A 57,671-nucleotide genomic window follows, 5' to 3' on the forward strand; every position below is an offset into this window, starting at 1 on the left:
AGTCGTTTCTTTTTTTCTTCTCTCAGAATTTGAATTTCATTGTCAAATCCTTTTTCATCGGTTGTTTTATAAAGGCCTTTGCTATGAGTGAATTTTGCAATTTCTTCATTATCAGTAAAGAAAATCGTATCGAAACTGTTTAGTAATTCTAATGATTTTTTAAAATTATGTTGCAATTTACTTGAATCCAGAGGAGAATAAACAACCAAATTAGAATTCGATAAATTGAAGTTCGAAGGTTCGTCAAGACCTTTAAGATTAAAACTAAGTTTGTCGAAATCCTGAGGTATATCTGCAGAAAAATTATCAGAATGATTGACCATTATCGTTTTATCAGCAACATTTTTACTAACTAATATGGTGTGAAATTCGTTTAGTTTAGTAATCGTAAGATTTTCTTCGGCAATTTCAGATGTAAAAAAAATACTGGCGCCAATAAAAGTACCGCCACGATCAGAATTTTGTTCTTTTGCAAAAGAATATTTTGAATAAGATATTGAATTCAATCCGCTTGCCACTTCTTTACGAATAGCATATATTGTACTGTTTTCGACTAATTTAATTGCATTTGTGTTTAAGTCAAATGTTCTGATTGATTTTGCAACATTTTGATTTTCAGCTTTAAAAAAAGATTGTCTAAAACCGTATGGATTTCCAAATGTCCCAAATGCTACCAAATATATATTTTGTGTCATATCGTTTAAAAGCTAAATTTTAATCGTTCCCAAAATGTTCCTTCATAATCTAACGGATAACCTACAACGCTCTCGTAAAGCCAATTAGATAATACTTCGGCAGGATCTAAATTCAAAAGCGTTATTCTTTCTCCGTCTCCATTATTTTCAATGTTGCCAATTGTGAAATACGTTTTATTTAATTCATACGAGTTTATTCTGTTGTTTGTTCGGGGTAAACGTTCGTTAATAAAATTTTCTAATTCCTCTTCATTAGAAACATCTGTTCTACCGGATTTATCCCATTTAGAAACTACTAAAATCACATTTATAGATTTCAGATTCTTACCTTTTCTTTCCAATTCATCCAGAAATTCGTTTATCAATGTATCTTCTAAATGCGCCATATCAAAACTGGTAACAATTATAAAAGTCAGCGGAATATTAGCATTCAAATAAGCTTCGATGCTACTATGATAGGTTCCGCCTCGGCTAATATCTTTATGATTTTCGCCCGAAGTTTCCAGAAAAGTCAGGTTAATAGGAGGGACTTTTTTAGATTTATTATTAGGCTCAAATATCAAATCTAATCTGGTAACCTGATCGCGTGTTGTTCTGCTTGGTAAAATACCTTGTCTGATATTTTCAAAAAAATCAGTCAGTAAAACTTGCGCTTCTTTTGAATTTGGAGTTCCTAATTTTGGACGTAAAACTCCGGCTTGCGAACTTAAATAATACAGAATCGAAGAAAGAATAACAGATTTACCGGATTCTCCAACACCAAAAAAGAAAACAAAATTGCTGTCTTTATTTTTTATGTCATTCGTACCGGCATTTGCCAAAGGAACAAAAGTAGATTTCGGCTCATTTTTTGTCTCAAAAGAAATAGGTTTTAATTTGTCATCATCAAAAGACAAAGGCTTTAAAGTGTTGTTTTCGTTAGTCATTTTAAATAGTTTTAGTTTTTTGCAATTAATACTTTGCCACTTCTTTTGTTTCCGTTAAATACACTTGAATTACTGCTGCTTCCATTATTTGGGGTAACCAATAATACAATAATGACGATAACAAAATCTAATAAAATACATCCCATTAAGACAACAAATTGATACATTCCGAAGTTTTTAATCGCGTGGTCAAAAGCAAATCCAATTTTTCCAACGTCTTGTGTTTTTGAAACTTCGGGTGTGAATTTAAATTTATCATCGCCTAAAACGGTATGAGCACGATTGCCTAACTTATTATATTCTGTTAATGATTCATCGATTAATCCCTGAGAGATATCATCTTTTTCTTTTTTAGAAAGCAATAATAAATCCTGAATCTTTTTGTTCCATTTTAAAACAGCATTATTAATATCTGTTTTTAAAGCTTTTTCTTCAGGAGAAAGATCCGAAATCATGTTGTCAATTTGGCGTCCCATTCTTTCGGCCAAATCATCATAATCGTTACGAACAGGAGTCAGAAAATCGACTTTTTGTCCCGTTAATTGTTCAATATCTCTTATCAGGGATTGCGCTCTGGTTCCCATTCCTTTATTTCCCGGATCTTTTATCTGTTCCATCATTTGTTTTTTCTTAATTTCAATATTTTGGGCAGTTGCGCCGTTATATTTATAACTTAACTTCGATTGAACATCAGATTCAAGATTATTAAAACGTTCATTTATATCCCTTAATTCGGTCGTATAAATATCAGTTCGCATAAATCTTGTGTACAAAGCATTAAAATTTGCCATAAAGCAAAATGATGCGATAAAAATATAAATGCCCACAAGGCTTGAAGTCGAACGACCTTCTATTTTTGCAACTCTTAGCATCCATACTAAAAACAATAATAAAAGGGATAAAACCAAAGCAATTATAAACGATGCAGGACCAAAAATTTGGTCTAGTCCAAGCCAGGTTTGGTAAAAACTTACGCTAATTAATAATATGGCAAGTACTGCCAAAAAGAGATCTGTTGCCTGAATTGATTTTTTACTCATTGTAGTTAATTTTAGAATTAATTATTTGGTCTTAATTAGTTTTTTTTAGGTTCAAAAAGATTTTCTTCAACCTGATATTTTTTAGAGACAAACTATTTTGGTAAATATTTATCTCAAAAAACACTTCAAAACCAAAATTGGTCTGAAATATTTATTCAAAACTAACTTCTTCTAATTCAGTTATTTTACGGAAATCCGTAATTTCTATTATTGAGAAAAATTTTACAATGCCCAAAAAAAGGTGTTTTGCTTTGGATGCAGTAGATAATCTGATTTGTGTAGTGATGAAAAGTCTGAGGATTTTTTTTAGTAATTTCTATTGAAGATTTATATAAATAACTAAAAAAGTTGGAGAGTATTTAACAAAAAATGCGCAAGAATCTTTTAGACTTTTGCGCATTTTCGGGTTTTATAAAATTGTTTTCAGGCTAATTTAAATACTAAATTTTATACTTTAAAAATATCAATTTTTTGCATCCAAGGAATTTCTGATTCCAGAAATGTAAGTCTTGTTTTAACGATTTGATCGGTTTTGTCGCGCGGATTTTTGGTTACAAATCGCGCTGTAGATTTATTAAAATCCAAAGTATATTTTTCGTCAAAATCTTCTTTTTTATCTGTCGAAAAAGTGATCATTTTGTTTTTTCCAGCCCATTTTCCTTTTCCGTATTTGTTTTCTTCAGGAGGAATTCCGCCTTGTATTTTTTTGTACGAATGAAAGATGAATGTTCCGTCTTGATTTAAAGTCAATTTATATTCGATTATATGTTTTCCTTCCTCATTAAGTGAACGTGTATAATCGCCAGCAAAATTGTTGGATTGTGCAGATAATGTAAGGTTTAAAATAAAAAGTAAAGCAGCAAGTATTAGTTTCATTGTTTTGGTTTTTTATTATTTAAAATTGATTATCAGTGATATAAAATGTCGTAAAGGTTGACATATTACTATTAAACGGTTTCAAACTTACTTACTTTTAATTTACAAACCTTACGGGAAGCCATAAACCAACGGTTAAATATCTCTTAATTTTTATAACGATTTAAAAAACCTGCGGACTCTTATCAAATTTAGATTCTTTATTAAAGAAAATCTTCGTTGAACATAGTTATTGAATGATTTCATACATTTTATTTACAAGATAATAAACGAAAAAACCTCGATTTTTTAAGATCGAGGTTTTTATTGATTTACCAACAATAACACTATTTTTAATTGAATACAGTCTAATAGGCAGTTTCTAATTTATACTTTCCTTTTTGCATAATATTGTAATTTCCACTTCTATAAAGTGCACCGCTTGTATCTCTGATAGTAAAATAGATTACAAAATTTGAAGTTCTGTTTCCACTGTCTGAATAATAAGTATCAGCAACTGACATAAACATTCCTGTCGCGCCCCAGCTTATAACATAAGGAGCTTCACCATTATTGTTTACTTTTGTATACCACCACATAATACTATCTACATCAGCATTGGCTAAATTACCAGTGTAATTCCAATTTATTATCGATGTTCCCGCTTGTATATAATCAGTTCCCGAAGCCGTTATTTGTGGTAAAATTACCGGAGGAGTTGGGTATAAATATCTAATTGCTACTAAATCATACACAGAAAATCCATTCCACGAGGAATTTGCAGTTCCGCCGTTCATTACTGAATTTGGATCCTGAGATGGCGTATTTGGTATAAGGTTTGCACCCGGACCGACACCTTCTCCTCTAATATCCCAATTTGTATGACGTAAACCTATACAATGCCCTAATTCATGTACCATATTGTATCGCTTACTTGCTTCGAGAACAGTTACATTGCCGTTGAAATCTAAATTTATTAAGACTTGGTTGTATGGTTGATTATTCACAGGAAATCCAGCAGCAGCTATAACATTATTAAGACCAACAAATGCACTCGGATCGCTTTTAATAATAATGTCTGAAGCAGCGCTGGTAGAAAGCTCAAAATGAACTGTAGATCCAGTGATATTATTCAGATCGCTAATTGCATTGGTTATAGCAGATCTCCAATCGTCTACTCCGCCCGTTGGAATTGAGGGATCTACATAAACCGTCATCGAAGTAACGTTAGTTGACGAAACTAAATTATTTGTGGATGCATGTCTGTTAAGTGTGCCTTTTTTTGAGTAATCGTTAATGTTTTTTGAAAACATCAAATCACCTTGTACAAGATAGAATTTATCATACTCTTTGATCATCTCTTTTTGATACCCCATTTCAATTAATTTTTTTACAACAGGGGTTTCTGTTAACGCACTTTCAGTATTGTTTTCATTAGAATTTTCATCGGAACAATTCTGAAATAAGAAGAGAATTGAAATTGCAAATGCAAAAAATAGCGATTTACCATAATACTTGTTTTTCATAATTTTTCAAATTTAATTTAGTAATAAGGGTTTAGTTAATAGATATTTTGTGGCTTGTTATTATAGAATTATAGGTTAATTGTAAATGATTGCTGAAACTTCTTTAAATACTAAATTAACATAATAAAACTTATAATAATTTTGTATTTCAAATGTAAATACTTTAAAATCAATAACCTTACGGGAAACCGTAAAAGTCTTTTAGAAATAATCTATTAAAATAATTAACAGGATTAAACAACTAAAAAGAGTTTTTTTTAGAAATCATAGATAGAGGAAAGTCTCAAAAAAACGATAACAAAGAATAAATTTTTATTTAGATCCTTTTCAATAACAGGATACTTCAGAAGAAATAAAAGATAGTAATTCGTGCCGTGATTAGTTTTGTTGTCAAATGATAAAAATAATAAGATAATTACCTCATAAAAATGCATTTCAAATGATTAAAATAAGTATATTCGTTCTACTTAATTTTATCATAACCAATTATAAATGAGTATGAAACAAGCAACTACTATAGACGAAGTAATTCAGTTTTTGGATGAAATAATCGAAAAATCAAAACTAGAACAAAGCGCTATAGGCTTATTTGCTACGCTATATCGTGAAGTTACGGTAAAAGTAAAAGAAGGAATCCGAGATGGTTCTTTTCAGAATGGGGAACGAATGGAAAAATTGGACGTTATTTTTGCCAATCGATACATAAAAGCATATTACCAATATAAAGCCAAAGAAAAACCATCTGAATGTTGGGGATTTGCTTTTGAGCAAACCGAAAAATATTGGCCAATAGTGCTTCAGCATTTATTATTGGGGATTAACGCGCATGTGAATCTTGATTTAGGAATAGCTTCGGCACAAGTAAGTACGGTAGAAGATATAGAGAGTTTAAAACACGACTTCGATCAAATAAATACGATTCTGAGTAATTTGGTTGGAGGTGTCGAAAAATGCTTAATCAAAATTTGGCCAACGCTCACAATGATCCTAAAATGGACAGGCAAAATCGACACCTTTTTTATTGATTTTAGTATGCAAACGGCAAGAGATGGCGCATGGAAATTTGCCAATGAATTTGTAGCAGTTCCGGAAAACCAAAGAGAATCCTGCACAAAACTAAGAGACGAAAGAATAACCGAAATCGCCCGATTAGTTTCGAATCCGGGATATTTTGTGAGTGCCGTTTTCAAATTCATTCGCTTATTTGAAAGAGGAACTGTCGCTCAAAAAATAATTGATATGCAAATCGCCGAGCAAAATAATGTTGAATGTGCGGTTGCTTAATTTTTGAAAAATAACATAAAAAATACGCAAAGTCAGAGTCATTTGCGTAGCGTTTTATGAATAATTTTTTCGTTAAGCAGATTGTTATTTAAAAGATTTAATAAAATTTTGAGTCAAAATAGCTCCTAAATTTTCATTTAGATAAGACACGGCTCCTGTATAAAGATGATTGTTTATGATAGTAAAGTAAATTTCCTGGGTATAAAATAATTCTCCTGTTTTAGGATGATAAAGATGCACCACGATTTTATTAAAGTCGTATTTGCCTAGTTTTACATCATTATTTACAATGTCAAACTTCATTCCTTTTCCAGAATATGTTTCTTCAAGTAATTTAAACATGAAAGATTTGTATTCTTCAAATGACATCTTCTTTTTGCCTTCTAAAGTTTCGTAGGTAGCAACGAAAGTATTGTATTTTTCTTTTTCAAAACTAATTAAAACATTAGTTTCTGAACTGATATTTTTTCCTTGAGAACTATTCTCTTTTATTGCTTCGTAACCTTTATCTTCTAATTGTTTAATTCTTTCTTTTGAAGTTATTGTAAAATCTGAAGGGATTTCAATTTGCCAATCGAATAAATTACATTTATACTTGCTATCTTCTATTTTACCATCTTCCAGAACCTCGACTATTAGCTCATTTTTATTCGAAGTATTAGTTTGTTTTTGTTGACAAAAGCAATAAAATGGAATGAAAGCTAGTAATAAAAGGTTGAAGTATTTTTTTTTCATGATGTGTGTTAAAACGTTTGATCGGATATTTATTAATTATTTAAATTTGTGTTTTTCGTAATAAAATCAGTTGCCAATTTTACTTTTTCAAATTTAGTCAAAGTCAAAATCTTTTTTTGATAAGTTTTATTTTCGTCTGTAATAAATATATTAAAACAATTTACAGAGTGATTTAAATCGGGTTCCCAATTATGAAGTTCTTTAATATTGTACGAATAAGCATAATTCGTTGAAAGTTTACCATTAGTTATAAAAAGTTGTTGAAAATCAGAAATCTCAATTAGTTTTTTTGTTAAAGTAAATCCAAACAAAGAAACAATTTTATAAAGTTTTTGATTTTCTATTGACAAACCTTTCTTCGTAAATAGAATAGAGATAAATATTAGATTCAAAAGAAATAAAATTATTTCAATAATATAATAAGATTTAAAATCAACAGAGTTTAGCATTCCAATAAAAAACATTCCGGTAATAAATGTCAAAATAATCAAATTTTGAAATTGTCTGAAGTCTAAATTTCGTTCTAAAATAATTTTCATTTTATAAATCTTTAATTAAATCACTAGGATTTATTTTTAAGGATTTAGCAATTTTAAACAAAGTGCTTATTTTCATTTCCTGAGAACCGTTGATGTATTTTCGTAAATTTTCTACATCCATTTCAGCTCCACTAGCGACCTCTCTTTGTTTAAGTTTATTATCTTCTATTATATCTTTTATTCTGATTCCTAATTGTTTTACAACTTCAGGAACCTCAGTTTTTCTTGTTCTTTTCATGGAAATAAAATTACAAGTAATAGATTGTTTTTACATGATTGTATACAATCGGTTGTATGTAACCGATTATTTTGTAATTTTACTTTTAAATAAGTAAATAAATTCAATCATGGAAATACAACATACAAAGCAAGTCACAGAATTTTTAGAATCCATGAATAGAATCAATAAATTCAAAAAACTAAAACAAGAAAATATCGGTGATAATTCGTTTAGCGTAAAGCTGAAAGTATCTTGTTATAACGAACTTAATTTAATGGTTTCAAGTCTTTTAAAAGCGAGTATTATTTTACTTAACGATGACGCCCGAAGTCAGGCAAGTTTTCCATTTAATGAAGCTGATAATAATGTAATGAATTTGCTTGAAATTGCTTTGCAGCTTTTACCAGAAGATGAAATGGAAATATTGGATGATTTGCATAAGGTTTATTTGCAAACTGATATAGTTTAAACTTTTCTATTGTTAGCGAAAGTGGTTACGGATAAAAAATTAATTCAGTGTGTTTTCTCTAATTGCTATTATAATTTTCTGATAATTTTCAAAATGATCAGGACTAATCAATAATTCTGTACCATCTTCAAGAAATACTGTACTTTCAAAATAACCTGTTGTTATTTGTCCTGCATCGCTATAAGATCCTTGAATACGTTCTGTTTGAACTTTTAAAACTGAAGAATAAGGAATAAATTCTACTTTCTTTGAAGTTAAAGTTTTTCTTTTTATACCTTTTTTTGTGACAGTAATTTCATAAATCGAACTCATTGTGTTAATGTGGAAAAAGAAGCTTAACGCTAAAAATATAAGCGATCCGAAAGTTATTTTATAATTTTCGGTACGAAAACTATCGAAAAAATAAGAGAGACAAATGAAATCAAATATAATGTAAACAAGGTTAATTCTAATTAAAAATAAAGTTCGAAATTTTGAATGTATTTTCATTTGTTATTACCTTATTGTTGTTTTACGATCATTTGTCAATGCAATTACTAATGCAATACCGCAGAAAAGCAACGCAACAAATGCACGAACAATTTCGTTTCCGCCACCTGCCGATGGATTTGCAATGGCATCAGGAATATGAAAGAATAGAAAAAACAGTAAAAGCGTAAGTGCTAAAAGAAGCGCAATTGGTTTTATTAATATTTTGAAAATAATTGAAATTCCGGCAATGACAAGAGCAACACCAAAAAAATAAGTCCAAAACATAGGCGCTGGCAACCATTTTGGTACCATTGTAGCGATAAAGTTGGCAAAAGCAAAATGACTCAATCCAAATAATATCATTAGAATCGAATAAAAAACTCGCCCACACGGAATAAGTTTTTCTAAAAATGTTGTGAAATTCTTTTCGCCTCCAGCAGGAATGTTCTCTGTAAATGATCCCGCCATTACAAACGCTCCACCACTATAAGTTAATTCTTCGAGAGCATTTATCCAAACCTGAAAATCGGGAGTTTTATCTGCACTAAGCATTATAATATAAGGCAAATGAGAAGTGATAATTGCAAAAAGAAAACCAAAACCTAAATAAAGACATACTTTTTTTGTGTCTATAGATTTAATTTTAAATAATCCCGAAATGATAATTCCCGAAAATATCAAAGCTATTCCGGTAAGAATAAGGAAGATAGCATTCTCATTAGCCCAAGCCGGAAACGGAGATAAAATTTCTGAACGAAAATTTTTGATAATAATTTGATGAATCCCCAAAGCAACAACACCGATACCATAAAATGCACGGCCGATTTTAATAAGTTTTTCCATTAGTGGTTTAGTTAGAAAAAATGATTAAATAATAGATTTTGGTAACTATCAAATATATAAATTAATTCAGAAAATACTTGTTTAAGGTTTTGGTTTTTAATGGTTTGAAAGAAGATACACAAAGTGAAGAACATTTGTGTGTTTTTTTATGAGGAACACTTCGGAGAGTGAAGCTACTTTTTAATTTTTATCCAAGTCAATAAAACTCCAATTGCTGTTATTAAAACTATCGATATTTCCGAATTTTTGTTGAAGTGAGAGAAAATTAGCAATTTCTAATAGATCGTTTTTTCTTAGTTCACAGTGTATTAGTTTTTTCTGCTTTAAGGAAAGAATAACCAATTGTATGGTTTTATGTTCGTTTACCCATTGCTTTTGATAATCTGTAAAACACGTAGTAAGTTTTTCAAATATACTAACAAGTGTGTTGCTATTTGTGTTTTCTAGCAAATGGATAAATGCCCCATTTTGTTCCTCTCTTATCAATTTTAAAATATCTTTTCCAGTTTTTTTAATTCCAGAATTACGATGTTTAAATTCAATATTCATTATACGCTCGTAATTAATAGAGTTTTTTTTAAACACGCACATATCATGAGAAGCTAATTGACCTTCATTTTCAACCTTAATATCTTCGTAAGTTTTGCCAAATGAAAATTTCCCTGTTGTTGGTGTTTCAATGGAATAATACAAACCAGGATATTTTATCTTAAATTCTTCTATGAATAAAACACGAAGTTCTTGTTCAGATATTCTCTTTATCTCTTTAGAACCATCAGATTGAATTTTTACTGGAAAAATAAGTTGTTCGGTTGAGTTGCTTCCATCTTTTTCAAAATCTAAAGTGGCAAGACGAGTTAATACCTTTTTGCTTAATTCAAGAATATCAATCATAAGATTTATAATAAGATTGTTTTTATTTAATATTGATTTGTGCGAACGTCTCGCTCATTCCCGCAAAGTATTTTATTGTTTTGAAAATTATGAAGTCAAAAGTTTTGATTTTTGTTGTTCGAACTCTTCTTGAGATAAAACACCGGAATCTAACAAATCTTTTAGTTTTTGTAAACTATTTAATTTTTCATTAAAATCATTTTTTTGCAAATCTGAGAAGTTTTCTTCTTTTGAATAAGAATTATTGTTTACTACTATTGTTTGAGATTCGTTATTTGTTGTACAAGCCCATACTAATGAAACTATCCAACCAATGAATGTCCAACCTAAAAAGAGATTCAATAGTATGATTGCAGTACGATTAGTTTTTTTACGACCTAGAGCAATAAGAGCTGGCAAAAAGTAAAGTGCTAAAAAAGGAATTACAATTATAAGTAATTCTGTTGCTCCAATTCTTCCCATAAAGTTTGTTTTGGTTAGTTAATATTTGGTTTTAGTTATTGTCTATATGGATTTGCTTGATTAGGACAGGTGGATTGTTGGATGTTTTGCGTAAGATTTACTTGTAATTTTTATAAGCTTTTATACGCAGTGTCCGAAGTCTCCTGATTTCGGACCCGCTGCTATATACCGATAACTCGAATTTACAATATTTGTCCATAAAGATTGGATTTTATACTTTTAATTTTAGTATTGTGTCTCACTGTTGCGGGCACGGATTGTAAATCCGCGTGACCGAAAATGAAGATACATCCGCGTAATTTGGGATCGTAATATTAAAGTTTTATTTGATATTTTTAATTGCATTTTTAATTGCTTCGTATTGATTTTTTTCAATTTCAACTTTTTGTGTGGGTTTATCCTTTAAGTTTATAATTAAGTTAAATATTAATGCAAAAATTGCAACACCCAGTGCTATTTGTGTAATTAAAATTTGTCTTTTAAATCTTTGTTCATCTCTAGGTACATATTCATTTTCACAAAAGCGTTTAAACTCTTCTGTCGAATAAATTTCCTTATTGGTATATTCACAAAGTAAATCGATTACATTTTGGTCATTAAAATTATAACCAACAGATGGTAAATTTGATACACAACCTCCAAATTTATTTGATGCCATACCATTAGAACCTCTTTCTAATAATAAAATATATCCATCTTTTTCAAGCATTTTAATGAGATTAACCACTTGTAGAATGAATAAAGATAATTCATCAGTTTTATTTATAATGTATTCGCTTTCGGCAGGTGTTGGTGCTTGATTTCTAATTGTGAAATCCAAAGAGGCACTTCTAGGATTTCTATTTACTATGATACAAACTCCTTTTAAGTCGCTATCTATAATATTACCTAAAAAGTTATTTGATCCACTATTTTTTAATATTCTATCGCAAATATTTGTTTCTAATTTACTTAAAAGTCTCATTTATTATTTTTGGTTTTATTAGGTTATGTATTATGTTGAAGATATTTTGTAAATATTTTTTTTTAACTAAAATTATAATTTCGCCAAATCACTAAGTTGGCAATCTTTTATGGAGTTAACCAGTCGTCATCTGGTTTTGTAATTAATCTAGCGTCTATGTATGCCATATCCATAGTCAAAATTGTCTTGCCTCTATAAATATTACGTTGTTTGTCTTTGTCTATTACGAAAGCAAGTTCCGCTAAGTTTTCCTCATTTGTCAATACAAGTGGTAGTAATAATTGTATTTTTCCTTCATACCAATGAGGTATAGCAATTTTATAATTTCGTTTAACTTTTTCTTTCAAGGCTTGAATTGAGCCAAGTATAATATTCTCCGCCATCTTTGCATTTCCTTGTAGAATTGATGGAAACCTAATAATATTTTGCTCAACTATATGTGTCAAATTTGTGTCAATTTCTAGTTTTGTATCAAAAACCAAATCATTTGCGTCATCAATATATGTTGCTATTTCAGGCGTAGGAGCATAAAATTGCATTTTTTCTGAATAACTGTCGATAAATGCGTAAAATGTCCAGTCGCATTGATTTCTATCTTTTGCTTGGCCATTTTTGAAAAAAGTTGCAAAAATATCTTTACCTCTTTTTGTTTGTAGTCCGGTATTAAAGCAGCATTTGTCTTTTTCTTTTGAATAAACAATTTTATTTTGTTCTACAACTCTTAAAAAAGTATAATTCAAATAGTTTGTAAGGATAGGGTAATTTTGATTTGGATATTTATTTCTAAATTCTTCTGTTTTAAAATTCCATTCTTCTTGATTTCGTGTCATTTTTGATAAATAAGAGAATGGAGTTTCCCAAGTTTGTCCTTCTTCTCCGTTGAATGGAAAATGGGCAAAATATTTTCTAGGACTTTGATCTTTGTATTTTTTTGTTAAACTTTCGTACATCTTATTTCTTTTTAAAATTAGTACATGTTAAATAATTGACTTTTTTTAAAACAAACATCGTCTTTATTTCAAATTAACCACCACGTAAAAACACCTGATTTTATGTAAATCTGTACTATTAAGATGTACTTTATTTAATTTTTATCGCTTCGTCGAATTTTCCATTTTTACCATATAAACCTAAGTTTCCGTTTGATTCTAAAATATAATATTCTCCATTTTCGTTATCATCTTGGTATTTTATTTTTCCTTTTATATTTGATTCAACGATTTCACTATCCATTTTACTGCCGTCTTTGAATGTAATTCTCATTATTTTTTTCTGAGATGAGTTTTTAAAAAGAACTAAAGTTCCGCCCATTAGACTTTTTTCACTACGCCATTTATTTAAAACTTCTCCGTCTATATCTTTTGTTTTAGAAGTTATCACATCTTGACTTTCTGTCGATCCTATAATATTAATTTCTAAAGTTGGTGTAAAGTGTGTTGTAGCCCAAGCCATTCCTTCTGTCATATTTGGTATATGATAAAAGATCCAAAGCTTATTATATTCACCACGATCTTCTCGAATTTTCATGGCAATTTCTTGAAGAACTTCTTTACCAACTTTTTTATTCAAACTAACTTCAATATTGTTTTTACTTAAACTAGGATTAGGCTCTTCTTTTGTAATTTCCCACTTTACATCTTCAGGAATATTTGAGTTTTTTTTGCAAGCGACGAAAATTAGAATTAGAAAAATGAATGAGATTTTTTTCATGATTTAAGAGTTTAGTTCATATCAAATTATATTTTCAAAACTAACTCCTTTAAATTCAATGATTTTACGGAAATCCATAAATACTTGAATTAATTTAAGATATAACATTTTTGTTATATAGCAGAAATGTTATAAATTTACTTAGCTAATAGTATTTTGAAAGCAGCAGGACTTAAATAATTCTACAGCTTTTTACAATTTAATTCAGATGAATATGAATACAGAAAAAAGGATAATTTCGGTTATTATTGAAAAAACTTCTACAGGTTTTTCGGCTTATGCAAGAGAAATTGATGGATTGGCTACAGTAGGAAGTACAATATCTGAGATAAAAGCAAATTTTAACGAGGTCCTTCAATATCATGTAGAATATCTACAAGAACAAGGAGAAAAGGTTACAATCGCTGATTTCGATATTAGTTATCAAGTAGATTTAGAACAGGTATTTGATTATTTTAGTGTAATCAATAAATCAGCTTTTGCAGAGCATTACGCAGGAATTAATCAAAGTTTATTCCGCCAATATACTAAAGGTTTAGCAACTTTGTCGAGTGATAAAATGTTGCAGATTTCTAAAGGTTTACACAAATTAGCAGATGAGTTAAGTGATCTGACTTTAGTGTAAGTATAATTAGGTAAGTTATTTTTGGAGATAAAAGCTAATTAAAACCTAAAAGCTCTAGCCCTGATAGAAGCGGTATCCTTTTACTGGCTTCTTTAGCCAGGAAAAGATACAAGTGGATAGCAGGAAACAGCTCTAAAAAAGATATAGCGAATAGGCAGTTCTGATAATTATCGAGATCGAAAAAACGATCCTAATTCCACTAAAAATTAGCCTTAAAAAACTCAAAAGGTTATTGGTAGAATTTTAAACAAAAATTTCGTAATTTTGCACTCCAATAAAAGGAATTAGAAAATGTTAGATAGACTTCAAATAGTAAAACAACGTTTTGACGAGATTTCGGATTTGATTATCCAGCCGGATGTTATTTCTGATCAGAAACGTTATGTGCAATTGAATCAAGAGTACAAAAACTTGAAAGCATTGGCTGAAAAGCGTGATGAATATGTGCTTTTGATGGCTAATATAGATGAGGCAAACGAAATTATTGCTGACGGAAGTGATGCAGATATGGTCGAAATGGCCAAAATGCAACTAGATGAAGCAAAAGAAAGATTGCCGGAACTTGAGGAAGAAATCAAGTTTATGTTGATCCCTAAAGATCCTGAAGATGCTAAAAACGTGATGGTCGAGATTCGTGCCGGAACGGGTGGAGATGAAGCAAGTATCTTTGCAGGAGATTTATTTAGAATGTATACTAAATATTGTGAGAATCAGGGTTGGAGAACTTCTGTGGTAGATATGAACGAAGGAACTTCTGGAGGTTTCAAAGAGGTTATTTTTGAAGTTTCGGGAGAGGATGTTTACGGAACTTTGAAGTTTGAAGCTGGTGTTCACCGTGTACAACGTGTTCCTCAGACTGAAACGCAAGGTCGTGTGCATACATCTGCAGCTACTGTTATGGTTTTGCCGGAAGCAGAAGAGTTTGATGTACAAATTGATATGAACGATGTTCGTGTTGATTTCTTCTGTTCATCTGGACCTGGAGGACAATCTGTAAATACGACGAAATCTGCTGTACGTTTAACGCACATTCCAACTGGATTGGTGGCGCAATGTCAGGATCAGAAATCACAACACAAGAATAAAGATAAAGCGTTGAACGTTTTACGTTCTCGTTTGTACGAACAAGAATTGGCTAAAAAAGAAGCTGAAGATGCTACAAAACGTACTTCTCAGGTTAGTTCTGGAGACAGATCGGCTAAGATTCGTACTTACAACTACGCACAAGGTCGTGTGACGGATCACAGAGTTGGTTTGACACTTTACGATCTAGGAAATATCATGAATGGTGACATTCAGAAAATTGTTGCCGAGTTACAATTGGTTAACAATATGGAGAAATTAAAAGAAGCTTCAGAGGTTTTCTAATTTGAGGTTCTAAGGTTCTGAGATACTTAGTTGCTAAGCTTTTCTTAGAATGATAAAAATTAAAGTCGAACTTATGTTCGGCTTTTTTTGTTTTTGGATGTAAGATATTTTGACTTTTTTTGTAAAAACGAGATTTTAAAACAAAACTTTGTTTCGGGATTTCTGGTTGTAAAACGTGATGTTTACGAATCTTAATTAAGGACAATACTACAGCGTACTTTTATGAAGTAAGATTTATAACATTTTTTAATAAAACTTAGATACTTAAGAACTTAGTGTCTGAGAATCTCAAAAAAGCTTTAATTGATCAAAGATTAATTGAGGCTTTTTTTTCTGAATTTTTTGTTAAATATTTGTTCGACCAACCAACCAATTAAAATATTTTATGAAAAAAGCTTTATTATTATGTTGCTTCTTAGGAAGCATTTTTTATGCCGACGCACAATCGTATTTTGGATTCAGAGATGATAATTACGCCGGAATTCAGAGTGTGTTATTTAATCCGTCTGCTGTTGTAGATTCTAAATACAAAGCTGATGTTACTCTTTTTTCAGCAAGCGCAACAGGACAAAATGATTTGTATGGAGTTAATTTTCCGGAAGTACTAGGCGGAGGTTATGATTTTGATAAAGAGGCGAATAAAAATATTAAGAATAATAATAGAGGAAATTTCAATGTCGATATTCTGGGACCTTCGTTTATGCTAAATATTACAGATGAGCATAGTATTGCGATTTTTTCAAGAGTACGAAGTATTAGTAATCTTGTAAATATAAACGGAGAACTTTTTGACGAGGCAAATAAGGACACTGATCTTTCAAAAAGCTTTTTTATAACAGGCGGAAATCCTAATGTGGTTACTAATTCCTGGGCAGAGATTGGAGCGAGTTACGGTACGATATTATTGAATGAGGAAGACCATTTTATCAAAGCCGGTATTACGGTTAAATATTTAATGGCGGGCACAAATGGTTATATTAACGGAAGTAATCTGAGTGTTGCTTTTAATAAAAATGATGCCGATCCGTCTTTGAGTGAATATAACTCGACCGGAACTTTAAAAACGGCTGCAAGTTATAATTATGAAAACGGAAACGATCCTAAATTTAATACTGCTTTTGGAGGAGTGGGACTTGATCTTGGTTTTACATATGAATATCGTACCAATTGCCATACTTGCAGAGGAAACAGATATAAGTTTAAAGCTGCCGTTTCGGTGACGGATATAGGGAAACTTAATTATAAAAACATTATCGAGAACACCTACGATCTAACCGGAAAAGTTACGCAGGCAGACCTTGATAATGCAGATAATATATTTGATTTTTTTAATTCAAATTATACTAAAATTGCAACTAGAAAAGGTGTACAAGCCAATTTACCAACTACTTTGCATTCTAATTTTGACTGGAATATTGATCAGCGATTTTATCTGAATTTAAGCGGCGATTTTGGCTTGATTGATGCTCAGAAAATGAACGGAACTGCAATTGCTAATTCGGTTACGTTTACGCCGAGATATGAAACCAGACAATTTAGTTTTTATGTACCAGTAACCTGGATGCAATATAGCGGTACTCAAATAGGAACCGGTTTTAGAGCTGGTCCATTGTTTATAGGTTCGGGATCTTTAATTTCTAATTTGTTTTCAAACAATTCCAAAGCATGTAATTTGTATGTTGGTTTAAAATTACCAATTTATCAAAATTATAACTAGAAGGTTCTGAGGTTCTGAGTTGCTGAGGTTCTAAGTTTTTTTAGGCTCAAAGTTGCAAAGGTTCAAAGGGACAAAGGTTTTTTGTAGAGATGCACAGCAGTGCATCTTAAAATCTCTAGGTTTTAAAAAAACAAAAGACCCTGTTTCACCAATGTGAAACAGGGTCTTTTTTGGTTCAGACAAAGTCTTGTTTTAAGTTTACAAATAAATCTTAGAACCTTAGTGACTTAGTACCTCAGAACCTTAAAATATATAGTGAAGGATATTAACTGTTTAACCGTTTGTCTACAAGAAACGTATAAAGCAAGTTAGATACCTAGAAATACTCGTGTAAATTCAAAACATTTATATAGATTAGAGTACATGTACACACCGTTCTTTAATACTATATCGGTTAGTTTCTTTTCCATAATACATAAAATTTAGTTTAGACAATACTCTATCGATGATTCTTTTTATTATGCTTCCTCTTTTGAGGATTCATGTGGTTTTGAAACTAAATTGGTTACGACAAGCTGTAACAACGATCCGAAGATATTCTTGAAAGTCGAAGTGCTTTTGCCAACCACAAATCTTTTTGCGAGATAACCAATTCCGATGCTAATCGCAGATTGTGCCAAATTGCTTTTAAAACCCACAGTTTCGTTAATTTCCTCGACTGTGTTTCTGATGAGGTTTAGAGGTTTTAAATTATCCTTAATCTCATCTATTTCATCTTTAATAGCGCACCATTCTGCATCCTGTCGGATTTCCAGTTGTTCTATCATCTGATTTAATGAATCAATAGTATAAATAGTTTCCATAACAGTCTTTTTTAGTTTTATCAATTAGTTTAAATCAGTTTTTGGTTTCTCTTTTTTAGTTTCTTTTAGAATACTGGTAATAATCATATTACCAATAGGAGTTTTAATCAGTTTGTGCTGCGTTTTGAGCATCACTATGGCAACAATTAAGTAAAAAAGCGCCATGATAAAAAAACCGTAATAATACTCTCCAAGTTCTTTTCCAATCCATAAACTAATCCCAATATTCAGGAACAAGGTAAAAAATGCAACAACAGCGCCTACTGCGATCTTTGATGTCAATGTCGATAAAACATCGGCTGATGTTGATACCGTTTTGAGTTTAATTAATTCTAAACTCGTTTTGGTATAATTTTCTGCTTTCTCATAAAGATTTAAGTTCTCGTTTGTTGTTGCATTTGATTCCATGATAGAGGGTATTTATGGTTTAAAAAGTTCACTTTTAATAGTTCGTTTTTACAGTCTTTGCTTCGTCTTTAATAGTGTTGAAGTCTTCTTTTGCCTGATTAAATTTTGCTTTTCCTTCCTCAAGGATATCTTTACCATTTGAAGTAATTGAACTTACAATTCCGTCAAATTTGGTTTTTGCTTTATCTCCGTAATCTTTCGATTTATCTGAGATTTTTTTTCTTGTATTTGAACCTTTGTCCGGTGCAAATAAAACTCCTAAAAATGCTCCTGCAGCTGCAGCTCCTAAAATTCCTAAAATTGTGTTACTCGTTTTCATAATATTTGATTTTAATAGATTGATATAAATTATTTTAATAGTTTGTGATTTTTAAATTTCGCGACCTTTGATCAGTCTGAATAGTATTGCGATTATGGCAATTACAAGCAGAATATGAATAATGCTTCCCAGGCTGTAAACAAAGAATCCTAAAGCCCACAGAATAACAAGTATTACTGCGATTGTGTATAATAAATTAGACATGGTTTCTATCTTAATGGTTAATAATTAATTCTTGTTTTTAATTTAACTTATACGAAAGGTATAATGTCAAATTACTGTTTTTTGCATCTGGAAAAGTATAAGTTGTTCCTGCAAAAGTTCTTTCTTTTCCAACAGTTGTTAAACCGTAATTGTAACGTAAACCAATGCTTATTGGGTTAAAATCTACTCCGACACCTGCTGATAAACCAGCATCAAACTTGTTCAAATCTTCAGTGTCAATTTGTTGATCGAAAACAACATCTCCTTCACCTGTAACTTTAGAATCTACTAAGTAAGAAGCATAACCACCGGCATGAACGTTGAAGTTTTTAGTGATATTAACTCTTACCAATAAAGGAACTTCGATATAGTTTAATCTAAATTTTGCATTTCCGCTTGCAAAAACATTGTTGTAATCCAGTTCAGCACCTTTTGTAGTAAACAAAATCTCTGGTTGAATGGCTACAAAATCTGAAATAGGTAATGTGGCATAAACTCCGGCGTTGAAACCGTATAATACATTGTCGTCATTAGCATCATTTTGATATAGATTAGACATGTTAAATCCCCCTTTTACACCAAATTCGGTGTTGACATTATTGTCCTGAGCGTGCAGCATTCCAAATGAAGCTGTTAAAAAAAGGGTTAAGGCGCATAAAAAATTTGATTGCAATTTCATAGTTAAAAAATTTAGTTAATTAATAATAGTATCGGCGTTTAGATATATTCTTTGTTAATTCGCTCCGTTTCCCTCAAGAGCTCATATTGTTCAGGCAAATACTGTAATACCAACTTTAGAATTGTTTTATCGTTTGTTTCTTTTGATATCGATTCAAACAAATCTATCTGTTCGTTCAAAGATTGAGACATTGAGTTTAGATATGCTTTCTTAAAAGCGTCATCCGTTACGTCAATAAGATCATAAAGATCTCTTTTGTGCGTCGCATTTATTTCGGTTATAATGATTAGCTTTTTATTGGCTATTTTATTTACTTCCTCTAATAAACTGCTTTGATTTAACTCAATCTTTTTACTTAATTCCTGTATTTTAATTTCTGAACTTTTTTGTTGTGCAATTTGACTTTTCGAAATAATTGTTTTACTCACATTTGCCGTTGCAATAAAAAAAAAGGCTTCAATTTCTTCTTTTTCATTTTTTATAAAAGTTTCATTTTTCAAAGTTGTTTCTATTGGATTAGTTTTTCTGCAAGATGACATACAAACTATTATTATCAATAAAAAAACGGCTTTAATAAATGCTGCTTTTAAGGGGGGAATTGCTTTCATTATTACTTCTTAAAGTATTACATTACAAAGATGCTAACGAATGAAAGATTTTGCTTTACAGCATAAAAAAGAAACGTTATATAATTCCCATAATGGATTTATATAACGCTTATTATGTAGTTGTTGAAGAGGTTTAATCTGGTAGAAAAACAGTAAAAACAGAACCTTGATTCACAGTACTATCCGCAATAATATGACCTTTGTGGTTGTCTACGATTTTCTTACAAATTGCAAGCCCAATTCCGGTTCCGGGATAATCAGTTTTAGAATGTAAACGTTGGAACAAAACAAAGATGGTTTCTTTAAACTGAGGATCAAAACCCATTCCGTTATCTGTAAAAGTTATCTTATGGAATTTCTTTACATCTTGTTCTAATAAATCAGGATAATCTGCCGAAAGTACTTTTTCACTTTCAATTGTAATTTGTGGTGTAATATCCGGCTGACTGTATTTTAAAGAATTTCCAATCAAGTTGATGAAAAGCTGTTCGATCTGATAAGGAATTACAGCCAGTTTAGGCAATTTTGAAGCCGTAATAACCGCTTTCTTTTCGTTAATTATTTCAATCAGTTCAGCTTCTGCATTTTCGAGCAATTCATTTAAGTTTGATTTTATAAACTCTTTTTTGGTTGTATTAGTTCTCGAAAATAAAAGTAAATCATCAATAAGGACACGCATTCTTTTGGCCGAAACTTCGATTTTTGCAATATAATCCCTTGCGCTTTGAGACATAACAGCTTTGTCAGCATCTGATACTCTCGAAATAAAAGTCTGGATTTTTCTAAGTGGTTCCTGTAAATCGTGACTTGCAACGTGATTGAAAGAAGCTAATTCTTTATTGCTTTTTTCAAGTTCTTTATTTCGTTCCTGAAGTTCGATATTAAGTAAATGTTCGTCTGTAATATCAAAATTAATTCCAAGTAGAATTTTACTTCCTTGTTGATCCGTTAATAATTTTCCTGTAGTTTTAAAATATCGGACTTCATGACTCGGCAACATTATTTTATAATAAACGAAAGGCAATTGTTTATTTTGAAGAATTCCTTCCATAGATTTAGAAACAGTTTCTTTATCATCCGGATGAACAAAATCCAAGAAAGTTTCCTTTACAGGAACAAAAGCATTTGGTTCATAACCTAACAAACGAAATTGATTGTCTGAATAATCTATTTTTTGAGAGTCTAAATCCCATTGCCAAGTGCTGAATTTACCAATAACTTCAGATTCAGCAATAAGTCCGTTTGAAATTAAAAGTTTTTTGTTGAATACTTTTAAGCGTTCAATATCGCGGCTAATTTGTCTGTAAGCCAATAAAATAAAACATAATGCAACGAGAAATAAAGAAATAGAGAAGAGTGGACTTAATGAAATTTCGGCATCGTAAATTTTTAATCTTTTGGATAAATAACTTTTCTCGATATCGTTCATTTCGTCAACCTTAAAACGAATGTTTTCCATCAGAATTCGACCGCCAAACATATGATTGTCGAGTTTTCGTTTATCATATGTTTTGGGATCGCTATATTTTAGGCAATTTTCAAAAGAAACAAAACGCTGAATAATCAGCTTGAATAGATTTTGAAGATTTTGCTGCTGAACGGGATTATCAGCAGTTAATTTTTTTAACCTTATAAATGAAGTGTTTACCTTGTCTCGCGAATAAATATAAGGCGTTAAAAAACGGGCATTACGTGTAATTATATACCCACGCTGACCCGTTTCGGCATCCTTAATCGCCGACATTAATCGTTCCAGTTGTATGTTTATTTCATACGTATGCATTACCAACTTACTGGATTCGTTCAAATCCTGGTTGTGTTTGTAAGCAATAGAAGATAGAAATAACAAAATGAAAACTGCGATTACAAAAATAACTCTCAATGAGTTTGAAGAATTAAAATTTGGTATCCATTTCATTGGTATTCTATTATTTTAGTCGGAGCAGGAAATTATCACGGTTTAACCCAGAGGTATGATAGTGCCAGTTTACGGTCACGACTTCATTAATTATTTTTTTAAGCGTGTTAAAATCGCTTGGTTTTTTGATATAAATGTTGGCTCCCTGAATAAACGTGTCTTCAATATCTTCCTCAGATGATGAAGTCGAGTAGATCGCAATGATAATATTTTTAAGACGTTCTGTCTTTTTTATTTCGATTAAACATTCTTTCCCCGTTTTTTTAGGCATATTTAAATCCAGAAACAAAATATCCGGCAATTTATTTTCAGGATCATGTAAATGATCCATTAATTGCATTCCGTCATGAACAAAGTCTACGTTAGTTTGTATTTTGATTTCTTCAAAAGCATCCTTAAAAAAAAGACGATCATCTTCATCATCATCAGCCAATAAAATGTATAATGCGTTTTTTTGCATTTTAGTATGGTATTTGGGTTTTTATTTTAAATTTTCTCTGCGTTTCTTAATTATTCTCTGAAAAGCCGATGGCGTTATTCCAGTTGTATTTTTAAACTGCGTACTCAAATGTGCAACACTCGAATAGTTTAGTAAAAATGCAATTTCGGTCAAACTCATTTCGTTAATAATAATTAATTGTTTCGCTCTTTCAATTTTCTGTAAAATGATAAAATTCTCAATAGAAGAGTAGGTTACTTCCGAAAAAACATTCGATAAATAACCATAACTGTGATTTAGCTTCTCAGCAAGAAACACAGAACTTTTATAATTATTGCTGTCGTCCATAAAGACCAGTTCAATAATAGCATCTTTTATTTTTTGAACCAGTACACTTTTCTGATTTTCTACAATCTCAAAGCCACACGGACTTAAATTATTTTTTAAAGTTTCAAGTGCATTTGCATCAAGATTGTCGGTAATCTCAATCTCTCCAAACCCCAAAGTTGTAAAATTAATATTTTGTTGTTCCAGGTTTTGTTTTAAATAAAGAGAGCAAATGGTGTTTATGTCGAACTTTATAAATAGTTTCATTTTAAAGAAATTTGGTTAAAGATAATTAAATTATTTGTGGTTACGGCTTTTAATGCCTGCCAGAGTTATATAAACATTAAAAATATGAAATAAAATTTTCAAAAAAATACCGTCTAATATGTTTTACTAGACGGTATTTTTGATTGATTAACAGGGATTTACAAATCGGAAAGGATTTGATGAAATTCCTCTTTTGTTGCTCCTAATTTTTGCTGAAGTCTTCCGTACATTTCGTCTTCTTTTCCTTCGGCAAACATCAAATCATCATCTGTCAGAGTTGCGTATTTTTGTTTCAATTTCCCTTTTAACTCATTCCAATTTCCTTTTATTTCTGTAGTATTCATGATATTTTTTTTTGTGATTAATAGTATTGTAAAATTGCAAATTCTTGGTTCGAATTGTGTTACATCAATTTTGTCAAGCGTTGCATAATTCACATTTCACTATTATTTATACCTGATAACGACGCAGAACCCAGGCCATTTTTTCATGTTCCTGAAGCAATCCGGTTATAAAATCGGCTGAACCAATATCATTATTTTCAGTTTCAAAAACAGGAATATAGTTTCTAAACTCGGTTACCAATTGTTCGTGATTTTCTAAAAGTTCCTCAAGCATATGTTTTTGCGAAGCATATTCTTTTGGAGATTCTTTTAAAGTCGAATTTTCTATAAACTCCTTCATCGTTCCAATCGTTTTTTCGCCAAGCTGACTAATGCGTTCTGCAACTTCATCGATATTCGCTTCTAAAACTCGGTATTGATCTTCAAATAATTTATGCAATTCCATAAAACTGTTTCCGGAAATATTCCAGTGAAATTTTCTGGTTTTTACATATAAAGTCATTTCGTTCGATAAAATCGTGGCTAATATTGAAGTACTCTTTTTTAAGTTTTTTGGCGTTATTCCGATATGCAGACTCATAATTTCCTGATTTAAGGTTCGTTATCAAAAATAAATAACCAGTCCTTTCTTTTTCTTACATAATTTGTTAAAGATGTTACATGAATTCAATGTTTTGGTAACATCATTATAGATCAATTATTGTAGTTTTGCCGCCAAACCAACCTAAAAATCCAAATTTTAATGAAAAAACTATTACTTAGTTTACTACTTATTGCAATTAATTTTTCGGCCAAAGCACAATCTTATATTGGCTATTTTCATGACAATTACGCCGGTGTGCAAAGCGTACTTTTTAATCCGGCTTCGATAGCTGATTCTCGTTTTAAGACAGATATAAATATATTCTCAATTAGTGGTTCTGTACAAAATGATTTGTATGGCGTTAAACTTTTTGATACCTACAAAAAAGGATATGATTTTGAAAAAGAATCTGTTATAAGTCCAAAAAACAACAATAACGGACTTGCTAATTTTGATATCATGGGACCGTCTTTTATGTTTAATATCGCACCAAAACATACTTTGGCAGTTTTTACAAGAGCAAGATCTGTGAGTAATGTAAGAAAGCTAAATGGATATCTTGTAGATGAGGTTAAAGATGGTTTGGATAAAGCTTCAGACTTTAATTTTAATGCAGGAAGTCCAAATGGAGCTTCAAATTCATGGGGAGAATTAGGGATTTCTTACGCAGCTGTTTTATACCAAAATAACCAACACTTTTTAAAAGGTGGTTTGACAGCAAAATATCTACAAGGTGGCGCAAATGGATATATCCAAGGGAAAAATGTCAATGTAGCTTTTGTTCAGAATAATGCAAATCCAAAAGATGGAGCCTTGGTTTCTAATGGAGAAGTTACTATTGGCGGAAGCCAGGATTGGGAAGCAAATGAAGATTATGATTTTGATATCAATTCAAGCGGTTTCGGATTTGATTTAGGACTTGTGTATGAATGGAGACCAGATTATGAAGATTATGATTTAAGCAGAGCAACAAAAATAGACAACAACTTTCGTGATTTAAATAAATATAAATTGCGTTTTGGATTATCTGTAACAGATATCGGTTCAATCAATTATAAAAATTCTAAAGTAGATACTTATAATGTAACGGGAGTTGTAACGCAGCAAATGATTGATGATGCATCTAATATATACGATTTCTTAAACGATCATTATACAAAAATTTCGAGTTCAAAAGGAGTAAAGACAAATTTGCCAACCGCAATTCACGCTGATGCAGATTGGAATATGTACAGAAAATTCTATTTGAATCTTAACGGAGATATTAATATGGTGAGTAAAACGAAGCTAAATGCAACTAGTATTGCTGATCGCGTGAGTTTGACGCCGCGTTACGAAAGCAGATGGTTTAGTTTTTATGTGCCAATGACCTGGATGGAATATAGCGGAATGCAAGTTGGTTCCGGAATTCGATTGGGTGTTTTCTTTGTAGGTTCAGGTTCTGTTCTTAGTAATTTAGTTTCGAAAGAATCAAAAGGAGCAGATTTCCACCTTGGAATGAAAATTCCGGTTTATGAGAAACAATTCAAAGATACCGATGGAGACGGAGTTATTGACAAAGAAGATGCTTGTAGAAAAGTAGCAGGTCCGGCAAAAAACAACGGTTGTCCTTGGCCAGATTCTGATGGAGATAAGGTTTTTGATAAAGACGATGCTTGTCCGGATGTTAAAGGTCCTGTAGAAAATAAAGGTTGCCCTTGGAAAGATACTGATGGAGATACTTTATTAGACAACGTAGATGCTTGTCCTGCAATCGCTGGTCCGGTAGAAAACAAAGGTTGTCCTTGGCCAGATACTGACAATGATGGCATTTTGGATAAAGACGATGCTTGCCCAACGGTTGCCGGTTTAGTCGAAAATAAAGGATGTCCGGTTCTGGATGCAGACAAAGATGGCGTGCCTGATAATGTTGATGATTGTCCATTAATTGCGGGTCCTGCAGATAATAAAGGATGTCCAAAAGTGACAAAAGCAACTTTGGATAAATTAAAAGTAGAAGCTAAATCAATCTTTTTCGTAACTGGAAAAGCAACTTTAAGCGATGCTAAAAAAGGAGAAACTTCAGGAAGATTAGATGCAATTAAAGAAATCCTGAAAAATTATCCAAATGCTAAATTTGCTATCAACGGACATACAGATAATGTAGGAAATCCAAAAGCAAATCAGAAATTATCTGAGGAAAGAGCAAAAGTAGTAATGGATGCTTTGATTGCAAAAGGAGTAAATCCGGAGAATTTAAGTTCACAAGGATTTGGAGCTTCAAAACCAGTTGCATCAAATAAAACTGCTTCTGGAAAAGCACAAAACAGAAGAACTGAAATTGTTTATTTAGGTAATTTATAAGCTAAATTGAATATAAAACCAAAAAGCCATTCTTAATTGAATGGCTTTTTTTATTTTTGCATACCTTCTAAAAAGAATTATCTGATGTATTAGAAGCGTTAAAAAATCAAGAATGACAACACAACAACTACACGAACAAATCCTTTTAAAGAAATCATTTTTATGCGTTGGATTGGATCCCGATCTAACTAAAATTCCACCTCATTTATTAGAAACTGAAGATCCTATTTTCGAATTTAATAAAGCTATAATCGATGCAACACACGATTTGGCAGTTGGATATAAACCAAATACCGCTTTTTTTGAAGCATATGGAATAAAAGGATGGATTTCGCTTCAAAAGACAATCAATTACATCAATGAGAACTTTCCTGAAATGTTTACAATTGCAGATGCAAAACGTGGCGATATTGGGAATACTTCAAGCATGTATGCAAAAGCCTTTTTTGAAGATCTAAACTTTGATAGTGTTACCGTTGCACCTTATATGGGGAAAGATTCGGTTGAGCCTTTTTTGGCTTTCGAAAACAAACATACAATCATGTTGGCATTGACTTCTAATGAAGGTGCTTTTGATTTTCAGACTTTAAATACAAACGGAAAAGAATTATACAAACAAGTTTTAGAAACTTCTAAAACATGGAAAAATAGCCATAATCTAATGTATGTTGTTGGCGCTACAAAAGCCGAATATTTTGCAGACATTAGAAAAATTGTTCCGGATAGTTTCTTATTAGTTCCCGGAATTGGCGCTCAAGGCGGAAGTTTATCTGAAGTATGCAAATACGGAATGAACGATAAAGTTGGATTATTGGTAAACTCTGCAAGAGCGATTATCTACGCCTCAAATGGAACTGATTTTGTCGAAAAAGCAAGAGAAGAAGCCTTGAAAGTGCAACAAGAAATGGAAGAAATTCTTAGTTTAAAGTTTCAGGTTTAAAGTTTCAGGTTTACTTTGCTTTGAACATAATTTTACCGCAAAGATTCGCAAAGTTTTTTCGCAAAGTTCACAAAGCTAAATCAACACAAAGCTTTGTAAACTTTTTTCGATAGAAAATAACTTCCCACAAAGAGCATAAATCTTTGCGAAACTTTGCGAAAAAACTTTGCCACTTTGCGGTAAAATCAACACAATCCTACAACTTGAAACCTGAAACAAAATAAACATGAAACAATTAAAAGATCAGCTTGGTACTTTACATTCTTTTGAGAACGCTCCAAAGCGTATTATCTCTCTTGTACCTTCGCAAACGGAATTGTTGTATGACTTAGGTTTAGAAGAAAAAATCATCGGAATCACGAAGTTTTGCGTACATCCGTATCATTTCAAATCAACGAAGAAAGTTGTTGGCGGAACGAAGAAAATTCATTTCGAAAAAATAAAATTACTACAGCCTGATATTATCATTTGTAATAAAGAAGAAAACACAGCGGAAATTGTGGAGCAATTAAGTTCTATTTGTCCGGTTTGGGTAACGAATATTATTACGATTGAAGATAATTTTCAGATGATATCAGATTTCGGACAACTCTTTAATTGCCGAACTGAATCTCAAAAGTGGAATGACAAATTGAATTTCGCTTTAAGCGATTTCAAAAAATATGTTCAGGATATTTCAGTTAAAAAAGCCGCTTATTTTATTTGGAAAAATCCTTTTATGGTTGCGGGCGATGATACTTATATTAATGAATTACTGAAATTGAATCATTTTCAGAATATTTATGCTGATAAAGGAAGATATCCGGAAGTTGAACTCAAAAAAATGCGATTAGAAGGCGATCCGGATTTGGTTTTTCTTTCCTCAGAACCTTATCCTTTTAAGGAAGAAGACGCTTTTGAAATTGGACGTTTTACACATCACGCCAAAACTATCTTTGTAGACGGCGAAATGTTCTCTTGGCACGGAAGCCGATTACTAAAGGCTTTTCCATACTTTAAAATACTACACGAAAGATTGAAGAATTAAATTCCAATTTTTTCTTGACATTGAGCGTAATTTTAACGCAAAGCGCGCAAAGTTTTTTTTCCTAATTAAGCTTCTATAAAAAGGTAAAGTTCGCAAAGCTTTGTGTTTATATAGCTTTGCTGAACTTTGATTATTTATTTTATAAATTGAAAACTTAGCGAACCTTTGCGAATCCCGATAGCTATCGGGATTGCACGCTTTGCGGTTAAATCACGCTTTTAACTTAAAATTAATTAAAAGAACTCCTGAATTCTAAAGGCGAGACATTGGTTTTGCTTTTGAATAGTTTATTAAAAGATTGCGGATATTCGAAACCTAATTTGTAAGCCGTTTCACTGACACTTAGTGAAGTCGTGGTAAGAAGTTCTTTGGCTTTTTCAATAATTTTATTATGAATATGATGCTGCGTGCTTTGCCCCGTAAGTGATCGTAACATATCGCTAAGATAATTTGGCGTAACATTTAATTGTTCTGAAATATAAGCGACAGTTGGTAATCCTAATTTCTGAACTTTATCACTTTCAAAATATTCAGCCAAAAGAGTTTCCAATTTTGCTAAAAGCGTATTATTTGCATTTTTTCGGGTAATAAATTGTCGGTTGTAAAAGCGATTACAATAATTAAGAAGCAGTTCAATATGCGAAATCATTACGTCCTGACTGAATGCATCTATAGAAGAAAGATATTCTTGTTCGATATTCTGCATAATTCCTGTAATCATAGTTTGTTCTTTTTCAGAAAGATGCAATGCTTCGTTAACAGCGTAAGAGAAATAACCGTACTCTTTAATTTTTTTTGCCAAAGGATAACTCTGAATGAAATCGGGATGAATTGCTAACATTGAGCCAGATACAGTAGTATCCATTGGAACTTCTGTCGAAATAATTTGGCCTGGACCCATAAATGTCATGACACCTTCATCAAAATCATAATAGTTTTGACCGTATCGCATTTTTCCCTTAAACCCTTTTTTTATCGAAATAGTATAGAAATTATAAACAACACTCTTTAGATTATCATCAAAATGACAATGTATATCCTTCAAATTGACAAAACTTACCAAAGGATGATCTGGTTTTGCAATTTGTAATAAACGATGTAATTCTGAAAGAGAACTTATAGTATATGGAGTATGATCTTCTTTCTTCATGGTTTGAGATTTAATACAGGAAAAGCTCCTGTAAAGATAGCTTTTCCTGTAGATTTTTTTCTGACTTCTTATAGATTAACAGATTTCATTCCAGATTCATCATAACGATTTCCGGTAATTGTTCCTACTGGAATAATACTTTCCAATCTGTCCAATTCTTTAGCGGTCAAAGTAAGTTGTGCAGCTTCAATATTTTGTTCAACATATTTTACTCGTTTTGTACCTGGAATAGCTAAAAATCCTTTAGAAGCAATCCACGCCAAAGCCAATTGTGATGCAGTAATTTGTCTTTCGTCAGCAATAACTTTTATTTCGTTTAAGAGTTCAATGTTTTTATAAAATTGTTCTCCTTGAAAACGAGGAATTGATCTTCTAAAATCATTTTCGGCTAAGTCTTGCGGGTGCTGTATTTCTCCTGAAATGAAACCTCTTCCCAAAGGAGAATAAGCAACTATACCAATTTGCAGTTCTTCTAAAGTTTTTATAATTCCATCTTCTTCAATGCTTCTTTCAAACAGAGAATATTCACTTTGAACAGCTGTTAACGGATGAATGTTATGTGCTTTTTTTATTGTTTCAGAAGAAACTTCAGAAAGACCAATGTAACCAACTTTTCCTTCTTTTACCAAATCAGACATTGCCTGAACGGTTTCTTCTATTGGAGTATTAGGATCAACGCGGTGTAAATAGTATAAATCGATATAATCAGTTCCAAGATTTTTAAGAGAACGTTCTACAGCCTTTTTTACATATTCTTTTTTACCATTAAATTGCCACGTAAGTTCTTCATTGTCATTAATCTCAAAGCCAAATTTTGTAGCAATTTTGTAAGCATTACGGTTTCCTTTTATAGCTTTAGAAATTAATCTTTCATTTGCCAACGGACCATATAAATCTGCTGTGTCTAAAAAATTACCTCCTAATTCAAGTGAGCGGTGGATTGTTTTTATAGACTCGGTTTCATCTGCTTTGCCATAAATATCGTTTCCTGCAATTTGGCTCATTCCCATACAGCCTAAACCGATGTTAGGAACAATTAATCCCTGAGTTCCCAAATTCATTTTTTTTATTGCACTCATATATTTTTGTTTTAAATTAAAATTGATAATGCAAAGTTCAGGAGTTATTGTTTTTTTGAAGTAGCCAAATCTCTAGTTATTGTATCCAAATTGATGGTTCTTTTTAGATTTCAAATTGTTGGGATGTGTATTTTACCGCTAAGTTCGCTAAGTTTTTTCGCTAAGTTTCGCAAAGCTTTTTAAATTGATGTCTAATAAGTAGTCAAAGTTCACAAAGCTTTGCAAACTTTTTTCAATAGAAAATGACTTCCCACAATGAGCATAAATCTTTGCGAAACTTTGCGAAAAAACTTTGCGAACTTTGCGGTAAAATTATGTTCAAAGTCAAGAAACCTCAAACAAAGAAACCCTGAAAAAAGTGCATAAAAAAATGCCGGCATCTCGAAGAAGCCGGCATTATTTAACTAACCAAAACCAAAATAATAAATAACCAGTTTATTACATTACAAAGATCCGACATATATCGATCTTAAGGTGTTAAGGTCTTGTTATTACTTTGTTGGATATAAGTTAATGTTGAAGTATTAAAAAATGTGTTTTATTTAAGCTAGACATATAAATAAACTTTGTGCGTTTTGCGATAAATTATGCTTTAGGTAAAGCAACTTGAAACTTGAAACCAGAAACAAAGAAAACCTTAAAAAAGGGCATAAAAAAAATGCCGGCATCTCGAAGAAGCCGGCATCATTTAACTAACCAAAACCAAAATAATAAATAACCAGTTTATTACCCTACAAAGATCCGACATATATGAATGTTTAGCTGTTAAGGTTTTGTTATTACTTTGTTGGACATAAGTTAAGATTATAGAAAAGGCTTTTCTGAGCTTTCTGTAACGTTAAATAACTTTTGATTATTAAAATATAATAACAATCAATTTTGTTTATCAATATCGTAAAGATAAGTTTGTATATTTGATAAAACATTAAATATCAGCAATATGGAATCAAACAAAAAATTAACAACTGCAACAGGAACTCCCGTTCCAGACAATCAAAACATTCAAACAGCTGGCCCTCGCGGACCTGTTTTATTACAAGATTTTTGGTTTTTAGAAAAAATGGCGCATTTTGATCGTGAGGTTATTCCGGAACGACGAATGCACGCAAAGGGATCTGGAGCTTACGGAACTTTTACAGTAACTCACGATATTACAAAATATACAAGAGCCGATATATTTTCTGAGATTGGCAAAAAAACGGAAATGTTTGCACGTTTTTCAACTGTTGCGGGTGAAAGAGGTGCTGCTGATGCTGAGAGAGATATACGTGGTTTTGCTTTGAAATTTTATACTAATGAAGGAAATTGGGATTTGGTAGGAAATAATACGCCTGTTTTCTTCTTTCGTGATCCAATGAAATTCCCTGATTTAAATCATGCTGTAAAACGTGATCCAAAAACCAATTTGAGAAGTGCTGATAACAATTGGGATTTTTGGACTTTATTACCAGAAGCTTTACACCAAATTACAATCGTAATGAGTGATCGCGGAATCCCAAGATCATACAGACAAATGCACGGATTTGGTAGCCATACTTTTAGTTTCATAAGTCATCAAAACGAAAGACATTATGTGAAATTTCATTTTGTAACGCAACAAGGAATTGATAATCTCTCTGATGAAGAAGCAGCTAAATTAGTAGGAGGAGACAGAGAAAGTCACCAACGTGATTTATTTGATGCTATTGAAGAAGGAAACTTCCCAAAATGGAAAATGTTTATTCAGGTTATGACAGAAGAACAAGCAGAGAATTATCGTTTCCATCCTTTTGATTTAACTAAAGTTTGGTTAAAAGGAGATTATCCATTGATTCCTGTTGGAGAATTTGAATTAAATAAAAATCCTGAAAATTATTTTGCCGAAGTAGAACAAGCAGCTTTTAATCCGGCGCATGTACCTCCAGGAATCAGTTTTTCACCGGATAAAATGCTTCAGGCACGTTTGTTCTCTTACGGAGATGCACACAGATATCGTTTGGGAGTGAACAATTACCAAATTCCGGTAAACTCTTCAAGATGTCCTTACAATACTTTTCATAGAGACGGAGCAATGCGTGTAGATGGAAATAACGGTTCAAAGAAACATTATGAACCAAACAGTTTTGGAGAATTACAGGAACAACCTGAATTTAAAGAACCACCATTGAAACTTCATGGAGATGCGTGGGCTCATAATTTCAGAGATGATGATAATGATTATTTTACACAGCCAGGTTTACTTTTCCGTTTATTAACAGATGAGAAAAAACAATTGTTATTCAAAAATACTGCAGGACAAGTAGGAGGAGCACAAAAGTTCATTCAGATTCGTCATATCCGCAACTGTTACAAAGCTGATCCTGCATATGGAGAAGGTGTAGCAAATGCGCTAGGTCTGACAATGGATGAAGTAAATAACTTTTCTGATCCAAGATTATTAATCGAAGTTCGATAATTTTTATAAGGTTCAAAGGGACAGAGTAGCAAAGGCTCAGAGTTTGCCTTTGATTTTAAATAATAAACCCGACAGATTTTAAAATCTGTCGGGTTTTGTTATTTTATATAAATACAAATATTTCTTTATGTAAACTAAAGTCCGGCCCTACAATATAAATTGAGCTAAAGCTTTTTTAAAGTTCCGAAGGAACGAATCATATTGTAGGGCCGGATTTCAATCCGGTTTAATTGCAGAAAACCAGCGAAAATCCGTTTAAATCTGCATAATCCGTGGCCAAAAATTATAGACAAAGCTTTGTGATCTTAATAAAATTATCAAACACTAAATATAAAAACTTAGCAAACTTTGCGTAAACCTTTGCATTCTTTGCGGTAAAAAAAACAGCTAAAACCTAAGAAAAAACAACCGTCTTATTACTGTAAACCATAGTCTTACGTTCGGCATGCAATTTAATAGCGCGAGCGAGAACAATACGTTCTAAATCTCGTCCTTTCATGATAAAATCATCAATTGAATGTATGTGAGAAACGCGAGTAATATCTTGTTCAATAATTGGACCTTCGTCTAATTCTGCTGTAACATAATGACTTGTGGCACCAATAATTTTTACACCACGTTTAAATGCCGAATGATAAGGTTTTGCACCCGGAAAAGCAGGCAAAAAGGAATGGTGAATATTGATAATCTTATTTTCGTAAAGCGAAATCAAATTTGGAGTAATGATTTGCATATAACGGGCTAAAACAATAAAATTGATTTGGTATTTTTTTAATAATTCAATTTGTTTGATTTCGCCTTCTTCTTTATTGTCTTTTGTAAAAGGCACACAGTGAAACGGAATATCAAAACGTTCGGCAATAGATCTTAAATCATTATGATTACTGATAATTACCGGAATTTCTACATTTAATTCTCCTGCGCTGTAACGTCCTAAAATATCAAAAAGGCAATGATCGTATTTCGATACAAACAACGCCATTTTTGGTTTTTGTTCCTGATTGTATAAATCCCAGGACATATCAAATTCCGTTGCGATCGTTTGGTTAAAATCGGCTTTTAGATTTTCGATCGTTATGTTGTGATTGGTTAATTCACATTCCAATCGCATAAAAAACACATTTTGTTCTACATCAACATGTTGGTCGATGTAGGTAATGTTTCCTTCTACCTTTGCAATAAAAGTAGTTACTGAGGCAATAATTCCTTTTTTGTCTTTGCAGTGAATCAGAATGGTAATTTTTTGCATATTGGTGTTTTTTTTGATTAGTTACAAAGTTCCAAAGGTTCAAAGTTCCAAAGGTTGCTTTGTACCTTTGTTACTCTGAGCCTTTGAACCTTAGAAATAAAATTATTTTCCGTCCTGCATTGCGAATACGCTTTTAAGCAAAGGCGTTGTTCTTGCGCTAATATTAGTACGGATATCTTTTTCTTCAACAGCAATCATTTTAAAAACTCCTGCCAAAGCTTGGTTAGTAGTATAATCTGTCAAATCAGGATTTACTTTTTTAACTAACGGAATTGTATTGTATTTGTTTATAATGTTTGTCCAAACTACATCAGCACCAACTTTTGCGAAAGAACTTTTAATTACCGGATTAAATTTTCCGTATAAAGCGGTAGTCGTACTATTTTGCAAATAACTGGTTGCAGCGCTGTCATTTCCTAAAAGGATATTTTTTGCATCTGTAAACGACATATTTTTAACAGCCGAAACAAATATTGGAGTTGCTTCTTTTACAGCATCTTCGGCAGCGCGATTTAAGACTTTAATACCTTCATCAGCAAGAGATGATAATCCTATTTTACGTAAAGTAGCGTCTACTTTTTGTAATTCAGCTGGCATTAAAATTTTTACAGCTTCATTTTTATAGAAACCATCAACTGCGGTCAATTTACTCACTTGTTGCGTAATTCCCTTATTTAAGGCTTCTTTTAATCCAGATGCAATGTCTACGCCGCCAATTCCTGGAAGTTGTGATGACAATTGTGGTAACTGATTTAGGGTTTGTTGTACCTGAGCACAAGAGCTAAGAGAAAATACAAGGGCTAAAATTAAAATCTTTTTCATTAAGTAGGTTTTTATATAAGTTTCAAAAATACTACTTATTCAAAAACAAAGCCACAATTTTATGTTAGGAGAATAAACAATTTGTTTTATACTTAACAATAGCTTTTTTTAGGTACTGAGATTCTGAGGTTCTGAGTTGCTAAGGTGTTTTTTGTTTTTAATTTCTCATATTCGAACTTCATTTTTAATGAGAAAGAAAACTAAAATTCCAACAAAAAATAGTTCGAGAATATAGCCCGTCCAAAGATTTCGTTTATCGAATTCAGTATTATATTGATCGACTAATTTTCCTTTAAATCCTTTCAAAATCCAGAAGAAAAATCCACCAATCCAAATTGAAGTTAATTGCTCAGCGAAAGGCTCTTTTGCCATATTTTTTAAACTAATTATATTATTAAAATATTACGCTAAAACCTTAGCAACTTAGAATCTCAGAACCTAGGAATCTTCCTCTCACGGCCAATACATTCTCACATTATAATTCCAATACGTTTTACTCGAAATATAGGTAGATTGCATTGCTTTAATTGGCACATTATTTTGATCGTATAATTGTATGCGAATGATTTTTTCTGTTGTGTCGTCTTTTAAATCAATATTTCCTTCGGCGGCGTCTATTAATTTCTTTTTCTTTAAATACAATTCAGGATTTTCGATAATGAAAACAATTGCAGCTTCATTATTTGATTCGTGTTCAGCTGCGAGATTTCCGTTAGCATCAAAAGTTTCGATTCTTTGCAGATAGTCATTATTATAATAAAAAAGCTGAAAAGTAATTCCGCCATGCAATACTTCTGGTTTCTGATTTTTTAAGCGAAATCGCAGTATTTGTTTTTTAGCATTTGTAAATTCGATAGAACCGTTTCCTTCTGCATTTATATGACTGTACAAAACCTTGGCAGGTTTTGAGAATTGCTTTATTTTATTGGTGTAAATGTCATATTTGGCATTGGATTGCGCCATTCCGTAAACGCCTTGAAGAAGGCATAAGCATAGCAAAAAAAATGATTTCATTTAGTATTGTTTTACTGCTTCAATAAATCAATTTCTTCTTTTGTAGACTCAACATAAACGGACTTTACGCTGTATTTCCAAGTTCCTCTTTTTTCGGCTACAATAAATATAGTTCCATTTCCTTTAGAACCTTTTATCGGGATTTGTAAATCGCAATTTCCGGTATCATTACTTAAACTAATATTTCCGGATGTCATTCCGTTTGCTTCAATATGATCTCCTAGTTTTTCAATTACTACTTTGTTATGTTGTACTTCGGTCAGGGTTTGTTTATAAACATCCGAATCTTTCATCATCGAAGTAACTCCAAAGAAAATTCCGGCGATAAACAAGCCAAAAAGTAGAATAAGACTTAAACATCCTGTTGGTACAAACCATTTCCAGTTTCTGTCCCACCAACTTTTTCTAACAATTAATTCATTTGAATCTTCCATAATTTCAGTTATAGCTTTTTAGTATATACTTTGTAATTGAAATTTAAATGTACATAATTTTTAGAAAGATAAGAGTTTTATAAATGCAAAATCATCTTAGTTTCCTAAGATGATTTTATATAAAAAAATTAAGCTACTTATTATCAAAAGCTATTTCTTGCAAAGCTTCTGGGTTGCTAATAGCGTGATTAACTTCTTGTTTTCGAGTAGAATCATAATATCTGGTTCCTGAAATTAGCAAAAGTTTTTTAGGAATAATTGGTTTTTTGTCAAAGATAGTAGCGTATAGTAAATTAGCCTGCAGGAATCCGCCATCGTTTATAAGATGAAGTGTATGTTTTCCATAACGCAGATTGTCTTTATTTTCAACCAAATATCTATAGCCATTTTTTCCATCATAGGCATCTTTAACAGCATCGCCTATTTTTAATAAACCTGCATTTTTTATAAAACTCATAATCAAAATGGCATTTTTACGCAGTTTAGTATGAGATTTTATAAAATTAGAATCAGTGTATGAAAGTGGAGATATTCCCTGATAAATATAGATTGCAACGTCCGGACTATTTTTATGTATTTTTTTGACTAGCATTTTGACATTCGCCTTGTATTCTTCAATGTCAGATAAAGCTATCGAAGTTGATTCCTGAATAATTACATAATCGAAATAATTACCGTCTTTATCCTGATTAGAAAAAATTTGATTAGCCTCTGTTTTGTTTGTTTCATAAACCTTTTGAAGCGAAACCCCAACGGTTATTAATTGATCAACATTGACAGGTTGATTGTTTGCATTGCAAAATTCTTTAAACAATATTGGAGCACTTACAAAGTATTCAGTTTGGCTGTTTCCTATAAATAATATGCGAGGAGGGCCTTCGGTTTTTGGAGGTTTAGGATGTGTGATATTTTTCTCAAGTCCCGAATAATCTTCAGTTAATGCCTGTTTATTGCAGGAAGAAAATAAAATAACTGCGATACTGAAAATTAAAACCTGTTTTTTCATTTTAAAACTATAAGAAAATTTTTGCAAATATCCTTTAATCGATTTAAGCGATGGTTCTTAAAAGATTTAAAGTCTGCTGTTTTAGGACATTTTTACTTCCATAAAGAGAAAGGAAATAATATTCTTTTTTTAAGGAGTTGAAGATTCTTATAAATAAAAAAAGCGAAAATATAGTAGGATATTTTCGCTTTCGAATTAATATAAAAAGTAGGATTTGAACATATTAAAGCAATATAAATTAGGATTTATAAACCAGATTAAGTTGCTGTATTTTAGTTTATTGCTAATAAAATAATTGTTTGGGACAAAAAAGGCGTTTCGTTTTCGAATTATATAAAGTAGGATTTTATACGTATTGTAAACAATATAAATTAGGATTGTAAACAGGATTGATTTGTCTTAATTCGGCAAGTATATTGTGTGTGTAATCTGTACCTCCAATTGCTAAATAAAATAAAGATTTTGACAGATGCATTGGTCTTAAAGGAAATGTACGCCAGCTTTGTAATATGTTTTTTATAAAATGTTTTATTATGTATTTGGTTTTACTTTCTTCAGGACGAACAAAATAAATAGTAGAGCTTTTTATTTTAGTCATTAAATTTGGAAACATTACAAATCTTCCGCCTTGTTGGATTAAAAGATTGATTTCAAAAAGTGTTAATCCGTCAATATTCTCTGTTTTCATGATAATTAATTTTAATTAAAAATTAGTGGTATTATTATGGTACAAAGGTCAGTCGGTTTTGAATTTAATTTAGCCTTTAAAGGATTTAAAATTAATATGTTAAGGTTTTTTTTATCTGATGAAATAAAATAAAAAAAACTGTATAAAAAGCTAATTTTATACAGTTTTCCCGTTTATTAATTTACCAATTAAATATTTTAATTTGAAGCTATTTCTGAAGGATTAGAAATAAGGTTATTTGAATCACTATCTCTGTCGTAAACGTCTTGAAAGAAACTAACTTCTCCTGATTCGTTTACCCATGAAGTAAAATAGGTAATATAGATAGGCACTTTGTTTGGCAATTTAAAAGTTGTTTCTTCAGTACCATCCATTGCTTTGTTTATTCTGTCTTCTGTCCATTCTGGATAATCTTGTAACATTGCAATTGCAAGTTCTTTGGCTTTATTTACATTCACACAACCGTGGCTAAAAGTTCTTTTTTCAAAATCAAATAATGTTTTGGCTGGCGTATCGTGCATGTAGATATCATCTGGATTTGGGAAAATAAATTTTACTAATCCTAAAGAGTTATCTGCGCCCGGTTTTTGTCTTACCTGACCATTTACGATTTCCATGTTGTGATCTGCAAGATAATTTTTGTCAGCTGCAATTTTTGATTTCAATTCATTGTCAACAATACTTTGAGGAACAGTCCAATAAGGGCTAAAAACAACTTTATCAATGTTACCGTTAAAAATTGTTGTTTTAGTCAATTGAGAACCAACAAATACTTTTGATGTCAATTCGATTTTACCATTTTTTACATAAACCAATTCAAATGATGGCACATTTACCATTATATATTCTTTGTCTTTTGAAAGTTGAGGTAAAACAGTTTTAGCACGTTCGATGTTGATCATCAAAGTTTTGATTTTATCCGCAATTGGCGTGTTCAAATCTTTAATATGATCTTCATTAATGATGTAATTTGGTTTTAAACCATTTCTCAATTTATATTTCATCACACCATCCATCAATTCCTGATCATAAACATCGCTTTTAGAATCGTTTTTCAAATCGCCCATTACAAACAATCTGTTTCTGATTTGAGCAACTGTAATTGATTTTGCATCAGGTCTGATATCCTTATAAGGAGTTTCAGTTGTGATAGGTTTCCAGTTGTTTTCTTGTTCTATTTTTTTGTATTTTTTTAAAGCAATCTGAAGTTTATCATATTGATTAGATACTCCGGCATTATTTTTCTCTAATAAAGTAGGTTTAGTCATTAAAGAATCTAATAAAGTTTCGTATGAAATTGTTTTTTTGCCTTCGATTGCATGATTGGCATACATAATATATGCAGCACTTAATAACATATCAGAATCTGTTTTGGAAAGTTTCTCTTTTGAAGTTTCATTAAACATCTGATTGATTTCTTCTTTATATGGAAATTCAATTTTTGAAGTTTCTTTATCTGTACTGTTTAATTTTTTGTACAATACATTTCCAAATTCAGTTATTTTTCCATTTTTATACCATATAGTTCCGTAAGATCTGTTTTTGTATAAAGAGATCACATCGTTTTGGTATTTTTTTAAATCAGAATATCTTCTAAAGAAATCATTTAGAATTTCTGCGTCTACTACATCTTCATTTTTCTCAGAAGCATTCTTGTAAATGTCTGCGGAAGTTTTTTTGGTGATTACATCATTTTTGTCAAGGTTATTAAAAGATGATGTAAAGAAACTTACGACTAAAATTATGGCGAAAGGATATAATGTTTTCATTTTATTTTAAATTTTTACGTTATTGTTCGTTAGGAAGTTTTTGGTAAAAATTTGGGGCTTTTCTACACTGCTAAATTACTTTATCATGTTGCTAAACAAGTTGTTAGATTTTATTTAAATGTTGCGAAATTGCCATGTTGTTAACATTTCTATAAGACTTATATAAGGTATATACTATAACGTTTGAGATTGTTACCCTTGCAGATGAAAAAAACATTTCTTTTTTTTGTTAACATAAAGCAATAGCAGTAATCAAATATTAAAATATTTTGTAAATTGCTCCCTTAAAATTATCATATTCATAAAATGGAACAACAAAAACCATATAATCCTAAAAATAAAGTAAGAATTGTAACCGCTGCTTCACTTTTTGACGGACATGATGCTGCCATCAACATTATGCGCCGTATTATTCAGTCAACGGGAGTTGAGGTAATACATTTAGGTCACGATCGTAGTGTCGAAGAAGTGGTAAATACCGCTATTCAGGAAGATGCAAATGCAATCGCAATGACTTCATATCAAGGTGGACATAACGAATATTTTAAATATATGTATGACTTGCTGCATGAAAAAGGAGCAGGGCATATTAAGATTTTTGGTGGTGGAGGCGGAGTAATTCTGCCAAGCGAAATTTCAGAATTACATGAATATGGAATAACAAGAATTTATTCTCCGGATGATGGACGTTCTTTGGGATTACAAGGAATGATTAATGATTTGGTAGAGCGCTCAGATTATCCAATAGGAGATAAACTAAATGGAGAAATCGATCATATCGAAAATAAAATTCCAACCGCAATTGCAAGATTAATTTCGGCAGCGGAAAATTTTCCTGAGATTGCAAAACCGGTTTTCGATCAGATTCATACGAATAATGCTAATTCTAAAATTCCGGTTCTTGGAATTACAGGAACTGGTGGAGCAGGAAAATCTTCTTTGGTTGACGAATTAGTTCGTAGATTTTTAATTGATTTCCCTGAAAAAACAATCGGATTAATTTCTGTCGATCCTTCGAAAAGAAAAACCGGAGGAGCACTTTTAGGAGACAGAATCCGAATGAATGCTATTAATAATCCTCGTGTTTATATGCGTTCATTGGCAACACGTCAATCAAATTTGGCATTATCTAAATATGTTGCCGAAGCGATTCAGGTTTTAAAAGCAGCAAAATATGATTTGATTATCCTTGAAACTTCAGGAATCGGACAATCAGATACGGAGATTATGGACCATTCTGATGTATCTTTATATGTAATGACTCCGGAATTTGGTGCAGCGACTCAATTAGAGAAAATCGACATGCTTGATTTTGCTGATCTTGTAGCTTTAAATAAGTTTGATAAAAGAGGAGCACTTGACGCCATTCGTGACGTTAAAAAACAATACCAACGCAATCATAATCTTTGGGATAAAAATCCTGATGAAATGCCGGTTTTCGGAACAATTGCATCTCAGTTCAACGATCCTGGAATGAACACGCTTTATAAAGCGATTATGGATAAAATTGTGGAGAAAACAGAATCTGAATTAAAATCGACTTTCCAGATTACGAAGGAAATGAGCGAGAAAATCTTCGTGATTCCGCCACACAGAACACGTTATTTATCTGAAATTGCAGAGAATAACAGATCTTATGATGAAATCGCGCTTTCGCAGCAAAAAGTAGCTCAAAAACTATACGGAATCTTTAAAACGATTGAATCAGTTTCAGGGAAAATTCCACAGATAAATAAAGCAGGAATCGACGACAATAGTCTCATCCTGAGCGAAGTCGAAGGACTTAACGAAAACAGAATCTTTTTGAATCTTTTGCTAAATCAGTTTGATAAAGTAAAAATGGATTTAGATCCGTACAATTGGGAAATTATCCTGAATTGGGACGAAAAAGTAGCCAAATACAAAAATCCGGTTTACTCGTTTAAGGTTCGTGATAAAGAAATTAAGATTGCAACACATTCTGAAAGTTTATCGCATTTACAAATCCCAAAAATTGCTTTACCTAAATATGAAGCGTGGGGTGATATTTTACGTTGGAATTTACAGGAAAATGTTCCCGGAGAATTTCCGTTTGCTTCAGGATTATATCCGTTTAAACGTGAAGGCGAAGATCCGTCAAGAATGTTTGCCGGAGAAGGCGGACCGGAAAGAACCAACAAACGTTTTCATTATGTGAGCGCAGGATTGCCGGCAAAACGACTTTCAACTGCTTTTGATAGTGTGACTTTATACGGAAATGACCCGGATATTCGTCCTGATATTTATGGAAAAATTGGAAATGCGGGAGTTTCGATTTGTTGTTTGGATGATGCTAAAAAACTGTATTCAGGTTTTGATTTGGTGCACGCTTTAACATCTGTAAGTATGACCATAAACGGGCCAGCGCCAATGTTGTTGGGCTTTTTTATGAATGCGGCGATCGATCAGCAATGTGAATATTACATCAAAGCAAACGATCTTGAAAAAGAAGTTGAAGCTAAAATCAACAAAATATACAAAGAAAAAGGAACAGAACGACCAAGATATCAAGGCGATTTACCGGAAGGAAACAACGGTTTAGGATTAATGCTTTTGGGTGTTACCGGAGATCAGGTTTTGCCTCTGGAAATTTACAACGAAATAAAAGTTAAAACATTATCGCAAGTTCGTGGAACGGTTCAGGCCGATATTTTGAAAGAAGATCAGGCGCAAAACACTTGTATTTTCTCTACCGAATTTGCTTTAAGATTAATGGGCGACGTTCAGGAATATTTTATTACTAAGAACGTTCGTAATTTCTATTCGGTTTCGATTTCAGGATATCATATTGCAGAGGCAGGAGCGAACCCAATTACGCAATTGGCATTTACGCTTTCGAATGGTTTCACTTACGTGGAATATTACTTAAGCCGCGGAATGAACATCAACGATTTTGGACCAAACTTATCGTTCTTTTTCTCAAACGGAGTAGATCCAGAATATTCAGTTATTGGTCGTGTGGCGCGTAAAATTTGGGCAAAAGCTATGAAAAACAAATACGGAGCCAACGAAAGAGCGCAAATGCTAAAATATCATATTCAAACTTCCGGACGTTCATTGCACGCACAGGAAATTGATTTTAACGATATCAGAACTACTTTGCAAGCTTTGTATGCGATTTACGACAACTGTAATTCGCTACACACAAATGCATACGACGAAGCGATTACAACACCAACAGAAGAATCTGTTCGTAGAGCAATGGCGATTCAGTTGATTATTAATAAAGAATTAGGTCTGGCGAAAAACGAAAACCCAATTCAAGGTTCATTTATCATCGAAGAATTAACGGATTTAGTTGAAGCAGCAGTTCTACAAGAATTCGACCGAATTACAGAACGCGGCGGAGTTCTTGGCGCAATGGAAACAATGTACCAACGCTCTAAAATTCAGGAAGAAAGTTTGTATTACGAAACCTTAAAACACAACGGAGATTTCCCAATTGTGGGCGTAAATACTTTCCTGAGTTCAAAAGGTTCTCCAACGGTAATTCCGGCAGAAGTAATTCGAGCCACCGAAGAAGAAAAACAATATCAGATTACGATGCTGGATAATTTGCATCAATTTCACGAAGCAAAAGTAAACGAGCATTTAAACAAACTACAAGAAGCCGCGATTAAAAACGAAAACTTATTCGATCATTTAATGGAAGCTACAAAGGTTTGTTCGCTTGGTCAGATTACTTCGGCATTGTTTGAAGTTGGCGGGCAGTATAGAAGGAATATGTAGAATTTGCTATTTTATATTTTTGGAAAAACCTCTCAGATTTTGGGAGGTTTTTTTGTTGTACTATTTAATTTGAACTAAAACTATTTTGTTTACGGTTTTCCTCACTTTTAAAGTAATTTGTTTCTATATATTAGCAAAACAATATTAATATTTTAAAATTATGTGTGCTAGCTATAGAACCAAATCTAGAAATACGGATTTCGAACAACATGCTAATAAAATATTTACGGCAATACGGGAAATTAATCCTGAGTATGCCGAAAAAAGAGCAATTTGGGAATTGTTTCAAAATGCTCTTGATATAGTAGTAGATAAAGGTCTCATTCGAATTACTAAAACTAACCGGGGATTTAAATTTCAACATAACGGAAGACCCTTTAACGATGGAAACTTGACAGGATTGATTAAGCAGTCAAGCAATGGAAAAAAATATGGATCTAATGAAGATGAAATAGGACAATATGGAACTGGTTTTTTAAGTACACATGTTTATGGTAAAAAAATACTAATTGATGCAACTCTTACTGTAGATGAGGGAAGAATTAAAAAATTAGAAGAGTTTTTAATTGATAGAGAAGCAAATAGTCCTGAGGAACTAAATAAAAAGATTCAAATTCAAGATGACTTAGCTGAGCAAATATGCGATGAAAATGGAAATGAAGTAAATGAACATCTAGAATTAACAAGTTTTGAATATTTAGCAACTGAAGAATCGGAAAATTACATAGATAATATGTTCCATTACATACCTTCTATAATTCCTTATGTTTTTGCATTTAATAATAAATTAGATAAAGTTGAGATTAATTACATTAATGATATAGTTATATATCAGAGAAAAGAAATTAAAGAGCAGGAAGTTAATTTGTTTATAAACGATGAACTTTTTAAATTTTCATTTTTATCAGATAATGAAAAAAATATTAAAATTGTAATTCCGCAGAATAATTTAAATTTTGAAAATATTCCCAAATTATTTTTATTTTATCCGTTGATGGAAACTGTAAATCTAGGTGTAAATTTTTTAATTCATGCACAAGATTTCAAACCAAATAAAGAAAGAGATTATTTGTTTTTGCAAATTTCGAATGAAGAAATTAAAATAGATGTTGAATTAAATAAATTATTACTAAGAAGAGGTTATGAATTAATAATAGAAAAGGTTAAAGAAGATATATCATTAGATTTTTTATCTGTTATTAATATTCGTTTTATAGAAAGTGAAGATTCTTTTTTAAGATCTCTAAAAGTTAATTTTATTGATTGTTTGAAAGATTTGGAGCGTATAAAGGTAAATAAGGAGTTAGTACCATTAATAAGTATTTCTTACTTAAGTCAGAATATTTTAAATTGTGGAGATAAAGTTTTGCAGAATATTTATCCACTGCTCTCGGAATTTTATTTTATACCAGAATATGAAAGTTATATTTACTTAAGTGAAAAAATAAATAACTGGGGTCTTGAGAATTTTTTGATACTTGATTATAAAGATATTTTTGATAAAATTGTTCAAGTTTCAGATGGTATTTATAGTGAAATTAAAAATAAAGAGAGTTATGAATGTTTTATAAAAACAATTTCGACAAATGTGGAGTTATTAAATTCATTGGAAGTAATTCCTAATATTCATAATGAATTTAAATTTATAAAAGATTTAAAGAAGTGGAATTTAGTTGAGGATTCATTAATAAATGTGATGGATGCAATCAATTACGATGTTAGTAAAAGCTATTTACATAAGGATTTTTATTTTTTAAATAATTTAATTGAATATACACGTGAGAATTTTAAAGATGATTTGAATAAGTTTAATAATGAAGTCATAAATCTTTTAGAAAAAAATGATGTTGAAACACTTTCAGTTAATTCAGTTAAATTTTATACACTAATAAATTCGTTATTATACTTTGTAAGTTTAAATAAAACCACAGATACAAATAAAAAATATACGGAATTTTTTAGATCAATTTTTGATTTACCGTTTAATGAAAAAATAATAGCAAGTCCAACTGTAAATTTAAATTATGATTCGTCATTTAAACTATTAGCTAGATTACTTATTAAGTTTATAAAATTAAATGATGAAGGATATAGTATTTCAGTAGAAAAATTAAGAGAATTTGTTTGTATTTTAGATGGGAATTCAGAATTAAAAAAGAACTTGTTAGATAAACTAGAATGTTTTCCTAATCAAATGCTTGAATTAAAATCTCAATCAAATCTCAAGTTAGATCGTATAAATGATGAAGATTTTAAAACAATGTATTTAGATATCACAACTAAAGAAATTAGAAGTGATTTAATATTACAGGATTTCGACGAGTTTGTTCAGCATGAAAATACAATTACAGGTATACAAATAGGTGATGAAATAGAGAGAACTTTAAGTCCTAATAAAGTTTTCTTTCCCATTAATGATAGTAATGTGAATAATTTGCCAATATTACTTGACTTAATTCAATTTATGTCTAAGCCAAATTCTAATTGGACGCATTGGCTTCCTAATTTAAGTAAGGTAAAGGAAGAAATCTTAATGCATAAATTTCAAGATGAAAATACTAGATTAAGTCTTTTTAATATTCTCTCAGAATCAATGGATAAGATTAATTTATTAGGGGAACTTGCAAAAATAGATGATTTAGATAGTCTAATAATAGCAGGTAAAGAGAAGCAAAAAGAGGAGGCAAGGAAAAATAATCATTTAATTTATATAAAGGAAATAGGTTTAAAAATTCAGAATATTATTGAGCATCAATTAGATGAATCACTTGCTGAAAACATTAACATTTCAGAGTCTTTGTCAGATGAAAAATTACTTTCAGAAGAACAGAATGGACAAGATTTTATAATTTATAAATCAGGTATTCCAATATACTACATTGAAGTTAAATCAAGATGGGATTCAGAAGGCATTGTCGCTTTAAGTAAAAGGCAAGTTGAATGTTGTGGTAAAAACAAAGATATTTATGCTGTTATAACCGTGAATGTGGCTGATTATAAATCAAGGAATAAATTAGTAGATGAAAATATTTCATTTGAAGATTTGTATCAAGATATATACGTAAATATTGATTTGGGGAAAAACTTCGAAGAATTAATAAAACAAAATCAACAGTTTGAAAAAATTGCAGAAAACACAAAATTAATTGAATACAGAGGGCATATACCGCAAGATAGAATCAAAAATAAAAGTATTGATTTTAATTCTTTTATAAATATTATTAAATCCATTTTAATAAGTTAATTGTTATTATTTACAAACTATAAATGAGAATCTCATTCATAACTACTTTTTTCAATTGTGATTTGTGATTTAAAACCAATAAATAATTATAACAAAGATTTTTAATTTACTAATTAGTAATCTTAAAAGGTTGCATAACAAAAATAAAATTCAAGTTGATGCGCACAAGCGAGACGCTCGCGCCAGCAAAACAATAAAATTCCATAAAGTTTGTCATTTCGACGAAGGAGAAATCCCCACGAGAAACTCGACAAAGATTGAACTTTCGTTGCGGAGTTACTTGCGAAGATTTCTCCTTCGTCGAAATTGTAAAAGTCACTTATTTCGGTAACGGATTTATCATTTCAATTGGTCTTTTTCCGTCAATACCTTGATGTGGTCTTTCATGGTTATAATAATATAAATATTGCAATAGCTCTTCTTTTAATTCTTCTTGAGAATCAAAATCCGTATCCCTTAATAAATCATCTTCGAGAGTTCTCCAGAAACGTTCAACCTTGCCATTTGTCTGTGGTCTGTAAGGTTTTGTGTACCTATGAGTAATTCCTAATTCCATCAGCATTCTCTCAAAAGGATGCTGATATTTTTGTTTACTTGTTTTGATTCCAAATTCAGGTCCATTATCAGACAATACTTCTTCAAATTTTATCTCATAATGATCACTCAGGATGTTTAAACATTTTAATGTGGCAAACATAACGGTTAAAGCGGTAATATCAGGAATCACTTCAGCCCAGGCAATCCGGCTGTAATCATCAATTACACAAACTAAATATCGTTTTTTACTTTCTCCTCTTATGATACTTTTACTTAAGTGATGACAATCAATATGCCCAAGTTCTCCCATTCTTTCCTTGATTATTTTTTGATGATTCTTTTTAATCTTCGGAGTTAATCTATTGATTTTATTACGTTTTAAAATATTATAAACTCCAGAATATGATGGTGTATGCTTTCCTAATTTGGGCCTTAAGATACTAACAATTTCATATTTGTTGTTTCCTTTTTCTCGTAATTCAATTACTTTCTGCTCTATAAAAGCTAGCGGTCTTCTGGTTTTATATCTGGGACCTCGTTTCTGAGGAAGCAGATCCAATGATTTCCCACTTTGCTTATATCGATTATAATACTTTAAAAAACTCTTGCGGCAAGTGTCATTTGCTGCATAAAAATCCATTACCTTTTTATACAAAGGATGAGTTTTATTTTTTACCTGCTCATATTCTTTTATTAAAAAACGATACTTCTCTAAATAGTTTCGTTCTAAAGTGGAATCCTGACTATTATTTCTCATCGTAACAAAATTTATTAAAGTTAAATTTTGTTACCGAAATATCTAACCTTTACAGAAATGACAATATTGTGGTTATTTTTATGAAGTTTTAAAAGAGTTCCAGAGGAACGAAACATATTGTAGGGATGGATTTTAATCCGTTCACGGCGACAAATTCCGTAATCTCCGCCTGCGTCAGCAGAAGTAAAAGATTAAAAAGCTTAATAAAAATTACCTTGAAACTTCGTTTAACGTATTCATTAGTGGTCGAAGGTCATAATACATTTGTCTGGTATCTTCTCCAATATCATTTTCAGAAAGAAATTTAAAACCTAATGTTTCATAAAAGCCAAGTGATTTTTCGTAGGCATCTACAGTTAATAATTGACAAGCGCATTTGCTATTTTGTTCTAATGCTAAATCAATAACAAAATTTACAAGAGCTCTGCCAATTCCTTTCCGTTCTTTTTTTGTAATCTCACAAACGGCTAATCTACCTATTTTTATAGCTGGAAATTGTCTCAAATGTCGTTTAGGATGATTGATGATTTCTTTTATCAATCGCTTAAAAGCATTTTTAGAAGCAAAATTATTTTCCTGAACAGCCAAAGCATCATTATATATGCTTAGATATGCAATAGTCTTATTTTCGTTTTCAAGCAAATAAGTAGTGGCAAGTAAATCTTTTTTATAAGGAATTGCTTTATCGTTAAGAAAACTATTTAAATCAATATCACCACACTCAAAAGGTTTAATATTTGTTGTGGGGTTTAATTCGAAAAATGAAAATCCTGTAAAAGGCATTAATTGACTTTTAGAAGTTCTTTTAAAGAGCCAGCATCAGTTCGAATTTTGGCTAAAGAGTCGACACTAACTTTTCTATCTTTATTAAATTCGATAGTTTTATAAAAGTCAACCGCTTCTTTACCTTTTAAAACAGGAGTATTTTTAATAGGCTTTGCCATAAGTTTATTTCTTTGATTAAATGTAAGAAGTTTTTTTTGAAACTAACTTCATACATGAATTATAAAAAAAGATCTTCTCTAAAAGAATTCTTTTATTCGTTTCAAAAGTACGAACAAAAATTAGATTAGTATCTTTTTTTGCTTAAAAAGTAAAAATATTCTTATGTTTTAAAATTAATCTTCTCCAGTTTGCCTCAGCAGAAGACACAACAATATTGCGAATATTTATGATGAAGTTTTACAAAGAGTTCCAGAGGAACGAAACATATTGTAGGGATGGATTTTAATCCGTCCATGATAAAGATTGTAGAGACGGATTTTAATCCGACCACAACGATAAATTTCGTAATCAAAATCCGTTTGCTTGCGTAATCAAAATCCAGTTTTTACGGCAATAAAATCAGCAGAAGATTATTCACCAACCATTTCCTCAACATAACTCAAAAACTCAAATTCATCCAAAGGAAACATCTGCACAACAGTTTCTAGAATCAAACTCACGTTTATAGATTCGTGTTTTTTTGGTCGATTTTATGCATATCGTGATCTAGTGCCAGAATGCATAATTTTAGCATATCGGTAATGACACAACCTAGTTCCAGATAATTGATAATTTTAAATTGAACTGTATAAGTATTTTTGCTATTTGTTGGTTTTAGAGTTGTAAAATATTGAGCGGTTAATCTTTTAAGTTTTGCTAATTTTTCAATTTCATTTGCTTCCATAAGGCGTATATTTTTAATTTGTTTATTGTTAATCGTTTTTATAATTTAATATAATAAAAATCTTACTTTTGTTTAACTTGGCGAAGGAAGCGATAGATTGTATGTTACCAAACCTGTTTGGCGGGTATCTGAACAGTCGAAATAAGTTTTTTACCAGTTGAAGTTTTTCACACTTAATTATTATCTTTGAATTATGAGCACACTTACAAAACCAAATCATATAGGGCGAAAAATAAGCCGTATTCGTGAACTTCGTGATATGAAACAGGAAGCTTTGGCACTTGCTTTAGGAATAAGTCAGCAAACGATATCGGCTATTGAAAACAGCGAAACAATAGAAGAAGAAAGACTTGCTGAAGTTGCAAAAGCACTTGGTGTAACGGTTGAAGCGATTAAAAGTTTTTCAGAAGAAGGAATGATTAATTATTTCAATACATTTAATGATTCGGATAATAATTTTAATCATTATAATACATGCACTTTCAATCCTTTAGATAAATTAATGGAAACTGTAGAAGAAAACAAAAATCTTTACGAACGTTTGCTTCAGGCGGAAAAAGATAAAGTCGAATATTTAGAAAAATTACTAAAGCAGAAATAAAGATATTAATTCAAAAACCTTTCAGAAATGAAAGGTTTTTTTATTTTAGTGTTATGAAAAACACGATCTATTGTATTCTATTTCTTTTGGTTACGGCTTTTGGTTTTGCTCAGGATAAGCAATTGTTACAAACGGGAATTATTATCGATTCGGTTAAAGTTGCAAGCAATCCAACGGAATCGTATGCAATATATTTCCCTAAAAAATACGATGCGAAAACTCCATTGGCGTTGGTTTTTATTTTTGAACCATCCGCGAGAGGCAAAATGGGGATTGAGCCTTTTATTCTGGCTGCCGAAACTTATAATTATATTTTGGTATGTTCCAATACTTTAAAAAATGGATCGACCCAAAATAATATCAGTATTGCCAATAGATTATTTGATGATGTATTGCAAAACTACGCTGTTGATACTTCACAACTTTATATATCGGGTTTTTCGGGCGGTGCAAGATTAGCCAGTTATTTCGGGATATCTACGAGCGTTTTTCAAGGAGTTATTGCTTGTGGAGCTTCTTTTACGGGTACGGATAAATTTATACCGCCGTCAAATAATTTCTCGTATGTTGGAATGGTTGGAGATAAGGATATGAATTATCAGGAAATGATAAAAAATAAAGAATGGCTGGATAAATCAAGGATTGTAAACACACTTTTTGTTTCTCACGAAGATCATGTTTGGCCTAAACAATCTGAAATGCTTCGGGCATTTGACTGGTTGGAAATTCAGGCGTATCGAAAAAATTTAAAACCAAAGAACGATACAATCATCAAACGAATTTATGATAAAAATTTGCAAATTGCCGATAGTTTAAAGGCAAATAAAGAAATGGTTCTTTCGATGAATGCCTACGAAAAAGGGATTACTTTTTTGAATACAAATGAAGACAATTTTCTAAGAACTAAGATTTCCGAAATCAAAAAGTCCAGAGAATATAAAGATGAAATTGCAAAAATAGAGAAGATAAAAGTTTTGGAAAACGAGATTTTAGATAAACTTTGGCTTCGTTTTGACCAGGAATTAAAATCGGCTAAAAGTAATACTAATTTTAAGTTTTGGAAATCTGAAATTAAAGATTTGAATGCGATGAAGTTAGACAACAAGAATGTTTTGGCCCAAAATATGGCTATTAGAATATTGTTTTCGTTTCAGATTTCGGTTTATGAAGCCGGGCAGGAAAATAAAAGAAACCAACAAAATGACAAGTTTACTTATTGTCAGAATTGTATAAAATTATCACTGAGACAAATTAGAGAAAAGTCAAGATTCCAGAGCAGTGAAGGGGAAATAAGTAAAATGGACAACTATAATGGAATAACTTTTTTATTTTGAAATATTGATAAAATATTTCTATTAATATAAGATTTATCTTTCTTTTTTAAATACATTTGTACTTTGGTAAAATATCTTAAATTTATAGGATTGTAATCAAATAAATTAAATTATTTCAATAAAATTGAGCATGAAAGAGCAAGAATCGATACAGATATTTGACGAAAAAAGAGTAAGAACTGTTTGGATTCAAGATGAAGAAAAATGGTATTTTTCTATTATTGATGTAATAGAAGTTTTAACAAATTCTGATAGATCAAGAAAATATTGGAATGATTTAAAAAGTAAACTAAAAAAAGAAGGTAGTGAAGTGTCCGATAAAATCGGACGTTTGAAATTAGAGTCTTCCGATGGAAAAATGCGTTTAACGGATGTGGCTGATACTGAACAATTATTTCGTTTAATACAATCAATCCCTTCTCCAAAAGCCGAACCATTTAAACTGTGGCTTGCTCAAATTGGTGTAGAACGTTTGGATGAAATGCAAGATCCGGAACTTTCTATAGATCGGGCTTTAGATCAATATTTGCAATTAGGGTATTCAGAAAGTTGGATAAATCAACGATTAAAAAGTATTGAAATTCGTAAAGAATTAACTGATGAATGGAAAAACAGAGGAATAAAAGAAGCCAGCCAGTTTGGGACTTTAACGGATATAATTTCTAATGCCTGGTCAGGAAAAACAACCAAAGAATATAAAATACTCAAAGGATTAAAAAAAGAAAATCTAAGAGATAATATGACAAATACCGAATTGATTTTGAATATGCTGGCAGAAGCATCTACAAAAGATATTTCGGTTGCAAATGAACCGGAAACTTTTGATGAAAATAAAGAGGTAGCCCAACAAGGCGGTAATGTTGCTAAAGTTGCTTTAAAAGAATTAGAATCTAAAACAGGAAAGAAAGTTGTGACTTCGCTTAACGCTAAAGATTTTTTGAGAAATCAGATAAAGAAATAATATTCTCTGGAGAAATAAACGCTTATAAAAAGTATTAGTTATCGGTGATGTTTTTGTATGTAAATGCAAAATGTTTAATTATTTTTTGCTGTTTTATAGTTTTACAAAATCTTTCAGAAATGAAAGGTTTTTTGGTTTCTGCAAAAAATGAAATGCCCAAAGAAATTGAAAGTTTAGAATTATTGTTATTTTAATTATAAACGAGAAATATTTAATAAAATTAAAAGTGTAACGTATTGTCACGGTTTGAAAAAGATAAATTTTATGTTGTATATTTCACATTAAAAACAAATCCTGAAACCAAATGAGTTTAGTTAATTATTCTAATGAAAAACTATTTGAAAGACTTTTAAATAATAAGTCGAGTAAAAATTATTGGAACTTCATTACTGAATTAAGAAAGCGAAAGGATAATGATATTTTTGAAAAAAGCGTAGAATTAACGAAATCAGAAATAGTTAAAGAAAAAATTATTGGTATAAATATATTGGCTCAATTTGGGTTTCCGAGATTGCATTTGAAAGAAATTTTGAAAATATATTTCGATTTACTCAAAACCGAAACCGATAAAAATGTAATTAGTTCCATACTTTACGGAATTGGACATAACAACGATAATTTAACCGATAAACAAATTAATGTAATTTGTGCTTACAAAGATCATAAAAGTGTAACTGTAAAGTATGCTTTGGTTTATGCAATTCTCGCTATAGATAAAAACAAAACTATAAATACTTTGATAGAATTAAGTAAAGATAAGGATTCGGATATTAGAGATTGGGCAACTTTCGGAATCGGAACACAAATTGAAACCGATACGCAAATAATCAGAGAAGCTTTGTGGGAAAGAATAAACGATACCGATACTACTACGAGACTTGAAGCTATTGTTGGCTTAGCCAAAAGGAAAGACGAGAATATTAAAAAGATTCTAAAGAAAGAGCTTTTGGAAATAGATGAATTTGGTTCCTTAATTTTAGAAGCAATAGAAGAATATAACGATAAGGATTTTATACTTTTAATCGAAGAACAGATTGAAAGAAATCAAAAACTTAAAAAAGTAGAGGAGGATTGGTTATTAGAAACTTTAGAAAAATTAAAGCAATAATCAGAGGTTCTTACATTGCCAAATGCTAAAGATGTTTTGAAAAAACAAATAGAAAAAATATTAAGACATAAAAAAAAGCATCAGCCACGCTGATGCTTTTAATCTTTAAGGCAAAAAAGACAAATTAACGGCGAAAAGCTGGGCTTTGGTTTACCGTGTCGTCAAGCTTAGCTGCTTTTACTTTTTTAGTTGCAACTTTAATTTCGTGTTTAACAACTTTGCTGTTTTCTTTTACTTCTAATACATAAGTTCCAGCAGGAAAACCTTCTAAACTTATTGTTTTTGAAATCTCTAATTTGTCTGCAGCAGAATCTCCTGTGTAAACTAAATTATTATTTTCATCAAAAATAGAGAAAATTGATTTTTCAACGGTGTTGATAGCAAAGCTAACCACTTTTCCGTTTCCGGTTCTTATATTCAAAATATAATCACCTTTTCCATCAATTGCATAAGTAAAAATCGTTGTTAAAAATAAGGCAACAACTAAGCCCATTTTGGTAAATTTTGTCATGTCTTTTTTAATTGTTTATTACTATTTTGTGGAACGCCCAAAACTACAAATAGAAATTTAATTTTATGCAAAAAAATCACTTTTTTATAAGTGTAAATTGCTGAATTAAAGATGTTTCTGCGTTTTATCTGAACTATGTACGTAATTACTGGGTTCGTGGATGTTTTTTAATGCATTTTTTTAATGGCGTAAAAATCAGCCTTTTGAAATTATTAAGAATAGCTTTCCAAAAAAAGATGGTTTGAAAAAAGTTAGTAAAAAATGAGCATAAAAAAACAGCTCAAGAACGTCAGAAGAGCTGTTTTTTGAACATTATTATTTGCATTTTTCACATTATTTAATCTCACATTTATGCTTAATATTTAACTGCAAATTTTTTTCTGTATTGTGTGTAATTTTACCGCAAAGGCGCAAAGGTTTTTTATTAAGGATTATGTGTATTAAACGCAAAGTTCGCAAAGCTTTGTATTGATAAAGTTTTTGTTCTGGCTTGTGTGTATTAACCGCAAAGTGCGCAAAGGTTTTTTTTTATTAAGGATTATGTGTATTAAACGCAAAGTTCGCAAAGCTTTGTGTTGATAAAGTTTTTGTTCTGGTTTGTGTGTATTAACCGCAAAGTGCGCAAAGGTTTTTTTATTAAGGATTATGCATATTAAGTGCAAAGTTCGCAAAGCTTTGTGTTGATAAAGTTTTTGTTCTGGTTTGTGTGTATTAACCGCAAAGTGCGCAAAGGTTTTTTTATTAAGGATTATGCATATTAAACGCAAAGTTCGCAAAGCTTTGTGATGATAAAGCTTTGCGAACTTTGTGTTTGCTAAGCGCGAAACAAAACAAAAAACTTTGCGCGCTTTGCGGTAAAAAACCTTTTGCGGTAAAACCAAAACCATTAAGTTAAATGCAAAAAAAAAACAGCTCATAACGTCAAAGGAGCTGTTTTTTGAACACTATTATTTAAATTTTTCACATTGTCTAATCTCACTTTTAGACTTTATGAACTTACACTTTTTTAGCGTGCGGCAACACTTGTATTTTTAGCAGAAAAACCTGCTTTGTAAACTGATGAAACTGCTTTTTTAGATAAAACTGTAGCATCTTCAGTTATTACAATTTCATGTCTCACTTTTTTTACATTATCTTCAACTTCTAAGAAATAAGTTCCCGCAGGAAATTCTTCTAAGCTAAAAGTTCTCAAAATCCCATCTTTACCCGTAGCTGATTCAGAATAAATTAGAGTACCATCTTTGTCGTAAATTGCTAAACTGGCTTTTTTTAACTGATTAAGAGCAAACGTAATCACTTTTCCATTCGATTTAATTACGTGAAGATTAAAATCCTCATTCCCGTCGATTGCATAAGTACTCATTCCGGTGAAAAGTACAGCACATACTAAACTTAATTTTAAAATCTTTTTCATGGTATTTAGTTTTTAAATTAATAGTTCTAATTCTCTGATGCTAAATTACTTATGAAACATATGTATTCTCACAACTCTATTGGCCGATTTCGATGCTATATTCTCATTTACGAAACCGTTATAGGTTAAAGTTTGAATTATAATTAGCATATTTGTTAATTCGTTTATTATTTTTCAATGTTTTGTTTGAATTAAGAGAAAGTAAATTTATCTGTATTTCTTACAAAATAGCGAAGTGAAATTTAACTGAAATATGTTTTTTTACCGCAAAGCGCGCAAAGATTTTCTTTATAAAAAGTTTTGTACAAATGTAAAGTTCGCAAAGCTTTGTGTTGATAAAGCTTTGCGAACTTTGTGTTTGCTAAACGCGATACGGGATAAAAATCTTCGCGCACTTTGCGGTAAGATAATGATAACAATAACCACAAAGCTTTGAGTTGATAAAGCTTTGCGAACTTTGTGTTTGCTAAACGCGATACAGGATAAAAATCTTCGCGCAATTTGCGGTAAGATAATGATAACAATAACCACAAAGCAGATATTGATAAAGCTTTGCGAACTTTGTGTTTGCTAAACGCGATGCAGGAGAAAAATCTTCGCGCGCTTTGCGGTAAAAAATACACTTTGCGGTAAAAAACCTTTGCGGTAAAAAAAATAAAAAAGTAAAGAGCAAAAAAAAACAGCTCAATAACCACAAAGAGCTGTTTCTAAAACTATACAGTTTTTAAACTTTACTAACTATCTAACCTCATTTTTATACTGTATGCGAGTATAAACTTTTCTAGCGTACTGCTACGCTTGTCTTGTCTGCAGAGAAACCTGCTTTATAAACTGATGAAATTGCTTTTGATGATAAAACCGAAGCTTCATCAGTAATTGTAATTTCGTGTCTTACTTTTTTTGCGTTGTCTTCAACTTCTAAGAAATAAGTTCCTGCTGGAAATTCTTCTAAGCTAAAAGTTCTTAAGATTCCGTCTTTTCCTGAAGCTGATTCAGAATAAAGTACAGTACCATCTTTATCATAAATTGTCAAGTTTGCTTTTTTTGTCTGATTCATTGCAAACGTGATTAATTTTCCACTATTCTTTAATACGTGAAGATTAAAATCATTACTTCCGTTATCATTACCATCAATTGCATAAGAACTCATTCCTGTAAAAAGCACTGCAAATACTAAACTAAATTTTAAGATCTTTTTCATAACTATCGTTGTTTAAATTTTACTTCTAATTTTCTGATGCTAAATTACCTCGGTAGTTATTATTTTTTCACAACTGTATTTTCCTATTTCGATGCTATATTCTCATTTACGAAAGCGTTATAGGTTAAAATTTGAATTATTTTTCGTGTTTTAGTTAATTCAGTTATTATTATTTAACCTTTTCAAATTTATTAACATTTTTTGAATAATCCAATATTCTTACAAAAATTACTAGATTTTTATAAAACGGCTTTTAAAATGAGATATATTGAAAAAATCAAGGATAAAAATACGGGTCTCGAAAAAATAACTTAATAATCGTGTTTTGTGATTTTATTTTTCGATTACTTTTCGTGCAATATTCTCAGTTACGAAACCGATATAGGTTAA

59 protein-coding genes (1 of these 59 cut by a window edge) are annotated in these 57,671 nt (G+C 31.1%); 15 read left to right on the forward strand and 44 right to left on the reverse strand.

Annotated features, from left to right (window positions below; translation table 11 throughout):
• The 5 genes from WN975_RS00765 to WN975_RS00785 form a co-directional block, all read right to left on the reverse strand.
• Nucleotides 1–695: the 5' portion of a hypothetical protein gene (locus WN975_RS00765; protein ID WP_337964760.1), read on the reverse strand. It extends 532 nt beyond the left edge of the window; 695 of the gene's 1,227 nt are visible here — the first part of the coding sequence; the start codon lies at nucleotides 693–695; the stop codon falls past the left edge of the window.
• Between the two features lie 5 nt (nucleotides 696–700).
• Nucleotides 701–1,621 carry a hypothetical protein gene (locus WN975_RS00770; protein WP_337964761.1) on the reverse strand — a complete coding sequence of 307 codons (921 nt, stop codon included), beginning with the start codon at nucleotides 1,619–1,621 and terminating at the stop codon, nucleotides 701–703.
• 11 nt (nucleotides 1,622–1,632) lie between these two features.
• The gene (locus WN975_RS00775; protein WP_337964762.1) at nucleotides 1,633–2,661 is read right to left on the reverse strand and encodes a hypothetical protein; all 1,029 of its coding nucleotides are present in this window, start codon (nucleotides 2,659–2,661) and stop codon (nucleotides 1,633–1,635) included.
• Nucleotides 2,662–3,108: 447 nt separating this feature from the next.
• On the reverse strand, nucleotides 3,109–3,537 hold the full coding sequence (locus WN975_RS00780; RefSeq protein WP_337964763.1) for a hypothetical protein: 429 nt from the start codon (nucleotides 3,535–3,537) through the stop codon (nucleotides 3,109–3,111).
• Nucleotides 3,538–3,884: 347 nt separating this feature from the next.
• The gene (locus WN975_RS00785; RefSeq protein ID WP_337964764.1) at nucleotides 3,885–5,042 is read right to left on the reverse strand and encodes a M57 family metalloprotease; all 1,158 of its coding nucleotides are present in this window, start codon (nucleotides 5,040–5,042) and stop codon (nucleotides 3,885–3,887) included.
• A 498-nt stretch (nucleotides 5,043–5,540) separates the two neighbouring features.
• On the opposite strand from WN975_RS00785, the gene WN975_RS00790 reads away from it, so the two are divergent.
• A complete protein-coding gene (locus WN975_RS00790) occupies nucleotides 5,541–6,326 on the forward strand; it encodes a DUF5995 family protein (RefSeq protein ID WP_337964765.1) in 786 nt (261 codons plus the stop codon).
• An 84-nt stretch (nucleotides 6,327–6,410) separates the two neighbouring features.
• Here the strand turns inward: WN975_RS00790 and WN975_RS00795 are convergent, their stop codons facing one another.
• Genes WN975_RS00795 through WN975_RS00805 form a run of 3 tightly spaced genes read right to left on the reverse strand, consistent with a single transcriptional unit; the run spans nucleotide 6,411 to nucleotide 7,838 of the window.
• Nucleotides 6,411–7,061 (reverse strand): hypothetical protein, encoded by a 651-nt coding sequence (locus WN975_RS00795; protein ID WP_337964766.1) that lies wholly within the window; start codon nucleotides 7,059–7,061, stop codon nucleotides 6,411–6,413.
• A gap of 32 nt (nucleotides 7,062–7,093) precedes the next feature.
• Nucleotides 7,094–7,600: a hypothetical protein gene (locus WN975_RS00800; protein ID WP_337964767.1), complete on the reverse strand. Its 507-nt coding sequence runs from the start codon at nucleotides 7,598–7,600 to the stop codon at nucleotides 7,094–7,096.
• A 1-nt stretch (nucleotide 7,601) separates the two neighbouring features.
• Nucleotides 7,602–7,838 (reverse strand): helix-turn-helix transcriptional regulator, encoded by a 237-nt coding sequence (locus tag WN975_RS00805; RefSeq protein ID WP_337964768.1) that lies wholly within the window; start codon nucleotides 7,836–7,838, stop codon nucleotides 7,602–7,604.
• Nucleotides 7,839–7,947: 109 nt separating this feature from the next.
• Between WN975_RS00805 and WN975_RS00810 the strand changes: the two genes are divergently transcribed.
• Nucleotides 7,948–8,289, forward strand: a complete 342-nt coding sequence (locus tag WN975_RS00810; protein ID WP_337964769.1) for a hypothetical protein — start codon at nucleotides 7,948–7,950, stop codon at nucleotides 8,287–8,289.
• Between the two features lie 39 nt (nucleotides 8,290–8,328).
• Here WN975_RS00810 and WN975_RS00815 read toward each other — a convergent pair whose 3' ends face one another.
• The 7 genes from WN975_RS00815 to WN975_RS00845 all read right to left on the reverse strand — a co-directional run bounded on the left by WN975_RS00815 (nucleotide 8,329) and on the right by WN975_RS00845 (nucleotide 13,633).
• On the reverse strand, nucleotides 8,329–8,601 hold the full coding sequence (locus tag WN975_RS00815; RefSeq protein ID WP_337964770.1) for a hypothetical protein: 273 nt from the start codon (nucleotides 8,599–8,601) through the stop codon (nucleotides 8,329–8,331).
• Nucleotides 8,602–8,784: 183 nt separating this feature from the next.
• On the reverse strand, nucleotides 8,785–9,603 hold the full coding sequence (locus WN975_RS00820; protein WP_337964771.1) for a DoxX family membrane protein: 819 nt from the start codon (nucleotides 9,601–9,603) through the stop codon (nucleotides 8,785–8,787).
• Between the two features lie 180 nt (nucleotides 9,604–9,783).
• The gene (locus WN975_RS00825) at nucleotides 9,784–10,497 is read right to left on the reverse strand and encodes a hypothetical protein (RefSeq protein WP_337964772.1); all 714 of its coding nucleotides are present in this window, start codon (nucleotides 10,495–10,497) and stop codon (nucleotides 9,784–9,786) included.
• Between the two features lie 87 nt (nucleotides 10,498–10,584).
• Nucleotides 10,585–10,959, reverse strand: coding sequence for a superinfection immunity protein (locus WN975_RS00830; protein WP_337964773.1), 375 nt, complete (start codon nucleotides 10,957–10,959; stop codon nucleotides 10,585–10,587).
• 322 nt (nucleotides 10,960–11,281) lie between these two features.
• Nucleotides 11,282–11,923, reverse strand: coding sequence for a hypothetical protein (locus tag WN975_RS00835; protein ID WP_337964774.1), 642 nt, complete (start codon nucleotides 11,921–11,923; stop codon nucleotides 11,282–11,284).
• Between the two features lie 107 nt (nucleotides 11,924–12,030).
• Entirely contained in the window at nucleotides 12,031–12,873 is an 843-nt protein-coding gene (locus WN975_RS00840; RefSeq protein ID WP_337964775.1) for a DUF3825 domain-containing protein, read from the reverse strand.
• A 130-nt stretch (nucleotides 12,874–13,003) separates the two neighbouring features.
• Nucleotides 13,004–13,633, reverse strand: coding sequence for a hypothetical protein (locus WN975_RS00845; RefSeq protein WP_337964776.1), 630 nt, complete (start codon nucleotides 13,631–13,633; stop codon nucleotides 13,004–13,006).
• Between the two features lie 214 nt (nucleotides 13,634–13,847).
• Between WN975_RS00845 and WN975_RS00850 the strand changes: the two genes are divergently transcribed.
• From WN975_RS00850 to WN975_RS00860, 3 genes are all read left to right on the forward strand, one after another.
• On the forward strand, nucleotides 13,848–14,258 hold the full coding sequence (locus WN975_RS00850; protein WP_337964777.1) for a type II toxin-antitoxin system HicB family antitoxin: 411 nt from the start codon (nucleotides 13,848–13,850) through the stop codon (nucleotides 14,256–14,258).
• A 291-nt stretch (nucleotides 14,259–14,549) separates the two neighbouring features.
• On the forward strand, nucleotides 14,550–15,626 hold the full coding sequence (prfA, locus tag WN975_RS00855) for a peptide chain release factor 1 (protein WP_042566333.1): 1,077 nt from the start codon (nucleotides 14,550–14,552) through the stop codon (nucleotides 15,624–15,626).
• 385 nt (nucleotides 15,627–16,011) lie between these two features.
• A complete protein-coding gene (locus WN975_RS00860) occupies nucleotides 16,012–17,343 on the forward strand; it encodes a DUF5723 family protein (RefSeq protein WP_337964778.1) in 1,332 nt (443 codons plus the stop codon).
• A 458-nt stretch (nucleotides 17,344–17,801) separates the two neighbouring features.
• Here WN975_RS00860 and WN975_RS00865 read toward each other — a convergent pair whose 3' ends face one another.
• From WN975_RS00865 to WN975_RS00915, 11 genes are all read right to left on the reverse strand, one after another.
• On the reverse strand, nucleotides 17,802–18,146 hold the full coding sequence (locus WN975_RS00865; RefSeq protein WP_337964779.1) for a hypothetical protein: 345 nt from the start codon (nucleotides 18,144–18,146) through the stop codon (nucleotides 17,802–17,804).
• A gap of 24 nt (nucleotides 18,147–18,170) precedes the next feature.
• Entirely contained in the window at nucleotides 18,171–18,554 is a 384-nt protein-coding gene (locus WN975_RS00870) for a hypothetical protein (RefSeq protein WP_337964780.1), read from the reverse strand.
• 34 nt (nucleotides 18,555–18,588) lie between these two features.
• Nucleotides 18,589–18,873 (reverse strand): YtxH domain-containing protein, encoded by a 285-nt coding sequence (locus WN975_RS00875; RefSeq protein ID WP_337964781.1) that lies wholly within the window; start codon nucleotides 18,871–18,873, stop codon nucleotides 18,589–18,591.
• A 51-nt stretch (nucleotides 18,874–18,924) separates the two neighbouring features.
• A complete protein-coding gene (locus WN975_RS00880) occupies nucleotides 18,925–19,077 on the reverse strand; it encodes a lmo0937 family membrane protein (RefSeq protein ID WP_116753248.1) in 153 nt (50 codons plus the stop codon).
• A 37-nt stretch (nucleotides 19,078–19,114) separates the two neighbouring features.
• Entirely contained in the window at nucleotides 19,115–19,756 is a 642-nt protein-coding gene (locus WN975_RS00885) for a porin family protein (protein ID WP_337964782.1), read from the reverse strand.
• Nucleotides 19,757–19,794: 38 nt separating this feature from the next.
• Nucleotides 19,795–20,364 (reverse strand): DUF4142 domain-containing protein, encoded by a 570-nt coding sequence (locus WN975_RS00890; protein ID WP_337964783.1) that lies wholly within the window; start codon nucleotides 20,362–20,364, stop codon nucleotides 19,795–19,797.
• A gap of 133 nt (nucleotides 20,365–20,497) precedes the next feature.
• On the reverse strand, nucleotides 20,498–22,282 hold the full coding sequence (locus WN975_RS00895) for a CHASE3 domain-containing protein (RefSeq protein WP_337964784.1): 1,785 nt from the start codon (nucleotides 22,280–22,282) through the stop codon (nucleotides 20,498–20,500).
• Between the two features lie 10 nt (nucleotides 22,283–22,292).
• Nucleotides 22,293–22,742 carry a response regulator gene (locus WN975_RS00900; protein WP_337964785.1) on the reverse strand — a complete coding sequence of 150 codons (450 nt, stop codon included), beginning with the start codon at nucleotides 22,740–22,742 and terminating at the stop codon, nucleotides 22,293–22,295.
• A 21-nt stretch (nucleotides 22,743–22,763) separates the two neighbouring features.
• A complete protein-coding gene (locus WN975_RS00905) occupies nucleotides 22,764–23,315 on the reverse strand; it encodes an AraC family transcriptional regulator (RefSeq protein ID WP_337964786.1) in 552 nt (183 codons plus the stop codon).
• A gap of 158 nt (nucleotides 23,316–23,473) precedes the next feature.
• Nucleotides 23,474–23,659: a CsbD family protein gene (locus WN975_RS00910; protein ID WP_121326018.1), complete on the reverse strand. Its 186-nt coding sequence runs from the start codon at nucleotides 23,657–23,659 to the stop codon at nucleotides 23,474–23,476.
• A 106-nt stretch (nucleotides 23,660–23,765) separates the two neighbouring features.
• Nucleotides 23,766–24,239: a DNA starvation/stationary phase protection protein gene (locus tag WN975_RS00915; RefSeq protein ID WP_337964787.1), complete on the reverse strand. Its 474-nt coding sequence runs from the start codon at nucleotides 24,237–24,239 to the stop codon at nucleotides 23,766–23,768.
• 162 nt (nucleotides 24,240–24,401) lie between these two features.
• Here WN975_RS00915 and WN975_RS00920 point away from each other — a divergent pair, with 162 nt between their 5' ends.
• From WN975_RS00920 to WN975_RS00930, 3 genes are all read left to right on the forward strand, one after another.
• Nucleotides 24,402–26,585 (forward strand): DUF5723 family protein, encoded by a 2,184-nt coding sequence (locus WN975_RS00920; RefSeq protein WP_337964788.1) that lies wholly within the window; start codon nucleotides 24,402–24,404, stop codon nucleotides 26,583–26,585.
• Between the two features lie 112 nt (nucleotides 26,586–26,697).
• Nucleotides 26,698–27,525: an orotidine-5'-phosphate decarboxylase gene (gene pyrF / locus WN975_RS00925; protein ID WP_337964789.1), complete on the forward strand. Its 828-nt coding sequence runs from the start codon at nucleotides 26,698–26,700 to the stop codon at nucleotides 27,523–27,525.
• 226 nt (nucleotides 27,526–27,751) lie between these two features.
• Nucleotides 27,752–28,552, forward strand: coding sequence for a helical backbone metal receptor (locus tag WN975_RS00930; protein WP_337964790.1), 801 nt, complete (start codon nucleotides 27,752–27,754; stop codon nucleotides 28,550–28,552).
• Between the two features lie 229 nt (nucleotides 28,553–28,781).
• Here the strand turns inward: WN975_RS00930 and WN975_RS00935 are convergent, their stop codons facing one another.
• Together WN975_RS00935 and WN975_RS00940 are read right to left on the reverse strand one after the other, a co-directional pair.
• The gene (locus WN975_RS00935) at nucleotides 28,782–29,702 is read right to left on the reverse strand and encodes a helix-turn-helix transcriptional regulator (RefSeq protein WP_337964791.1); all 921 of its coding nucleotides are present in this window, start codon (nucleotides 29,700–29,702) and stop codon (nucleotides 28,782–28,784) included.
• Between the two features lie 68 nt (nucleotides 29,703–29,770).
• A complete protein-coding gene (locus WN975_RS00940) occupies nucleotides 29,771–30,781 on the reverse strand; it encodes an aldo/keto reductase (protein WP_337964792.1) in 1,011 nt (336 codons plus the stop codon).
• Nucleotides 30,782–31,721: 940 nt separating this feature from the next.
• Between WN975_RS00940 and WN975_RS00945 the strand changes: the two genes are divergently transcribed.
• Nucleotides 31,722–33,215, forward strand: coding sequence for a catalase (locus tag WN975_RS00945; RefSeq protein ID WP_337964793.1), 1,494 nt, complete (start codon nucleotides 31,722–31,724; stop codon nucleotides 33,213–33,215).
• 394 nt (nucleotides 33,216–33,609) lie between these two features.
• On the opposite strand, the gene purU is transcribed toward WN975_RS00945, so the two are convergent.
• The 8 genes from purU to WN975_RS00985 all read right to left on the reverse strand — a co-directional run bounded on the left by purU (nucleotide 33,610) and on the right by WN975_RS00985 (nucleotide 40,197).
• Nucleotides 33,610–34,464, reverse strand: coding sequence for a formyltetrahydrofolate deformylase (purU, locus tag WN975_RS00950; protein ID WP_337964794.1), 855 nt, complete (start codon nucleotides 34,462–34,464; stop codon nucleotides 33,610–33,612).
• A 102-nt stretch (nucleotides 34,465–34,566) separates the two neighbouring features.
• Nucleotides 34,567–35,286 carry a DUF4197 domain-containing protein gene (locus WN975_RS00955; protein WP_099711422.1) on the reverse strand — a complete coding sequence of 240 codons (720 nt, stop codon included), beginning with the start codon at nucleotides 35,284–35,286 and terminating at the stop codon, nucleotides 34,567–34,569.
• Nucleotides 35,287–35,451: 165 nt separating this feature from the next.
• Nucleotides 35,452–35,658 carry a hypothetical protein gene (locus WN975_RS00960; RefSeq protein WP_337964795.1) on the reverse strand — a complete coding sequence of 69 codons (207 nt, stop codon included), beginning with the start codon at nucleotides 35,656–35,658 and terminating at the stop codon, nucleotides 35,452–35,454.
• 81 nt (nucleotides 35,659–35,739) lie between these two features.
• Nucleotides 35,740–36,300, reverse strand: a complete 561-nt coding sequence (locus tag WN975_RS00965) for a hypothetical protein (protein ID WP_337964796.1) — start codon at nucleotides 36,298–36,300, stop codon at nucleotides 35,740–35,742.
• A gap of 11 nt (nucleotides 36,301–36,311) precedes the next feature.
• A complete protein-coding gene (locus WN975_RS00970; RefSeq protein ID WP_337964797.1) occupies nucleotides 36,312–36,734 on the reverse strand; it encodes a cytochrome c oxidase assembly factor Coa1 family protein in 423 nt (140 codons plus the stop codon).
• Between the two features lie 133 nt (nucleotides 36,735–36,867).
• Nucleotides 36,868–37,740, reverse strand: coding sequence for a hypothetical protein (locus tag WN975_RS00975; protein ID WP_337964798.1), 873 nt, complete (start codon nucleotides 37,738–37,740; stop codon nucleotides 36,868–36,870).
• 346 nt (nucleotides 37,741–38,086) lie between these two features.
• Entirely contained in the window at nucleotides 38,087–38,428 is a 342-nt protein-coding gene (locus WN975_RS00980; RefSeq protein WP_337964799.1) for a hypothetical protein, read from the reverse strand.
• 197 nt (nucleotides 38,429–38,625) lie between these two features.
• Nucleotides 38,626–40,197, reverse strand: a complete 1,572-nt coding sequence (locus tag WN975_RS00985; protein ID WP_337964800.1) for a L,D-transpeptidase family protein — start codon at nucleotides 40,195–40,197, stop codon at nucleotides 38,626–38,628.
• Between the two features lie 306 nt (nucleotides 40,198–40,503).
• Here WN975_RS00985 and WN975_RS00990 point away from each other — a divergent pair, with 306 nt between their 5' ends.
• Together WN975_RS00990 and WN975_RS00995 are read left to right on the forward strand one after the other, a co-directional pair.
• Nucleotides 40,504–43,944: a methylmalonyl-CoA mutase family protein gene (locus tag WN975_RS00990; RefSeq protein ID WP_337964801.1), complete on the forward strand. Its 3,441-nt coding sequence runs from the start codon at nucleotides 40,504–40,506 to the stop codon at nucleotides 43,942–43,944.
• Between the two features lie 160 nt (nucleotides 43,945–44,104).
• Complete coding sequence (locus WN975_RS00995) at nucleotides 44,105–47,188, forward strand: DUF3883 domain-containing protein (RefSeq protein ID WP_337964802.1); 3,084 nt, start codon at nucleotides 44,105–44,107, stop codon at nucleotides 47,186–47,188.
• 319 nt (nucleotides 47,189–47,507) lie between these two features.
• On the opposite strand, the gene WN975_RS01000 is transcribed toward WN975_RS00995, so the two are convergent.
• The 4 genes from WN975_RS01000 to WN975_RS01015 all read right to left on the reverse strand — a co-directional run bounded on the left by WN975_RS01000 (nucleotide 47,508) and on the right by WN975_RS01015 (nucleotide 50,151).
• Entirely contained in the window at nucleotides 47,508–48,482 is a 975-nt protein-coding gene (locus WN975_RS01000) for an integrase core domain-containing protein (protein WP_337964803.1), read from the reverse strand.
• A 210-nt stretch (nucleotides 48,483–48,692) separates the two neighbouring features.
• Complete coding sequence (locus WN975_RS01005) at nucleotides 48,693–49,265, reverse strand: GNAT family N-acetyltransferase (protein WP_337964804.1); 573 nt, start codon at nucleotides 49,263–49,265, stop codon at nucleotides 48,693–48,695.
• Complete coding sequence (locus WN975_RS01010; protein ID WP_337964805.1) at nucleotides 49,265–49,426, reverse strand: hypothetical protein; 162 nt, start codon at nucleotides 49,424–49,426, stop codon at nucleotides 49,265–49,267. The genes WN975_RS01005 and WN975_RS01010 overlap by 1 nt, the downstream gene beginning before the upstream one ends.
• Before the next feature lie 503 nt (nucleotides 49,427–49,929).
• Nucleotides 49,930–50,151 carry a hypothetical protein gene (locus WN975_RS01015; RefSeq protein WP_338140812.1) on the reverse strand — a complete coding sequence of 74 codons (222 nt, stop codon included), beginning with the start codon at nucleotides 50,149–50,151 and terminating at the stop codon, nucleotides 49,930–49,932.
• A gap of 193 nt (nucleotides 50,152–50,344) precedes the next feature.
• Here WN975_RS01015 and WN975_RS01020 point away from each other — a divergent pair, with 193 nt between their 5' ends.
• The 4 genes from WN975_RS01020 (at nucleotide 50,345) to WN975_RS01035 (ending at nucleotide 54,155) form a co-directional block, all read left to right on the forward strand.
• Complete coding sequence (locus tag WN975_RS01020) at nucleotides 50,345–50,752, forward strand: helix-turn-helix transcriptional regulator (RefSeq protein ID WP_337964806.1); 408 nt, start codon at nucleotides 50,345–50,347, stop codon at nucleotides 50,750–50,752.
• 53 nt (nucleotides 50,753–50,805) lie between these two features.
• Nucleotides 50,806–52,086 (forward strand): hypothetical protein, encoded by a 1,281-nt coding sequence (locus WN975_RS01025; protein WP_337964807.1) that lies wholly within the window; start codon nucleotides 50,806–50,808, stop codon nucleotides 52,084–52,086.
• Between the two features lie 130 nt (nucleotides 52,087–52,216).
• Complete coding sequence (locus tag WN975_RS01030) at nucleotides 52,217–53,047, forward strand: Bro-N domain-containing protein (RefSeq protein WP_337964808.1); 831 nt, start codon at nucleotides 52,217–52,219, stop codon at nucleotides 53,045–53,047.
• Between the two features lie 304 nt (nucleotides 53,048–53,351).
• Nucleotides 53,352–54,155, forward strand: a complete 804-nt coding sequence (locus WN975_RS01035; RefSeq protein WP_337964809.1) for a hypothetical protein — start codon at nucleotides 53,352–53,354, stop codon at nucleotides 54,153–54,155.
• A 124-nt stretch (nucleotides 54,156–54,279) separates the two neighbouring features.
• Here the strand turns inward: WN975_RS01035 and WN975_RS01040 are convergent, their stop codons facing one another.
• The 4 genes from WN975_RS01040 to WN975_RS01055 form a co-directional block, all read right to left on the reverse strand.
• On the reverse strand, nucleotides 54,280–54,666 hold the full coding sequence (locus WN975_RS01040) for a secretion protein (protein ID WP_337964810.1): 387 nt from the start codon (nucleotides 54,664–54,666) through the stop codon (nucleotides 54,280–54,282).
• A 1,006-nt stretch (nucleotides 54,667–55,672) separates the two neighbouring features.
• The gene (locus WN975_RS01045; RefSeq protein WP_337964811.1) at nucleotides 55,673–56,080 is read right to left on the reverse strand and encodes a T9SS type A sorting domain-containing protein; all 408 of its coding nucleotides are present in this window, start codon (nucleotides 56,078–56,080) and stop codon (nucleotides 55,673–55,675) included.
• Nucleotides 56,081–56,322: 242 nt separating this feature from the next.
• A complete protein-coding gene (locus WN975_RS01050) occupies nucleotides 56,323–56,775 on the reverse strand; it encodes a hypothetical protein (RefSeq protein ID WP_337964812.1) in 453 nt (150 codons plus the stop codon).
• A gap of 86 nt (nucleotides 56,776–56,861) precedes the next feature.
• Nucleotides 56,862–57,281 carry a T9SS type A sorting domain-containing protein gene (locus WN975_RS01055; protein ID WP_337964813.1) on the reverse strand — a complete coding sequence of 140 codons (420 nt, stop codon included), beginning with the start codon at nucleotides 57,279–57,281 and terminating at the stop codon, nucleotides 56,862–56,864.
• Between the last annotated feature and the right edge of the window lie 390 nt (nucleotides 57,282–57,671).

The organism is uncultured Flavobacterium sp. (assembly GCF_951805225.1).
Lineage (GTDB): Bacteria > Bacteroidota > Bacteroidia > Flavobacteriales > Flavobacteriaceae > Flavobacterium.

Bases quoted from the DNA above. Each gene is read 5' to 3' on its own strand.
- WN975_RS00770 (WP_337964761.1), bottom strand. From the start codon at position 1,621: ATGACTAACGAAAACAACACTTTAAAGCCTTTGTCTTTTGATGATGAC.
- WN975_RS00775 (WP_337964762.1), bottom strand. From the start codon at position 2,661: ATGAGTAAAAAATCAATTCAGGCAACAGATCTCTTTTTGGCAGTACTT.
- WN975_RS00780 (WP_337964763.1), bottom strand. From the start codon at position 3,537: ATGAAACTAATACTTGCTGCTTTACTTTTTATTTTAAACCTTACATTA.
- WN975_RS00785 (WP_337964764.1), bottom strand. From the start codon at position 5,042: ATGAAAAACAAGTATTATGGTAAATCGCTATTTTTTGCATTTGCAATT.
- WN975_RS00790 (WP_337964765.1), top strand. From the start codon at position 5,541: ATGAAACAAGCAACTACTATAGACGAAGTAATTCAGTTTTTGGATGAA.
- WN975_RS00795 (WP_337964766.1), bottom strand. From the start codon at position 7,061: ATGAAAAAAAAATACTTCAACCTTTTATTACTAGCTTTCATTCCATTT.
- WN975_RS00800 (WP_337964767.1), bottom strand. From the start codon at position 7,600: ATGAAAATTATTTTAGAACGAAATTTAGACTTCAGACAATTTCAAAAT.
- WN975_RS00805 (WP_337964768.1), bottom strand. From the start codon at position 7,838: ATGAAAAGAACAAGAAAAACTGAGGTTCCTGAAGTTGTAAAACAATTA.
- WN975_RS00810 (WP_337964769.1), top strand. From the start codon at position 7,948: ATGGAAATACAACATACAAAGCAAGTCACAGAATTTTTAGAATCCATG.
- WN975_RS00815 (WP_337964770.1), bottom strand. From the start codon at position 8,601: ATGAGTTCGATTTATGAAATTACTGTCACAAAAAAAGGTATAAAAAGA.
- WN975_RS00820 (WP_337964771.1), bottom strand. From the start codon at position 9,603: ATGGAAAAACTTATTAAAATCGGCCGTGCATTTTATGGTATCGGTGTT.
- WN975_RS00825 (WP_337964772.1), bottom strand. From the start codon at position 10,497: ATGATTGATATTCTTGAATTAAGCAAAAAGGTATTAACTCGTCTTGCC.
- WN975_RS00830 (WP_337964773.1), bottom strand. From the start codon at position 10,959: ATGGGAAGAATTGGAGCAACAGAATTACTTATAATTGTAATTCCTTTT.
- WN975_RS00835 (WP_337964774.1), bottom strand. From the start codon at position 11,923: ATGAGACTTTTAAGTAAATTAGAAACAAATATTTGCGATAGAATATTA.
- WN975_RS00840 (WP_337964775.1), bottom strand. From the start codon at position 12,873: ATGTACGAAAGTTTAACAAAAAAATACAAAGATCAAAGTCCTAGAAAA.
- WN975_RS00845 (WP_337964776.1), bottom strand. From the start codon at position 13,633: ATGAAAAAAATCTCATTCATTTTTCTAATTCTAATTTTCGTCGCTTGC.
- WN975_RS00850 (WP_337964777.1), top strand. From the start codon at position 13,848: ATGAATACAGAAAAAAGGATAATTTCGGTTATTATTGAAAAAACTTCT.
- prfA (WP_042566333.1), top strand. From the start codon at position 14,550: ATGTTAGATAGACTTCAAATAGTAAAACAACGTTTTGACGAGATTTCG.
- WN975_RS00860 (WP_337964778.1), top strand. From the start codon at position 16,012: ATGAAAAAAGCTTTATTATTATGTTGCTTCTTAGGAAGCATTTTTTAT.
- WN975_RS00865 (WP_337964779.1), bottom strand. From the start codon at position 18,146: ATGGAAACTATTTATACTATTGATTCATTAAATCAGATGATAGAACAA.
- WN975_RS00870 (WP_337964780.1), bottom strand. From the start codon at position 18,554: ATGGAATCAAATGCAACAACAAACGAGAACTTAAATCTTTATGAGAAA.
- WN975_RS00875 (WP_337964781.1), bottom strand. From the start codon at position 18,873: ATGAAAACGAGTAACACAATTTTAGGAATTTTAGGAGCTGCAGCTGCA.
- WN975_RS00880 (WP_116753248.1), bottom strand. From the start codon at position 19,077: ATGTCTAATTTATTATACACAATCGCAGTAATACTTGTTATTCTGTGG.
- WN975_RS00885 (WP_337964782.1), bottom strand. From the start codon at position 19,756: ATGAAATTGCAATCAAATTTTTTATGCGCCTTAACCCTTTTTTTAACA.
- WN975_RS00890 (WP_337964783.1), bottom strand. From the start codon at position 20,364: ATGAAAGCAATTCCCCCCTTAAAAGCAGCATTTATTAAAGCCGTTTTT.
- WN975_RS00895 (WP_337964784.1), bottom strand. From the start codon at position 22,282: ATGAAATGGATACCAAATTTTAATTCTTCAAACTCATTGAGAGTTATT.
- WN975_RS00900 (WP_337964785.1), bottom strand. From the start codon at position 22,742: ATGCAAAAAAACGCATTATACATTTTATTGGCTGATGATGATGAAGAT.
- WN975_RS00905 (WP_337964786.1), bottom strand. From the start codon at position 23,315: ATGAAACTATTTATAAAGTTCGACATAAACACCATTTGCTCTCTTTAT.
- WN975_RS00910 (WP_121326018.1), bottom strand. From the start codon at position 23,659: ATGAATACTACAGAAATAAAAGGAAATTGGAATGAGTTAAAAGGGAAA.
- WN975_RS00915 (WP_337964787.1), bottom strand. From the start codon at position 24,239: ATGAGTCTGCATATCGGAATAACGCCAAAAAACTTAAAAAAGAGTACT.
- WN975_RS00920 (WP_337964788.1), top strand. From the start codon at position 24,402: ATGAAAAAACTATTACTTAGTTTACTACTTATTGCAATTAATTTTTCG.
- pyrF (WP_337964789.1), top strand. From the start codon at position 26,698: ATGACAACACAACAACTACACGAACAAATCCTTTTAAAGAAATCATTT.
- WN975_RS00930 (WP_337964790.1), top strand. From the start codon at position 27,752: ATGAAACAATTAAAAGATCAGCTTGGTACTTTACATTCTTTTGAGAAC.
- WN975_RS00935 (WP_337964791.1), bottom strand. From the start codon at position 29,702: ATGAAGAAAGAAGATCATACTCCATATACTATAAGTTCTCTTTCAGAA.
- WN975_RS00940 (WP_337964792.1), bottom strand. From the start codon at position 30,781: ATGAGTGCAATAAAAAAAATGAATTTGGGAACTCAGGGATTAATTGTT.
- WN975_RS00945 (WP_337964793.1), top strand. From the start codon at position 31,722: ATGGAATCAAACAAAAAATTAACAACTGCAACAGGAACTCCCGTTCCA.
- purU (WP_337964794.1), bottom strand. From the start codon at position 34,464: ATGCAAAAAATTACCATTCTGATTCACTGCAAAGACAAAAAAGGAATT.
- WN975_RS00955 (WP_099711422.1), bottom strand. From the start codon at position 35,286: ATGAAAAAGATTTTAATTTTAGCCCTTGTATTTTCTCTTAGCTCTTGT.
- WN975_RS00960 (WP_337964795.1), bottom strand. From the start codon at position 35,658: ATGGCAAAAGAGCCTTTCGCTGAGCAATTAACTTCAATTTGGATTGGT.
- WN975_RS00965 (WP_337964796.1), bottom strand. From the start codon at position 36,300: ATGAAATCATTTTTTTTGCTATGCTTATGCCTTCTTCAAGGCGTTTAC.
- WN975_RS00970 (WP_337964797.1), bottom strand. From the start codon at position 36,734: ATGGAAGATTCAAATGAATTAATTGTTAGAAAAAGTTGGTGGGACAGA.
- WN975_RS00975 (WP_337964798.1), bottom strand. From the start codon at position 37,740: ATGAAAAAACAGGTTTTAATTTTCAGTATCGCAGTTATTTTATTTTCT.
- WN975_RS00980 (WP_337964799.1), bottom strand. From the start codon at position 38,428: ATGAAAACAGAGAATATTGACGGATTAACACTTTTTGAAATCAATCTT.
- WN975_RS00985 (WP_337964800.1), bottom strand. From the start codon at position 40,197: ATGAAAACATTATATCCTTTCGCCATAATTTTAGTCGTAAGTTTCTTT.
- WN975_RS00990 (WP_337964801.1), top strand. From the start codon at position 40,504: ATGGAACAACAAAAACCATATAATCCTAAAAATAAAGTAAGAATTGTA.
- WN975_RS00995 (WP_337964802.1), top strand. From the start codon at position 44,105: ATGTGTGCTAGCTATAGAACCAAATCTAGAAATACGGATTTCGAACAA.
- WN975_RS01000 (WP_337964803.1), bottom strand. From the start codon at position 48,482: ATGAGAAATAATAGTCAGGATTCCACTTTAGAACGAAACTATTTAGAG.
- WN975_RS01005 (WP_337964804.1), bottom strand. From the start codon at position 49,265: ATGCCTTTTACAGGATTTTCATTTTTCGAATTAAACCCCACAACAAAT.
- WN975_RS01010 (WP_337964805.1), bottom strand. From the start codon at position 49,426: ATGGCAAAGCCTATTAAAAATACTCCTGTTTTAAAAGGTAAAGAAGCG.
- WN975_RS01015 (WP_338140812.1), bottom strand. From the start codon at position 50,151: ATGGAAGCAAATGAAATTGAAAAATTAGCAAAACTTAAAAGATTAACC.
- WN975_RS01020 (WP_337964806.1), top strand. From the start codon at position 50,345: ATGAGCACACTTACAAAACCAAATCATATAGGGCGAAAAATAAGCCGT.
- WN975_RS01025 (WP_337964807.1), top strand. From the start codon at position 50,806: ATGAAAAACACGATCTATTGTATTCTATTTCTTTTGGTTACGGCTTTT.
- WN975_RS01030 (WP_337964808.1), top strand. From the start codon at position 52,217: ATGAAAGAGCAAGAATCGATACAGATATTTGACGAAAAAAGAGTAAGA.
- WN975_RS01035 (WP_337964809.1), top strand. From the start codon at position 53,352: ATGAGTTTAGTTAATTATTCTAATGAAAAACTATTTGAAAGACTTTTA.
- WN975_RS01040 (WP_337964810.1), bottom strand. From the start codon at position 54,666: ATGACAAAATTTACCAAAATGGGCTTAGTTGTTGCCTTATTTTTAACA.
- WN975_RS01045 (WP_337964811.1), bottom strand. From the start codon at position 56,080: ATGAAAAAGATTTTAAAATTAAGTTTAGTATGTGCTGTACTTTTCACC.
- WN975_RS01055 (WP_337964813.1), bottom strand. From the start codon at position 57,281: ATGAAAAAGATCTTAAAATTTAGTTTAGTATTTGCAGTGCTTTTTACA.